The organism is Halomicroarcula saliterrae (assembly GCF_031624395.1).
Taxonomy (GTDB): Archaea; Halobacteriota; Halobacteria; order Halobacteriales; family Haloarculaceae; genus Haloarcula; species Haloarcula saliterrae.
This window is the reverse complement of sequence record NZ_JAMQON010000005.1, coordinates 172,885-230,555: the sequence shown is the minus strand read 5'-3', so window position 1 is coordinate 230,555 and position 57,671 is coordinate 172,885. Positions and strand designations below refer to the sequence as shown.

The 57,671-nt window shown below is 62.2% G+C and carries 50 protein-coding genes and 1 pseudogene (2 of these 51 only partly in view); 29 read left to right on the top strand and 22 right to left on the bottom strand.

Annotated elements, in window-relative coordinates; genetic code table 11:
• From NDI56_RS17200 to NDI56_RS17185, 4 genes are all read left to right on the top strand, one after another.
• Nucleotides 1–165: the 3' end of a (2Fe-2S)-binding protein gene (locus NDI56_RS17200; RefSeq protein ID WP_310920917.1), read on the top strand. 327 nt of this gene lie to the left of the window's left edge; the window shows 165 of its 492 coding nt (coding positions 328–492); its start codon lies off the left edge, out of view; the stop codon is at nucleotides 163–165.
• Nucleotides 162–2,546 (top strand): xanthine dehydrogenase family protein molybdopterin-binding subunit, encoded by a 2,385-nt coding sequence (locus NDI56_RS17195; RefSeq protein WP_310920916.1) that lies wholly within the window; start codon nucleotides 162–164, stop codon nucleotides 2,544–2,546. Before NDI56_RS17200 ends, NDI56_RS17195 begins: the two co-directional genes overlap by 4 nt.
• A gap of 3 nt (nucleotides 2,547–2,549) precedes the next feature.
• Nucleotides 2,550–3,425 (top strand): FAD binding domain-containing protein, encoded by an 876-nt coding sequence (locus NDI56_RS17190; RefSeq protein WP_310920915.1) that lies wholly within the window; start codon nucleotides 2,550–2,552, stop codon nucleotides 3,423–3,425.
• 287 nt (nucleotides 3,426–3,712) lie between these two features.
• Complete coding sequence (locus NDI56_RS17185) at nucleotides 3,713–4,627, top strand: D-2-hydroxyacid dehydrogenase (RefSeq protein ID WP_310920914.1); 915 nt, start codon at nucleotides 3,713–3,715, stop codon at nucleotides 4,625–4,627.
• Nucleotides 4,628–4,639: 12 nt separating this feature from the next.
• Here NDI56_RS17185 and NDI56_RS17180 read toward each other — a convergent pair whose 3' ends face one another.
• From NDI56_RS17180 to NDI56_RS17170, 3 genes are read right to left on the bottom strand one after another with little or no spacing between them, the layout of a single operon-like run.
• Nucleotides 4,640–5,974, bottom strand: coding sequence for a 5'-deoxyadenosine deaminase (locus tag NDI56_RS17180; RefSeq protein ID WP_310920913.1), 1,335 nt, complete (start codon nucleotides 5,972–5,974; stop codon nucleotides 4,640–4,642).
• A gap of 49 nt (nucleotides 5,975–6,023) precedes the next feature.
• Nucleotides 6,024–6,293 carry a hypothetical protein gene (locus NDI56_RS17175; RefSeq protein WP_310920912.1) on the bottom strand — a complete coding sequence of 90 codons (270 nt, stop codon included), beginning with the start codon at nucleotides 6,291–6,293 and terminating at the stop codon, nucleotides 6,024–6,026.
• Nucleotides 6,294–6,338: 45 nt separating this feature from the next.
• Nucleotides 6,339–7,754 (bottom strand): uracil-xanthine permease family protein, encoded by a 1,416-nt coding sequence (locus NDI56_RS17170; protein ID WP_310920911.1) that lies wholly within the window; start codon nucleotides 7,752–7,754, stop codon nucleotides 6,339–6,341.
• A 171-nt stretch (nucleotides 7,755–7,925) separates the two neighbouring features.
• Between NDI56_RS17170 and uraD the strand changes: the two genes are divergently transcribed.
• The 6 genes from uraD (at nucleotide 7,926) to NDI56_RS17140 (ending at nucleotide 12,827) form a co-directional block, all read left to right on the top strand.
• A complete protein-coding gene (uraD, locus tag NDI56_RS17165) occupies nucleotides 7,926–8,444 on the top strand; it encodes a 2-oxo-4-hydroxy-4-carboxy-5-ureidoimidazoline decarboxylase (RefSeq protein ID WP_310920910.1) in 519 nt (172 codons plus the stop codon).
• A gap of 200 nt (nucleotides 8,445–8,644) precedes the next feature.
• Nucleotides 8,645–9,607, top strand: coding sequence for a factor-independent urate hydroxylase (gene pucL, locus NDI56_RS17160; protein ID WP_310920909.1), 963 nt, complete (start codon nucleotides 8,645–8,647; stop codon nucleotides 9,605–9,607).
• Nucleotides 9,604–9,954 carry a hydroxyisourate hydrolase gene (gene uraH / locus NDI56_RS17155; RefSeq protein ID WP_310920908.1) on the top strand — a complete coding sequence of 117 codons (351 nt, stop codon included), beginning with the start codon at nucleotides 9,604–9,606 and terminating at the stop codon, nucleotides 9,952–9,954. The genes pucL and uraH overlap by 4 nt, the downstream gene beginning before the upstream one ends.
• 68 nt (nucleotides 9,955–10,022) lie before the next feature.
• Complete coding sequence (locus NDI56_RS17150; RefSeq protein ID WP_310920906.1) at nucleotides 10,023–11,354, top strand: Zn-dependent hydrolase; 1,332 nt, start codon at nucleotides 10,023–10,025, stop codon at nucleotides 11,352–11,354.
• A 76-nt stretch (nucleotides 11,355–11,430) separates the two neighbouring features.
• Nucleotides 11,431–11,850 carry a DUF3830 family protein gene (locus tag NDI56_RS17145; protein WP_310920905.1) on the top strand — a complete coding sequence of 140 codons (420 nt, stop codon included), beginning with the start codon at nucleotides 11,431–11,433 and terminating at the stop codon, nucleotides 11,848–11,850.
• Between the two features lie 170 nt (nucleotides 11,851–12,020).
• Nucleotides 12,021–12,827 (top strand): IclR family transcriptional regulator, encoded by an 807-nt coding sequence (locus tag NDI56_RS17140; protein WP_310920904.1) that lies wholly within the window; start codon nucleotides 12,021–12,023, stop codon nucleotides 12,825–12,827.
• A gap of 112 nt (nucleotides 12,828–12,939) precedes the next feature.
• Here NDI56_RS17140 and NDI56_RS17135 read toward each other — a convergent pair whose 3' ends face one another.
• Both NDI56_RS17135 and rdfA read right to left on the bottom strand, forming a co-directional pair.
• Nucleotides 12,940–14,784 (bottom strand): archaea-specific SMC-related protein, encoded by a 1,845-nt coding sequence (locus NDI56_RS17135; protein ID WP_310920903.1) that lies wholly within the window; start codon nucleotides 14,782–14,784, stop codon nucleotides 12,940–12,942.
• Between the two features lie 83 nt (nucleotides 14,785–14,867).
• Entirely contained in the window at nucleotides 14,868–15,524 is a 657-nt protein-coding gene (gene rdfA, locus NDI56_RS17130) for a rod-determining factor RdfA (RefSeq protein WP_310920902.1), read from the bottom strand.
• 993 nt (nucleotides 15,525–16,517) lie between these two features.
• On the opposite strand from rdfA, the gene NDI56_RS17125 reads away from it, so the two are divergent.
• The 3 genes from NDI56_RS17125 to NDI56_RS17115 all read left to right on the top strand — a co-directional run bounded on the left by NDI56_RS17125 (nucleotide 16,518) and on the right by NDI56_RS17115 (nucleotide 18,889).
• Nucleotides 16,518–17,435 (top strand): CDP-glycerol glycerophosphotransferase family protein, encoded by a 918-nt coding sequence (locus tag NDI56_RS17125; protein ID WP_310920901.1) that lies wholly within the window; start codon nucleotides 16,518–16,520, stop codon nucleotides 17,433–17,435.
• Nucleotides 17,423–18,103 carry an NTP transferase domain-containing protein gene (locus tag NDI56_RS17120; RefSeq protein WP_310920900.1) on the top strand — a complete coding sequence of 227 codons (681 nt, stop codon included), beginning with the start codon at nucleotides 17,423–17,425 and terminating at the stop codon, nucleotides 18,101–18,103. The genes NDI56_RS17125 and NDI56_RS17120 overlap by 13 nt, the downstream gene beginning before the upstream one ends.
• Nucleotides 18,104–18,199: 96 nt before the next feature.
• On the top strand, nucleotides 18,200–18,889 hold the full coding sequence (locus tag NDI56_RS17115) for a glycerophosphodiester phosphodiesterase (RefSeq protein WP_310920898.1): 690 nt from the start codon (nucleotides 18,200–18,202) through the stop codon (nucleotides 18,887–18,889).
• A 381-nt stretch (nucleotides 18,890–19,270) separates the two neighbouring features.
• On the opposite strand, the gene NDI56_RS17110 is transcribed toward NDI56_RS17115, so the two are convergent.
• From NDI56_RS17110 to NDI56_RS17095, 5 genes and pseudogenes are all read right to left on the bottom strand, one after another.
• Entirely contained in the window at nucleotides 19,271–19,942 is a 672-nt protein-coding gene (locus NDI56_RS17110) for a hypothetical protein (protein WP_310920897.1), read from the bottom strand.
• 36 nt (nucleotides 19,943–19,978) lie between these two features.
• Nucleotides 19,979–20,620, bottom strand: coding sequence for a hypothetical protein (locus NDI56_RS17105; RefSeq protein WP_310920896.1), 642 nt, complete (start codon nucleotides 20,618–20,620; stop codon nucleotides 19,979–19,981).
• 10 nt (nucleotides 20,621–20,630) lie between these two features.
• Nucleotides 20,631–25,091, bottom strand: coding sequence for a vWA domain-containing protein (locus tag NDI56_RS17100; protein ID WP_310920895.1), 4,461 nt, complete (start codon nucleotides 25,089–25,091; stop codon nucleotides 20,631–20,633).
• A 135-nt stretch (nucleotides 25,092–25,226) separates the two neighbouring features.
• A pseudogene (locus tag NDI56_RS21780) lies at nucleotides 25,227–25,700 on the bottom strand (dockerin type I domain-containing protein); the annotation flags it as partial.
• 434 nt (nucleotides 25,701–26,134) lie between these two features.
• On the bottom strand, nucleotides 26,135–27,700 hold the full coding sequence (locus tag NDI56_RS17095) for an FAD-binding domain-containing protein (RefSeq protein WP_310920894.1): 1,566 nt from the start codon (nucleotides 27,698–27,700) through the stop codon (nucleotides 26,135–26,137).
• 290 nt (nucleotides 27,701–27,990) lie between these two features.
• On the opposite strand from NDI56_RS17095, the gene NDI56_RS17090 reads away from it, so the two are divergent.
• The 3 genes from NDI56_RS17090 to NDI56_RS17080 all read left to right on the top strand — a co-directional run bounded on the left by NDI56_RS17090 (nucleotide 27,991) and on the right by NDI56_RS17080 (nucleotide 30,502).
• The gene (locus tag NDI56_RS17090; protein ID WP_310920893.1) at nucleotides 27,991–28,422 is read left to right on the top strand and encodes a hypothetical protein; all 432 of its coding nucleotides are present in this window, start codon (nucleotides 27,991–27,993) and stop codon (nucleotides 28,420–28,422) included.
• A 739-nt stretch (nucleotides 28,423–29,161) separates the two neighbouring features.
• The gene (locus tag NDI56_RS17085) at nucleotides 29,162–30,031 is read left to right on the top strand and encodes a universal stress protein (RefSeq protein ID WP_310920892.1); all 870 of its coding nucleotides are present in this window, start codon (nucleotides 29,162–29,164) and stop codon (nucleotides 30,029–30,031) included.
• A 339-nt stretch (nucleotides 30,032–30,370) separates the two neighbouring features.
• Nucleotides 30,371–30,502: a hypothetical protein gene (locus tag NDI56_RS17080; RefSeq protein WP_310920890.1), complete on the top strand. Its 132-nt coding sequence runs from the start codon at nucleotides 30,371–30,373 to the stop codon at nucleotides 30,500–30,502.
• Between the two features lie 488 nt (nucleotides 30,503–30,990).
• Here the strand turns inward: NDI56_RS17080 and NDI56_RS17075 are convergent, their stop codons facing one another.
• From NDI56_RS17075 to NDI56_RS17065, 3 genes are all read right to left on the bottom strand, one after another.
• The gene (locus NDI56_RS17075; RefSeq protein WP_310920888.1) at nucleotides 30,991–31,278 is read right to left on the bottom strand and encodes an amphi-Trp domain-containing protein; all 288 of its coding nucleotides are present in this window, start codon (nucleotides 31,276–31,278) and stop codon (nucleotides 30,991–30,993) included.
• A gap of 307 nt (nucleotides 31,279–31,585) precedes the next feature.
• Nucleotides 31,586–31,858 (bottom strand): PRC-barrel domain-containing protein, encoded by a 273-nt coding sequence (locus tag NDI56_RS17070; RefSeq protein WP_310920887.1) that lies wholly within the window; start codon nucleotides 31,856–31,858, stop codon nucleotides 31,586–31,588.
• Between the two features lie 217 nt (nucleotides 31,859–32,075).
• Complete coding sequence (locus NDI56_RS17065; protein ID WP_310920886.1) at nucleotides 32,076–33,182, bottom strand: tubulin/FtsZ family protein; 1,107 nt, start codon at nucleotides 33,180–33,182, stop codon at nucleotides 32,076–32,078.
• Between the two features lie 723 nt (nucleotides 33,183–33,905).
• Between NDI56_RS17065 and NDI56_RS17060 the strand changes: the two genes are divergently transcribed.
• From NDI56_RS17060 to NDI56_RS17045, 4 genes are all read left to right on the top strand, one after another.
• Nucleotides 33,906–34,556, top strand: coding sequence for a hypothetical protein (locus tag NDI56_RS17060; RefSeq protein WP_310920885.1), 651 nt, complete (start codon nucleotides 33,906–33,908; stop codon nucleotides 34,554–34,556).
• A 228-nt stretch (nucleotides 34,557–34,784) separates the two neighbouring features.
• A complete protein-coding gene (locus tag NDI56_RS17055; RefSeq protein WP_310920884.1) occupies nucleotides 34,785–35,591 on the top strand; it encodes an alpha/beta fold hydrolase in 807 nt (268 codons plus the stop codon).
• Between the two features lie 164 nt (nucleotides 35,592–35,755).
• Nucleotides 35,756–36,421, top strand: coding sequence for an HD domain-containing protein (locus NDI56_RS17050; RefSeq protein WP_310920882.1), 666 nt, complete (start codon nucleotides 35,756–35,758; stop codon nucleotides 36,419–36,421).
• Between the two features lie 401 nt (nucleotides 36,422–36,822).
• Nucleotides 36,823–38,124 carry an MFS transporter gene (locus tag NDI56_RS17045; protein WP_310920881.1) on the top strand — a complete coding sequence of 434 codons (1,302 nt, stop codon included), beginning with the start codon at nucleotides 36,823–36,825 and terminating at the stop codon, nucleotides 38,122–38,124.
• 126 nt (nucleotides 38,125–38,250) lie between these two features.
• On the opposite strand, the gene NDI56_RS17040 is transcribed toward NDI56_RS17045, so the two are convergent.
• A complete protein-coding gene (locus NDI56_RS17040) occupies nucleotides 38,251–39,801 on the bottom strand; it encodes an amidohydrolase (RefSeq protein ID WP_310920880.1) in 1,551 nt (516 codons plus the stop codon).
• Nucleotides 39,802–40,075: 274 nt separating this feature from the next.
• Nucleotides 40,076–40,819: a cysteine hydrolase family protein gene (locus NDI56_RS17035; RefSeq protein WP_310920879.1), complete on the bottom strand. Its 744-nt coding sequence runs from the start codon at nucleotides 40,817–40,819 to the stop codon at nucleotides 40,076–40,078.
• A 265-nt stretch (nucleotides 40,820–41,084) separates the two neighbouring features.
• Between NDI56_RS17035 and NDI56_RS17030 the strand changes: the two genes are divergently transcribed.
• The 4 genes from NDI56_RS17030 (at nucleotide 41,085) to NDI56_RS17015 (ending at nucleotide 45,363) form a co-directional block, all read left to right on the top strand.
• Nucleotides 41,085–42,068 carry an agmatinase family protein gene (locus NDI56_RS17030; RefSeq protein ID WP_310920878.1) on the top strand — a complete coding sequence of 328 codons (984 nt, stop codon included), beginning with the start codon at nucleotides 41,085–41,087 and terminating at the stop codon, nucleotides 42,066–42,068.
• Nucleotides 42,068–42,763: an MBL fold metallo-hydrolase gene (locus NDI56_RS17025; protein ID WP_310920876.1), complete on the top strand. Its 696-nt coding sequence runs from the start codon at nucleotides 42,068–42,070 to the stop codon at nucleotides 42,761–42,763. Before NDI56_RS17030 ends, NDI56_RS17025 begins: the two co-directional genes overlap by 1 nt.
• Before the next feature lie 191 nt (nucleotides 42,764–42,954).
• Complete coding sequence (locus NDI56_RS17020) at nucleotides 42,955–43,968, top strand: agmatinase family protein (RefSeq protein WP_310920875.1); 1,014 nt, start codon at nucleotides 42,955–42,957, stop codon at nucleotides 43,966–43,968.
• Nucleotides 43,969–44,058: 90 nt separating this feature from the next.
• Nucleotides 44,059–45,363, top strand: coding sequence for an MFS transporter (locus NDI56_RS17015; protein WP_310920874.1), 1,305 nt, complete (start codon nucleotides 44,059–44,061; stop codon nucleotides 45,361–45,363).
• A 124-nt stretch (nucleotides 45,364–45,487) separates the two neighbouring features.
• On the opposite strand, the gene NDI56_RS17010 is transcribed toward NDI56_RS17015, so the two are convergent.
• Nucleotides 45,488–46,693: a GNAT family N-acetyltransferase gene (locus NDI56_RS17010; RefSeq protein WP_310920873.1), complete on the bottom strand. Its 1,206-nt coding sequence runs from the start codon at nucleotides 46,691–46,693 to the stop codon at nucleotides 45,488–45,490.
• Nucleotides 46,694–46,942: 249 nt separating this feature from the next.
• On the opposite strand from NDI56_RS17010, the gene NDI56_RS17005 reads away from it, so the two are divergent.
• Nucleotides 46,943–47,935, top strand: coding sequence for an agmatinase family protein (locus NDI56_RS17005; RefSeq protein WP_310920872.1), 993 nt, complete (start codon nucleotides 46,943–46,945; stop codon nucleotides 47,933–47,935).
• 263 nt (nucleotides 47,936–48,198) lie between these two features.
• Here the strand turns inward: NDI56_RS17005 and NDI56_RS17000 are convergent, their stop codons facing one another.
• Genes NDI56_RS17000 through NDI56_RS16985 form a run of 4 tightly spaced genes read right to left on the bottom strand, consistent with a single transcriptional unit; the run spans nucleotide 48,199 to nucleotide 52,175 of the window.
• Nucleotides 48,199–49,029, bottom strand: a complete 831-nt coding sequence (locus tag NDI56_RS17000) for an ABC transporter permease (RefSeq protein ID WP_310920870.1) — start codon at nucleotides 49,027–49,029, stop codon at nucleotides 48,199–48,201.
• The gene (locus NDI56_RS16995; protein ID WP_310920869.1) at nucleotides 49,022–49,966 is read right to left on the bottom strand and encodes an ABC transporter permease; all 945 of its coding nucleotides are present in this window, start codon (nucleotides 49,964–49,966) and stop codon (nucleotides 49,022–49,024) included. The genes NDI56_RS17000 and NDI56_RS16995 overlap by 8 nt, the downstream gene beginning before the upstream one ends.
• Nucleotides 49,967–49,968: 2 nt before the next feature.
• Nucleotides 49,969–51,108 carry an ABC transporter ATP-binding protein gene (locus NDI56_RS16990; RefSeq protein WP_310920867.1) on the bottom strand — a complete coding sequence of 380 codons (1,140 nt, stop codon included), beginning with the start codon at nucleotides 51,106–51,108 and terminating at the stop codon, nucleotides 49,969–49,971.
• Nucleotides 51,105–52,175, bottom strand: coding sequence for an ABC transporter substrate-binding protein (locus NDI56_RS16985; protein ID WP_310920866.1), 1,071 nt, complete (start codon nucleotides 52,173–52,175; stop codon nucleotides 51,105–51,107). The genes NDI56_RS16990 and NDI56_RS16985 overlap by 4 nt, the downstream gene beginning before the upstream one ends.
• Nucleotides 52,176–52,806: 631 nt before the next feature.
• On the opposite strand from NDI56_RS16985, the gene NDI56_RS16980 reads away from it, so the two are divergent.
• The 3 genes from NDI56_RS16980 (at nucleotide 52,807) to NDI56_RS16970 (ending at nucleotide 55,240) form a co-directional block, all read left to right on the top strand.
• On the top strand, nucleotides 52,807–53,853 hold the full coding sequence (locus tag NDI56_RS16980) for an AbrB/MazE/SpoVT family DNA-binding domain-containing protein (protein WP_310920865.1): 1,047 nt from the start codon (nucleotides 52,807–52,809) through the stop codon (nucleotides 53,851–53,853).
• 354 nt (nucleotides 53,854–54,207) lie between these two features.
• Nucleotides 54,208–54,903, top strand: a complete 696-nt coding sequence (locus NDI56_RS16975; protein WP_310920864.1) for an AzlC family ABC transporter permease — start codon at nucleotides 54,208–54,210, stop codon at nucleotides 54,901–54,903.
• Complete coding sequence (locus NDI56_RS16970) at nucleotides 54,893–55,240, top strand: AzlD domain-containing protein (protein ID WP_310920863.1); 348 nt, start codon at nucleotides 54,893–54,895, stop codon at nucleotides 55,238–55,240. Before NDI56_RS16975 ends, NDI56_RS16970 begins: the two co-directional genes overlap by 11 nt.
• Nucleotides 55,241–55,908: 668 nt before the next feature.
• On the opposite strand, the gene NDI56_RS16965 is transcribed toward NDI56_RS16970, so the two are convergent.
• Entirely contained in the window at nucleotides 55,909–56,328 is a 420-nt protein-coding gene (locus NDI56_RS16965; protein WP_310920862.1) for a hypothetical protein, read from the bottom strand.
• Between the two features lie 534 nt (nucleotides 56,329–56,862).
• Here NDI56_RS16965 and NDI56_RS16960 point away from each other — a divergent pair.
• Nucleotides 56,863–57,318: a hypothetical protein gene (locus NDI56_RS16960; protein WP_310920861.1), complete on the top strand. Its 456-nt coding sequence runs from the start codon at nucleotides 56,863–56,865 to the stop codon at nucleotides 57,316–57,318.
• Between the two features lie 276 nt (nucleotides 57,319–57,594).
• On the opposite strand, the gene NDI56_RS16955 is transcribed toward NDI56_RS16960, so the two are convergent.
• Nucleotides 57,595–57,671, bottom strand: the 3' portion of a protein-coding gene (locus NDI56_RS16955) for a hypothetical protein (RefSeq protein WP_310920860.1). It continues 406 nt past the right edge of the window; only the last 77 of its 483 coding nucleotides appear in the window; its start codon lies off the right edge, out of view — the gene reads right to left on this strand; the stop codon is at nucleotides 57,595–57,597.

Genomic DNA, 57,671 nt, shown 5'->3' with positions numbered 1-57,671 from the left:
ATGGTCATGGCCGTCGACGAGTACCTCGATAGCCACGAGAACCCCTCGCGCGAGGAGATTCGCAGTGATGCGCTGCAGGGGAACCTCTGCCGTTGCACGGGTTACGAGAACATCGTCGACGCCGTGGAAGTCGCGGCGGAGGCACTGGACGAGTCGCACCGATGACGACGGTGAATCCGGACGGCGGAATCGGCGAGAGTGTCAGCCGCAACGAGGACCGCAGAGTGCTCACCGGCAACTCGACCGGGACCGACGATTTCGCCGTGCCGAACGCGTTGCACGTACAGTTCCTCCGCAGCGAGAAGGCCCACGCGCGATTCAGCATCGACGCGAGCGCGGCGCGGGCCCGCTCGGATGTCGTCGCCGTCTACACCGCGGCGGATATCGAAGCCAGTGAGACACCGACGCCGGAGCCGTTCTCGCTGTACGCCGCGCCGATGAAGGGCGTCCCGTATCCTGACGACGCCTACCTCCAGCGCTCCATCGCGACCGACAGAGCCCGGTATCACGGCGAAATCATCGGCGTAGTAGTCGGCACGGACCAGCGAGCGGCCCGGGACGCGCTCGACGACATCGACGTGACCTACGACACGCTCGAACCAGTCATGACCGCAGAGGCGGCGCTCGCCGACGACGCGCCGGTGCTCCACGACGACGTCGCCGACAATATCGTGTTCGAGGGCGCCAGCGGGGACGAGGCACAGACACAGGCCAACTTCGAGACGGCTGCCTACACCGCCGAGCTCGAAAAGGAGCCACAGCGGGTCTCGCCGTGTCCGCTGGAACCCCGTGCGGCCGTCGCCGTCCACGACCCGTCGATGGACACGCTGGAGTTCGTCGCGACGACGCAGATTCCCCACGGCTACCGTCGGTTGCTGTCACAGATGCTCCATCATCCCGAACACAAGGTGGACGTGACCGTCCCGGACATGGGCGGTGGGTTCGGGGCCCGTCAGCATCCCTATCCCGCCGATGTCCTCGTGGGCTGGTGTGCGCTCGACCTGTCGGAACCGGTCAGATGGCGGGCGAGCCGAACGGAGAACCAGCTCGTCGAGAACGACGGCCGCGGCTACGAGGGGACCTGGGAGATTGCACTCGGCGAAGCCGGCGACATCCTGGCGCTGCGGGCCGATATCCGCTACGACCTCGGCGCGTGGGTCGCCCGCGGGGCCTGCGGACTCGCTCAGTCGGGGAACTCGGTGTTGCCGGGGCAGTACGACGTACCGGCGGTGTACTCCCACGTCACCGGCGTCGTGACGAACAAAGCCCGTGTCGACGCATACCGCGGCGTCACGGGGACGGAGATGATCATGATGCTGGAACGGCTCGTCACCCGCGTCGCGAAGCAAGCCGGGCTGGACCCGGCGGAGGTCCGTCGCCGGAACTTCGTCGACCCGGACCAGTTTCCCTACGAGAACGCGACCGGGGCCGTCTACGACAGCGGGGACTACGCCCGGAACTTCGAGATGGGGCTGGAGGCCGTCGACTACGAAGCGGTCCAGGCCCGGAAAGAGGCGCTACGGGACGAGAATCGGTACCTCGGCGTCGGGCTCTGCTCCTACATCGAGGGCGCGGCGCTGGGGCCGTGTGGCGAACTCGATGTCCCGACCTGGGGGTACGGCCGCGTGCAAGTCCACCCGGGCGGAGAGGTGACTGTGTACTCCGGCGGCGCGAACCACGGCCAGGGCCACGAGACGTCACTGGCACAGATCGCCACAACGGAGTTCGGTGTCCCGTTCGACGACGTCAGTGTCGTCGAGAACTCCACGAAGGAAGTCAGCGACGGCGTCGGGACCTTCGCCAGCCGGACCGCAGCGTTGTGTGGGAGCGCCATCACCGAGAGCTGTCGCAAGATAATCGAGAAGGGACGGCAGATAGCAGCCGACGAGTGGGACGTGCCCGTAGACACTGTCGCGTTCGACGACGGCGCCTTTCACGGGGCGTCCGAGCAGTCGCTTTCGTTTCAGGAAATCGCGGCACAAGCCCACATGGGCGCGGCAGTTCCGGACGAGTTAGAGCCCGGGCTCGAAGAGCAGACCTACTTCGACCCGGAGACGCGGACGTGGTCGTTCGGCACGCACGTCGCCGTGGTCGAACTCGACCCCGATACCGGCGCCATCGAGTTCCACGACTACGTCGCGACAGAGGACTGCGGCGTCCAGCTCAACCCCGACATCGTCGAGGGACAGGTCGTCGGCGGTATCGCCCAGGGCATCGGACAGACTCTCTACGAGGACGTCGAGTACGATAGCGACGGAACACTGCTGTCGGACGCGTTGCGGGACGAAACGCTCGGGTCGAGCGGTGGCTACACGCTTCCGAAGGCCGAGCATATCCCCGAGATAACGGTCGAGAGCACCGAAACGCCGTCGCCACACACTCCACATGGAGCCAAGGGGATGGGTGAATCGGGCGCCATCGCCGCGCCCGGCGCCATCATGAACGCCATCGCGGACGCGCTCGAACCGTTCGACACCGAGCCCATGACGCCGCCGGTCACCCCGGAGATGGTCTGGCGAGCGATGGCCGAGGGAGGGTCCGAGTAACCCATGCACGCCGACGAATTCGACTACCACCGAGCGGAGAGCGTCGAACACGCGGTCGAACTGCTCGCAACCGAGCCCGAGGCGACGCTGTTGGCCGGCGGCCACGGCCTCATTCCGGCACTGAAAAAACGGGAGCTGACCCCCGAAACGGTCGTCGACATCGGTCGGCTCGACCGGCTCCGGGGAATCGAGCGAAGCGACGGGGCGGTCAGAATCGGTGCGCTCACTACCCATCGCGAGGTGCTCGAATCATCGGTTCTCGATGCGGCGGTCCCCGTCGTGCCCCGGACCGTCGCTCATATCACCGGCGGTCGGCAGGTCCACAACTTCGCGACCGTCGGTGGCAACCTCGCCCGAGCCCACCCCGGCTACGACTACGAGGGAGCGCTACTGGCCGCAGGGTGTGAGATTCACGTCCGGGGCTCCGACGGGAGCCGGTCGATACCCATCGCGGAGTTCGTCCGCGGGGCCCGTCGGACGGCTCTCACTGACACCGAGATTGTCACCGCCATCGAGCTGCCGACCGTCGACGGCGAGCGGGGCGGCGGGTACGCGAAACGAAAAGAGCCCGCGTCCGGGAACGCTATCGTCGGCGTCGCGACAGACCTGACGTTCGACGGGGCCGCTCGGGGCGAGTGCCGGGCTGCGACCGTCGCGGTGAACGGGCTCCAGGAGAGCGCTGTCAGGCTCACCGCCGCCGAACAGGCACTGACCGGCCGCTCGCTCGATTCAGACACCCTCGAGGAAGCAGCGTCTGTCGCGGGAGACGCCATCGACGCTGACGCCGTGCTCGACAACAAGAAAGCGTCAGCTGACTATCGGCTGGCGCTTCTGGAGTCGTACGTTTACAAATCACTTTTCTCGGCCACCGACGCGTGACTATCGCGTAACTTTCGTCAGACAAATCGCGGATACCGCCCCCGAACGGGCGGGCAGAACGAATTATTTTTATATCTATCCGTAATCTGGTCTGTCGTAACGGCCCGATGCCACTGCCGCGATGCAGGATTGGCCCCGCCCGTGAGACCGACAGCTCCGTCGACCCGACGGCGGTCGGCCAGCCGCGCGAGTCGGGCACTCGAAGACAGACCAGCTATGTACGAACTCACTTCAGCCATCGACCGGACCGAACCGAGCAGTGACCGACCGCCAGTGGGGCCACAGCGATGACGGACATCGTCGTGCTGGATCACAAGATCCACGGCCTCTCCGCGGCCGACTACGCCGCGGCCCTGCGAGAGACGCTCCCGGAATACGACATCGCGCTCGCACGGACCCCGGCGGAGAAAGCCGAACTGCTGGAGACGGCGACTGTCGCCACCGGCTACCAGATTTCCGAGGCGCAAGTCGAGTCCGCTGATTCGCTGTCGCTGTTCATCTGTACGTTCGCTGGCACCGGCCACCTCCCGCTGGAGACACTCGAAGCCAACGGCGTTACCGTGGAGAACGCGTCGGGTGTCCACGGGCCGAACATCGCCGAGCAGGTGCTCGGAAACGTCCTCACCTTCGTCCGTCGGCTCGACCAGGGGTGGCGACAGGAGCAGCGCTCCTCGTGGAACCATTACCAGGCGGGCGAACTCAAAGGCTCGACCGCGACCGTCGTCGGGCAGGGACCAATCGGCCGGACCATCGTCGACCGACTGAACGCCTTCGATGTGACGACGGTCGGTGTCCGGTACACCCCGTCGAAGGGCGGCCCCGCCGACGAGGTCATCGGGTTCGAGGACGACGCCATCCACGACGCACTGGCTCGGACGGACCATCTCGTGTTGGCCTGCCCGCTGACCGAGCTGACGGCCGAGCTCGTCGACGAGGAGGCGCTGTTGTTACTGCCGACGCACGCGACGCTTGTCAACGTCGCGCGCGGTGAGATCGTCGACACCGACGCGCTGGTCGACGCGCTACGGACCAACAAGATCCGCGGGGCGGCGCTGGACGTGACGGCGCCCGAGCCCCTGCCGGCCGACAGCCCGCTGTGGGAGCTGGAGAACTGTCACATCACGCCGCACAACGCCGGCCACACGCCGAAGTACTGGGACCGGTGTGCGGAGATAGTCGAGACGGCAGTCGCCGAACTGTAACCGAGCGGTCCGTCAGGGTTTCTGTTTCCGGGCCTGGATCCGCGCGTCCGACAGGTCCAGCGACGCTGCCACCTCGTGAGCCGCCGCCCTGATATCGTCGGCATCGGCTACGACCACCTCGCCCTGTTCCATGAGGACCGAGCCGTCGACCATCGTGAACTGCACGTCCTCGCCGCGGGCCGCGAACACGACGTACGACAGGATGTCGTGGAGCGGCGTCGCGCGCGTCGTGTCCGTCGAGAGCCCGACGATATCGGCCCGCCAGCCGGGCTTGAGCTTGCCGAGACGGTCAAAGCCCGCGGCCTCGGCGCCGTTTATCGTCGCCATCTCGAAAATCGTCTCGACGGGCGCCGCCGTCGGGTCGAGCTGGTCGACCTTCTGCAGGGTGCTCGCCTGTTTCATCTCCGTGAACGGGTCGAGCGTGTTGTTACACGGCGGTCCGTCGTTGCCGAGCGCGACGTTGATGTCGCGGTCGAGATAGTCCACGACTGGGGCGATACCGCTGGCGAGTTTCATGTTCGAGGACGGACAGTGCGTGACGTGCGTGCCGGTCTCGGCCAGCAGTTCGCGTTCAGACTCGTCGGTCCACACACAGTGGGCCAGCACCACGTCCTCACCCGTGAGTCCGACTTCGTGGAGCCAGTGGATGTTCCGCTTGCCGGTGTCGGCTCTGACGGTCTCGATTTCGTCGTGGTTCTCGCTGGCGTGTGTGTGGATTCGCACGCCGTCGTAGGCGTCGGCGAGCTCCCGGGCGCCGCGGAGACACGCCTCACTGCACGTGACCGCGAACCGAGGGGTGACCGCGTAGCGAATCCGATCGTCGAAGGCGCCGTGATACTCCCGAATCAACGCCTCCGACTCCGCGAGGGCCGCCTCCGTCTCTTCGAGCAACCCGACTGGCGACCGACGGTCCATCAGCACTTTGCCGAGCAGGCCGCGGATACCCATGTCGCCGGCCGCTTCGAAGGCCCGTTCGGCGTGGGACACCGAGAGGTGGTCGATGGCCGTGGTCGTCCCCGTCTCGATCAGTTCCAGATACCCCAGCCGGGCGGCCACCTCCATCTCGTCCGCGCTCAGTGTCGCCTCCATCGGCAGGATGTAGTCGAACAGCCAGTCGAGCAGCTCCCGGTCATCCGACATCCCTCGTCCGAGACTCTGCACGGAGTGAATGTGACTCCCCACCAGCCCGGGCATGAGCACGTCGTAGCGCTGCTCGTCGAGGGCCGGAAACTCCGGGACGACCGCGTCACGCTCTCCGACAGCAACAATTTCGGAATCGGTAACGACAACGGCACCATCCTCGATAATCGTACTGGAATCTGCCAGTACTGTGCCAGATAATATCATCCAACCGATGTAATCTTGTATAGTATAAAAAACTTTTGTGGAACCACTCTCACGCGCTCCAGTCCGGAATCTCGCCGGCGTTCGGGTAGTTCCGACCGGCCGAGATGGTGTACGTCGCCGCCGGGTCGAACACGACGAGGTCGGTGACGCCGGGTTCGATTCGGCCTTTGGCCGGCGGGCCGAACCTCTCTGCCCGCGGAAGCGCCTCCGGCATCCCGATACCCGCGATAGTGCCATCACTGATACCGACCGCCGCGTCGAACATCGCATCCCCGGTAACGACAGTCCCCCCTTTGATGAGCGTACCGAGAGTTACCACGACGAGCGACCTCGCGTGCAGGACGTTACCGTGGGTTGCTGGCTCTCAGTCGTCATCCACCGTTCCGGACGCGTCGGGCCCGATATTAGCCGCTGAATCAGGGTCCAGTCCGTCCGTGTGTGCGGTCGGTCCCGTACCGACACCGCCGCCGGGGATGACGACATTGAGCACAAGTGCCGACAGCCCGCCCGTCACCAGCGCGGACCCGAACAGCGTCTGCACTTCGGTCGGGAACTGCTGGAGGACCTCCGGTCGGAACGCCACGCCCAGCCCGAGCGCCATCGAGAGCGCCAGAATCGTAGAGTTGCGGTGATTCAACGTGACGTTCTGGGCGATGAGACGGGCACCCGAGGCGAAGATCATCGCGAACAGAATCAGCGCGCCGCCGCCGAGGACGGCATCCGGCATCGCCGAAACTATCGCCCCGACTTTCGGAACGAACCCGAGAACGAGCAACACCACACCCCCGATGCCGACGACGTATCGGCTCGCGACGCCGGTGAAGTTGACGAGGCCGACGTTCTGGGAGTACGACGTGTTCGGCATCGCGTTGAAGATCGCAGCGAAGGCGCTCATCACGCCGTCGGCGATAAGCCCGCCGCGCAGTTCCTTTTCGTCGGCGTCTCGTCCGGTGGCCGAGACCGTGCCGGAGATATCACCGATGGTCTCTATGCCCGTGATGAGGTAGAGGAACGCGACAGTGAGTATCGCGCTGGGCTCGAAGGTAAGGCCGTACTTCAGGGGCGTCGGGACCGTGATCCAGCCGGCGGCCGCGACGGCCGAGAGGTCGACCATCCCCATGGCGAGTGCCGCGACGTAGCCGACGACGATGCCGGCGAAGACGCTGATGACCCGGAGGAAGCCGTCGAAGAACTGATTGAGTCCGACAGTGATAATCAGCACCAGTCCCGCGAGCCCGAGATTAGCGAACGAGCCGTACCCCTCGGCCGACGGACCGGCGGAGGCTCCGGCCGCGTAGTTCATGCCGGTCGGAATCAACGTGAGCCCGATGAGCATCACCACGATGCCAGTGACCAGCGGCGGGAAGTAGTTCCTGAACCGGTCGAGCGAGAGCCCCATCGCCACCTCGACGGGGGCGGCGACCAGCGCCGCGCCGAACACTGCGGCGATACCGAACTCGTTGCCGATGGCGATGAGCGGGCCGAGAAACGCGAAACTGGTGCCCATCACGACGGGGAGCCGGGCGCCGACCGGGCCGATTGGAAAGGCCTGGACGATCGTCGCGACGCCGGCGACAATGAGAGCCATCTGCACGAGGAACGTCGTCTCACCCGTCACTGTCCCGATTGCGCCGGCGAGGATGAGCGGTGGCGCGACGTTCCCGAGGAACATCGTCAGCACGTGCTGGATGCCAAGCGGTATCGCTTTCCCGAGGGGCGGTTTGTCTTCGATACCATACAGTACGACGGAGTCGCTATCGGTGGCTGCTGGACCACTCATGCCTGCCGTTTCCGAGATGAGAGATTTGAGTGTTCTCCATTACCACCCTTATATTACGCTAGGTGTTTCACTTGATTCCGATTCTGAGTAGTGATTTTGATTTCTGAGCTATATTCCAAAACATTTGTATACCAGAGATAGATACTCCGTCAATGGGAAGCCGGTCAACATATGCCAGACACGAACATAGCCGAACTCAACGAATTGGATAGGGACCGCTTCGTAGCTGTCCTCGGTGGCGTGTACGAAGAGTCACCCTGGGTCGCCCGAGGCGCGTACGCGGACCAGCCTTTCGAGTCCGTCACCGATGTCGCGACAGCGCTCGAAGCGGTGGTCCGGGACGCATCGCACGAGCGCCGGCTGGAGCTACTGCGCGCTCATCCCGACCTCGGTGAGCAGACCGAGATGACGGACGCGTCTGCGGCCGAACAGTCCTCGGCCGGCCTCGACCAGTTGCGTCCCGAACTGTACGAGGAGTTCCAGCGGCTGAACGACCTGTACCGGGACCGTTTTGGCTTCCCGTTCATCATGGCGGTCAAAAACGAGTCACCGGAAGCGATCAGAGCGGCGATGGAACAGCGGGTCGAGCAATCGGAGCAGGAGGAGTTCGAAACCGCTCTCTCGGAGGTTCACAAAATCGCTCGACTGCGTCTGGATGACATCGTCGACTCGTCGGTGACGCGCGACTGAACTCGCGGGTTTTCTCCTCGCATCCCCGTGGGACAGATTCTAACGCTAGTATTGGATATATGTGGCTGTAAACAAAGATACTTGTACAAGGACACAGGAATTAGCGATAGACGATGACAAATCGTGTGCTACCAATCGCAAATATGTCGAACCGAAACGTGACTGCAGACACCGTCACTCGGATGGAGCGGCACTGACCGATGACCCGCGATTCACAGAGCGACGAGGGTCGGACGATGAACTACGGGAAGGAGAAAATCAGAGTCTATCGCACGTACGCGACCCCGCTGGAGGGCATCGAGACGATTCCGGAGTCGTCCTTCGACGGACGGCCGAACACCCTCTTCGGGATGGACGTCCGTGTCCGGGTCGAAGGTGAGGCCTTCCTTCCGTCGTTCAGCGAGGGCGACAACAGCATGGTGGTCGCGACTGACTCGATGAAGAACTTCGTCCACCACCACGTGGGCGAGTACGAGGGCGCGACGCTCGAGGGGTTCCTCGAACACGTCGGCACAGCCCTGCTGGAGACGTACGAGCAGATGGAATCGGTCGAGATATCGGCTACAGAAATCCCTTTCGAGGAGCGGCTAGTCCCCGACGAGGACGGCTTCGACGAGAGCGAGCTCGTTTTCGGCGTCGCGGACGGTGAGTCAGCCTACGGAGAACTCGTTCTCGACAGCGGCGAAGACGGCCCGGTACTCGAAGACCAGCGCAGCGGGGTGACGGACATCGAACTCGTCAAGGTCAAAGACAACTCCTTCACTGGCTTCGTGCAAGACGAGTACACGACGCTCCCCGAACGGGAAAACCGGACGCTGTATGTGGCGATGGATATCTTCTGGAGCTACGCCGACGCCGGAGCCGCGCTCGCCCCGGAGTCGGACCAGTACGTGCCCGCGGAACAGGTGCGTGATATCGCACAGGTCGTGTTCGACGAACTCGACGTCAACTCGATACAGGACCTCATCTACCAGGTCGGGCTCCGGGTGCTCGAACGCTTCCCGCAACTCGAAACGGTCGGCTTCGAGGCCAACAACCGGACGTGGATCGGCGTCCGGGACGACCTGGAGGGTGACGCCAAGGTGCTGCGCGAGCCGGACGTCCCGACCGGCTTCCAGCAGTTCTCCATGGACCGCGACGATCTGGAGGCGGAGACCGAATGAGCGCCGGGCTCACGACACACGTCCTCGATACGGGCAGTGAAGGGCCGGCGCCCGGCGTGGAGGTGACACTCCAGCGACTGGACGAGTCGGGCGATATGGAGACGGTGACCAGCGGGACGACGAACGAAGACGGCAGGCTCGACGAGCCGTTGTTGACGCCCGAACAGATGGCGGCGGGAACCTACCAGTTGCTGTTCGACGTGGGCGCGTACTACAGGGAGCAGTCGGCCGAGTCGAGCTTTCTCGAAACAGTCCCGGTCCGGTTTCGCATCGACGACCCGGAGGAACACTACCACGTACCGCTCTTGCTGTCGCCGGGCGGATACACGACATACCGGGGGAGCTAACCGGGCTGGTGTCCTGTGCAACGGATTCGCACGCGGCGGCCCCACCGGGGTCGGTGTGACTGGCAGGGATGCAAGACCGCAAAGCGTTCGACGGTCTGGACGGTGACACGGTGACGGCTACGCCGTTCTCGGTCGACGGTGAGCGCCTCCGGCGGGACATCGAACGGAACGCGCAGTTCGGCGCGGTCCCAACCGAGGAGGGACAAGCCCGGACCGTGTTGCCGGGCACGGAGCCCAACCGCGGCGCCCGGCAGCATCTCGTCGACCGGATGATTCAGGCAGAGCTGACGGTCGATGTCGACGCCGTCGGCAACATCGCCGGCACCTGGGAACCGGACAGCTGTGACCCCGACGCCCCGCCGGTGGCCGTCGGGAGCCATCTGGATTCCGTTCCGTACGGCGGCATATTCGACGGGCCCCTCGGCGTGTACGCGGGGCTAGAAGCCGTCCGAGCGCTGCAGTCGGCCGGCACACCGGTTTCGCGTCCAGTCACCGTCGTGAGTTTCACTGGCGAAGAGGGAACGCGGTTCGCGGACGGCGTTCTCGGCTCGTCGGTCGCTGCTGGCCAGCTGGACGCGGACGTCGCACTCGACCGCTCAGACGGCACGGAAACGCTCGAAGAGGCGCTGGCGGAGATCGGTTTCCACGGCGAGGGCCGTCTGGACGCGAGTAGCTGGCACGCCTGGCTCGAACTCCACGTAGAACAGAGCGACCGACTCGAACAGTGGGGGCTCCCTGCGGGCGTCGTGACGACGATATCGGGCACCACCCGCCTCCACGTGACTATCGACGGCAAGGCAGATCACACCGGAACGACGCCGATGGCGGCCCGGAGCGATGCGCTTGCGGCCGCCAGCGAACTGGTCTTGACGCTCGAACGGGTGGCCCAGTCCGAGACGGAACACAGCGACACCGCCGTCGCGACCGTAGGTGAACTCACCGTCGACCCCGGGGCGGTCAACGTGGTCCCTGGCAAAGTGGAGCTCAGTGCCGATATCCGCGATGTCGAGTATACGGTGATCAAACGTATCGTCGGTGCGGTCCACGACGAGCTCGCATCACTGGAGGACGATCGCGGAGTCGCGACAGCGGTCGAATGTTCCTACGACGTGGCCCCGGTCGATATGGCGCCCCGATGTCGCAAGGCCCTGCACGATGCCGGTGACGCCGTCGGCGTCGGCACGACCGACATTCACTCGGGAGCGGGCCACGACAGCATGCAAATCGCCAGAGTGACCGATGCGGGGTTGCTGTTTGCTCCCTCCGACAACGGCCACTCGCACAACAAGCTGGAGTGGACTGACTGGCCCGCCTGCACCGCGACGACCGAGATACTCACCGCGGCCCTCGCATCCCTCGCCGGCGACGTTAACGAACAAGACGCAACTCGAAGCAAATGACAGTACGACAGACCCACAGACGCAGTCGCACCGAACTCAGAACCGACGTGGCCCAGTTCCCCGGAGCTGACGACCGATGAGCGGGCTCGAACTCGTCGTCGACGGAGAGGTGTTCCCCGCAACGTTCCTGCCCGACGACGCCCCCGAATCGGTCGCGGCAGTGAAGGATATCGCGCCGCTGGAGACGGAACTGATGCACGTTCGCTGGAGTGGCCACGCAACGTGGATCAACATCGACGACATCGACCTCCCCGAGATACCACGCGAAAACCACACAGTGTATCCCTCCTGTGGAGACCTGCTGCTGTATCCGGGATACCGGAACGAACAGGAGATACTGGTCCCCTGCGGGCCCACCTGTTTCAAGAGTCCGGCCGGGGAGTTGGCGGGCAATCACTTCGCGACCCTCGAGGCGCCGCGTAGCGCCCTCGCCGAACTGGAGGAGCGAACGTTGCGAGACGGCGTTCTCAGTGCGACGCTTCGTATCAGCGAGTAGCACCGAGGGGGCCGTCACGCTAGTTCCAGTCGTTCTCTATCCGCGCGTTGTCGGCAGGCGACGGATATAGCAATTAGTGAATTATTAGTATATTCGCTCCATACACGTCCAGTTTTAGTGTTTCCAATACGCGAACAATGAAGTGTATCCGCACATAATAGAACAGCAGAATGACGGAGCCGAACACCCCGCGCACGCTGAAAACGGTCACCACGGCGACGGAGGTTATCGACGCGCTCGCCACGCTCGACAGCGCTGGCGTGACCGCACTCGCAGACCACCTCGGGCTCTCGAAGAGTACGACGTACACCCACCTGCAGACGCTCGAATCGGCCGGCCTGGTCACGAAACACGGCACCGATTACCAGCTCTCGTATAAGTTCCTGCAGCTGGGCGAGTACGTGAAACACCGGAGTCTGCTGTACCAGGTCGGGAAGCCCGAAGTGGACCGGCTGGCGGACGATATCGGACAGTACTGTCACCTCGTGAGCGAGGAGAACGGTCGCGGAGTGAACCTGTACAAAATTCGGGGGGAGACAGCGGTCGGAGACGAGTATCAGGCCGCCAAACTCCAGCATCGAGACCGGCTGCACATGACTGCCGCGGGCAAAGCGATTCTCTCGGCACTCGAACGTGAACGCGTCGAGGAGATTATCGAAACCCACGGGCTCCCGCGGTGGACGGAACACACGATTACCGATCCCGACGAGTTGTTCGAGACGTTGTCCGAAATACGGGAACGCGGATACGCGTACAATGACGAGGAAGAAATCGAAGGACTGCGGGCCGTTGGGGCACCTATCTGTGACCGAGAGGGTCTCGTACTCGGAGCACTGAGCGTCTCCGGTCCAACCAGCTTTCTCAAAGGGGGGACGTTCCGCCAGGCGATTCCTGAGCGTATCGTGAGTGCCGCTAACGTCATCGAGGTGAATATCAATATGTCCAAACAGAGCGATAAGCTCGCCGGTGACCAGTAGCTGTTCGCCTATCTCGAACAGTAGATGGCTGCCAGCTGCGTCGCTGTCACGACTCCGTACACCACTCTCCCCGAAATTTTGAAACGCAGTTAGGGTGTTTCAGAATCTCGGCCTACGCGACCGGTGCTTCTTCGTCCGAAATCGTCTCCCACTCCGTCGGGCGGATGGTATTACCGCTGAACTCGCCGGCTTCGGGGTACGCGGTAGTGACAAGCATCTCGCTGGCACCGTCGAGGTAGTCGATCAGCCGTCGCAGGTTATCCGCGGACAGTTGGCTGATACCGTCCAGGAGAATCACGGGGACGATGTCGGCGACATCGAACGTCCGGAAGCCGGCGACGGCGACGACGATTCCGACGAGCTCGCGTTCCCCTTCGCTCAACGCACCGATCTCGGTCTCGCGGCCGTCCCGTGCGATGACCAGCTCGAAGGCGTCTACCTCACCGTCGGCGGTGGTTTGCACGTCCAGCCGAGCGCCGTCGAACCCGGGAGCGAACTGCGAGATCGCCTCGTCCATGGCCGTATCGAACTGCTCTTTGAGCTCCAGTTGCTTCTTTTTCTTCCGATTGCGGAGGTCTGCGATCCGCTCGGTCAGGTCCTGTTTCTCGGTGCGAAGCCGGGTCGCTTCCTGGCTCTGCTCCCGGAGCTCGTCCCGTCGGGAACGCTGGTCGTCCAGTTCGGACTCGGCGGTCCTGATTTCAGCCTTGATGTCCGTGAGTTGTTCGTTCAGTTCCGTTTCGGCCGCTTCGACCTGTGATGCGAGCTCGTCGACAGCCTCCTGAAGCGACGAGCGTCGGTCTCTGGCCCTGTGTAGCTCCCCCCTGAGCTCGTCGAGATCTGCCCTGAGGTCACCGACCGTTTCCTCGAGCTGCCGTCTGGTCTGGCGTTGCTGCCTGACCTGCTCCTGTTCCCGTTTGACCGCCTCGATTTCCTCGGTCAGCGACCGCTTTTCGCTTCGGAGTTCGGTCAGCTTCACTTCGAGCGACTCCAGTCGCGCCTCGATATCTTCGGCGGTCGTCGTCTCACCACACACCCAGCAGTCGAATTCGTCCGCCGTCAGACTGCTCTCGACCGACGAGACCAGCGTGACCTCGTCCTCCTCTAAGACGCGCTGATTCGCCCGGTGAACTCCTTCCAGCAGGTCTATCTGCAGTCCGAGCTCGTCGATACGCTCCTCGCGTTCCTGAATGTCCGCCGCGAACGTCACCTCGTCCGGTACTTCGAGTGTCTCTAACTCCTCCGTTTTCTCCGCCAGCGCTGTCTCCTTGCGTTCGATCTGCTTTTCGAGCCGGGTGACCGTCTGTTCGGCCGTCGAGACCTCGCTCCGTCGGTCTGCGAGGTCGTCACTCAGCGAGCCATCGTCGGGGGATTCGCCCACGCGGTCGCCGAGTTGGTCTCGGCGCTCTCGGAGTTCTTTCAGTTCCGACTCCAGACGGGAGATGGCCTCTGTGACGCTCGGGAGATTCTCTGCTGCCCGTTCAGCGGTTTCGAGGCGGCGCACCACCGAGTCACGCTCGTTTCGCAGATCCGCGATCTGTGCGTCGATATCTTCGATATCGATCGGTCGCTGTAGGAGGTCAGTCAGGTCTTCGCCGGCTCGCACCCGCGCACGTATTTCGTTGTCCTCACCGAGAAATGCGAACAGACGAGCGCAGACGAGGGCCCGGTCCGCTGTGAGGTACGGGTCACCGTGTCGCGTCACTGCTCCGGTCTCAGACCGCTGCAGCGTCACCTCGTACGCGGTCTCTGGTGTGTCGAGCGTGACCCTACCTTCGCTCGCCCCTTCGGTCAAATCCGCCCGGTCGCCCATGCTGGCCGTGCCCATCACAATCTGTATCGCCCGGATAAAGCTCGATTTGCCTTTAAAATTCGACGCCTGGACGGTGTTGAGACCGGACTCCAGCGTCGCAGTGCCTGATTTGATGCCCGCAGTGTTGCGAAGGCTCAGTTCCCACATACACGGACAAGCAGACCGGAAGCTATTGAAACTACTGTCACTGCCTGGCGCTCGACCAGACGTTCACGTAGCGGTGACCGGTATCAGTCAGTCGTCTTCGGTTCGGTGCCCGCGTCCGCAGTAGACATATGCTCCGCACAGATGTAGCCACGGTCGACCGCGCGTCTGAAACTCACCTGCGTCGCACATTCGGGACACCCGAGGATGACCTCGGTTTTGATCTGTGCCGTGTCCGCTTCCGGGAGCCGCCCTTTATTTGCCAACGACCGAAGGCTCTGGCTGACGTTTCGACGGAGCACCTCACGTGCGTGGTCTACTTTGTCGCTTTCCCAGTCCGACTCGCCGTCACCAGTGCCACTCTCGTTTGATTTCGACTCGCCCAGACAGTCGGTGAAATGGCGATACAGCGTCGTCGACGAGACGAACTCCCGCTGGAGCTTACGCCCGTCGATGCCGTCCGAGTCGAGGTCATCGAGCAGTGCCGACGACTCGTCCCCGTCAGCCAGCACCTCGTAATCCGATTCGACGCGGGTTTCGAGGGCGTTTCGTCCGTGTTCGTTGTACACCGTTTTCAGTAGTTTGTGATTGAGAGCCTTCGACAGCGGACGTAAACCGGTCGCGGTGTAGTCCCGGCGACCGAGCCATCGGTCGGCGAGATAGCGGTCGAAACGGCGGCCTTCGACACCGTGTTTCAACGCGTATTCTCCGCTGAGCCGCCCGACTTTGCAACAGTGGTCCATGTACGGAGTCACCGGCGGCCGACGAATAAAGTTTCATCTCCCTGTTGCCGATGCCGTCGACGTGTTACGACAGATGCCCAGCCTCGTACTCACGCCGTGGCAGCCCCCAGTTCGACGTTAGCGCGCGGGTAGCTTGGCGGAGTGAGCTAGCGAGCGAGTCCCGGAACCACTGTTCAGCTGAACTGAATTCACTATGAAATATTGTATATCCCGACATTTATTTTTATTCTAGCAATTTGCTGCGGCTCAGTGTCCGTGGTATCCTGTGTGCTATCAAATCCGGATTTTCGGTGCGCTATCGAAGGTTTTTCGGCGATAGACTCCGGAACTGGTGTTCGGTGACACGGGCAAGGATTCGTCGACCACGAAATGACGTGATATGCCCGTAATAGGAGACTTGAAGGGGTTTAATCTGCTTGCTAGTGTGCAGCTACGTCATACTATATATACTATGACATGTTTGTCTCGTACATAATATGTTTATCTGGTAGGTCAGCCATCTCTCTGACTATCGAACGGACTTCTAAGGGGCCCCGCCACCACACGCACACCGACGCATTTGACGACGCCGTAGCCATCCGACGGCCGCACAAATACGGGCCTTCACTAGGTAGGGAGCAAATCCTGTGGTACAGAGAACGGACGTAACGACCTCAGAGTCCGACGGAGTGATTCTCACGTCACAAGGGGTGTGACAGATTGCTATCTCCGAACGTCCCACACAGTTACCGAGGGGGACTCACGACTGATTCGACAAGACAGCTGTCAGAAGAGTACCTTGCTACTGTCGGCATGACAGTATTAATACCGCTGCCGTCCTAGCTAGTCCATGCCCGGAGGGTATAGTATATTTCGCCGTTCAGTCACGCGTTCCCTCCGGATTCGATCCGGCACCCACCAGCGGTTGCTACAACGTTCACGAGAATGGTAGACGTTCTGTATGCTATCGAACGGCCGTTCATGCGGAAAACGTTCGAAGCAATCGACCGACGTGTGGACGTCGAATCGGCCTACATTCCGGTCCGTGGGGATGCGCGCGGCTGTAGCGACTCCATCACCGAAATCGCGGTTCGGGATCCGGCCGCGGTCGACGCGAACATCCGGACGATCGACCCTGGCGTCGTCGTCTACAACCATCGGTTCGGTATCGATCGTTTCTCGTTCTACGAAGAGTACCCGCTCGTCCACCTTCGACACGGCGCGTCGATCGGTCGAGGGGAGGTCGCTGTGACAACGGAAACTATTCTCGACCACGTGTCCGTCGCACTGGCGCCGGGCGAGCGATGGGCGAGGGCCTACCGCGCTGTCGCGCCCGACGACGTGAGAGTCGCCACCGTCGGCATCCCAGAAGCCGACGAACTAGTCGACGCGCCGTCGCCCCGGGACCGCCGTGTGTTGTACGCGCCGACCAACTATCTCGTTGGCCGGGGAGCGTACGCGAACACCGCCCGTTCGGTTATCGAGTGCTTTGCCGGGACGGAATACGAACTCCTGTTTCGACCGCATCCGACCGATAGACGGGAGGGACCGGGCCTCGCCGTTACTCGTGACTGTCGAAAGCGGATCGCCGAGTTACCGAACGTCGTCTTCGATACGGCCACGACACCGATTGAGAGCATGCAACGGTCGGACATCCTCGTCTCGGATTTCTCGGGCTCGATTGCCGAGTGGCTTCACACCGGTCGACCGCTGATTCAGTTGACGAACGTCGATGCACCGGGCAAAGCGGTACCCCCGATCGGAGTTACGACGGAGTCGCTCACCCTCGAACTCGTCGACGAGCGCTACCGGAACGGCGAGCCGGAATCCGCGAAACGGCGGCGAGCATCGTGGCTCGAGTATCTCGGGATTCCGATGGACGGTCGGTCCGGCGAACGCGCGGCCCGGGAGGTGCTCGAATGCAGGGCGTGATCCTCGCTGCCGGTCGAGGACGGCGAATGGGCCACTACACCGCCGACGTGCCGAAGGCCTTCCTCGAGTTCGACGGTCGAACGCTGTATGACCGCCAGCGAGAACTGCTCCAGCGGTACGTCGATGGAACGAGCGTCGTACTCGGCTATCGTCACGATGTCGTTCTCGACAGGTACGAACCCGAGGATCCGATCGTGTTCCCGGAGTGGGAGCGGTACGAGAACGCCGCGTCGTTGCTTCTCGTACTCAAACGAATCGACGACGATCTACTGATACTCAACGGCGACGTGCTGGTCGACGAGCTCGAAATCGGTCGGTTGACCGAGCAGTTCGCTGCGCTCGACGGGCGATACAACCTCGTCGGCTGTCTGCCGGGGATGCAGGACACGGAGACGGCGATTCGCTGGGACGAGTCGGGGTTCGTGACGGCGTACGGGCTCATCGAAGGCCACCAACACGCTGGGCTCGGAATCGTGAGCCGCGCTCACAGAACGGCGGCGATTCGGGTGCTACGAGAGCGATTGGACGACTGGTACCCCTGCGTCTACCCTCGGACACCGAGCAGCCCCCTCCTGATTCCGTCAGAGCGGCACATCGAAGTAAATCGACCGTCCGATCTCGAACGCGCTCGAGCGTGGCTTGCGTCCGAACGCATCCGTTGTCCGTGAGTGACGGGTCCGAGGAGATGGTGCCCGTAGCGATCACAGATCGGGACCGACGGGAAACACAATGTTGATGAGTGCTGGCGGTTGGGAACCCAGTAGATGGAAATTATCGGCCACCGTGGCTGTGCAGAGCAAGTTCCGGAGAATACTCTCCTCGCCATCCGCGAAGCCGCCCGCCGACTCCCCGCGATCGAAATCGACGTTCGTCGGTGCGGATCGGGAGAACTAGTCGTGTTTCACGACGCGACGCTAGAGCGCGTCACCGACGCCGAGGGACGTATCTCGGAGACGTCGTGGTCCGACCTCCGGGAGTTGACCGTGTGCGGTTCTGGCGAATCGATACCGCGTCTGGAAGCGGCGCTTCAGACCGTTCCGGATGCCGTGACCGTTCAGCTCGAACTGAAAGAGCCCGGCATCGCGCTGGATACGCTGCAGTTGGCGATGGCAGCCGGTTCCGACGTTCGCGTGTCGTCGTTCCTCCCGGAGGCTATCGAGGAAATCGAAACGAGCCACCTCGACGTGCCGAACGGACTCCTCTTCAAAGAGGGCCCCCGGAGGCATCTGTCACGTGCTGTCGATCTGGACTGTACGCACGTGTTCCCGCATTACGAACTCTGCCTGGAGACCGACATCGTTTCCGCCGCCCGCGACTGCGGCCTCGACGTCGTCGCCTGGAAGGCAGCACGGACGGTCGACGACGTCCGCGCGTTGCGGGAAGTCGGCGTCGACGGCGTGACTGCGGATCGATGGGATATTATGCCACAGACGCTCTCCGCCAGCGACGACTGACACCCCGTCCGGCATGGCTACCACCAAGAGAACTAGCAACACAAAAATTTCGGCTATTGGTTGTATTCCCACTCGGAAGGAATAGACAAAAAACAGAGAAAGCGCCATCTAGTTGAATTGGTCGATCGATATGGACTACTTCTCATCGATAGTTGGGTTCGATTTCAATTCCTTCTCTCAATTCGACTATCCCGAACGTGCCAACAACGGGCTTAGGGAGATGAGCCATTGTGAAAATAACTTCCAGAGATACTCGATACAGTCTGATCTGATTTGTTCCAGAAGTTTGTGTGTGAGATGGGTCCCACCAAACTTTCCCTCGGGCCCCAACCTTTTTGATTCCAACAACCCCTCAGTTTCCAGCTTTTCCAGCCAATCTCTTCACCCGTCGTAGTACGATTCGAGACCGATATGCCGGGCGGCAGCGACGTGCTGGTCTCTGTCCGGGTTATGCGGGTCACCGTACGCGACTACGAGGACGGCGCCATCAGTGAGCTCCCGTGTCTCCCACGCTGGTGCGCTCAGGAGCGTCTCGCGGCCGTAGGTTTCGACCACTGAAGGTGTAAAGATGGTGATCCAACTGAGGTACTCGTACGCGTCGTGGGCGAGCGACTCGGCGGTGAACGGTGGGCTGGTAGTGGCGTGTGCGCCAGCGCGCACCGTCGGTGACTCCGCGTGGGCCGCGAGCGGTGGGTCGTCGGTGGATTCGTAGCCGGTGACGACCATCTCGACGAACTGGTCGACGAGCGCATCGGTTCCGAGGTCGTGATCGCTCTTGAGGAAGTACTCACAGAGCGGCGTCTCGAACAGGTCCCACTTCTCCTCGCCGCCATCGTACGTGTAATTCTGGGGATGGTCCATCCCGGTCATCTCGGCAGCGATGTCCTCACAGCCGATGCTGACGTTTCCAAACTCCCCTCGCAGGAAGGGCGGATCCCACGTCAACTGTGGATAATCACTGAACGCGTTCTGGTGTGCCGTCTCGATGGCCGCTGGATCGCCATCCCGGTAGAGGTAGTACACGCTGATATAGCTGTCTTCAGAGACTGTCATGGCAATTATATCATAAATCATCGAGGCCGTGACGGGCTACCCCGACCGATCGAAGTACTCGCCGAGTTCCGTCCGTGCGGCCCGGAACTCCTCCCAGTCGGTCGGGTCGGGCGAGGCGACGAGCATGACTGCTCCGTCGTCTAGTTCCCGTGTTTGCCAGACGGGAGCGTCAAGAAGCCACTCGCGGTCGTACTCGGCGACCAGCGGCGGTGAGAACAGCATCAGCCAACTCACTGTTTCGAGCCGGTTTTCAGAAAGGCTCGCTTCGGTGACCGGCCGTCCCGGTCCGGCCTCCTTGTCGATTCTGCTGAAGTGTTCGTCATCGAGCCCGTACACGTACCGACAGTCGTCCAGTGACTCGTAGACGTAGCGGACGTGACTGAGGAGACTCATCAGGTTCTCTTGGAAGTACTCCTCGCTCTGTAGTTGCGACAACGTCACGCCCATCACCACCGCGGGAAGCGACGGCAACGTGAACCGGTCGGCGTCTGCATCGTACACGTCCAGCGTACATCCGACTCCGGGACCGTCAGTCGTGTCGGTCATGTACACTGTCTCTGGGCTGGACACCGAGGCTTCGTGTGCTGCCGACCCGGCGAGGGCGGTCTGTAATTGCTCGGCGGTAGGCGTGGTCCGGCGGCGGTCGAGTACGAAGACGATCTCGATGGAGTCAGACATTTATCTTCCGTCACCAGTCGAACTGTTCTGCGTTGCCAAACTCTTTATCATTCAGGAACTCCCAAGCCTTGTTCGTCACCTTGTCGCTCGATTTGGGCTCGAGACTGTTCAGCCGAATCTGGGACGAACTCACATCGGAATCAGTCATCTGGTACGCCCGTAGGCGGGACAGTTTGCCCTTGATATCACGAGTCGAAACGTCTCCTGACTTCGCCTCGTAGTACATGGCTTTCCCATCGGCCTCGATGGCGAATCCGTCGAATTCGGGGTTCGGGTCGTCCGGTGACCCGTACTCGAGTTCGTCCCGTACCTGGCTTTCCGGGACCTCAAGCTCATCGGCGATATCCGACACTTCGTCGCTACTGAGTGAATCGAAGTCGACGTCGGGTTCGAAGCTAAGCTTGAGAGTTGCATCTCCGTCCAGTCGATCGCTGAGTTTTCCGTTCGCAACGCGCAGTTCGTACATCGCTCCCTTTACGTTGTTGTCGTTGGCGTTGACGAACCCATTGCTCGACGTGAGGTCCTCGTTGATGACTTTGCTGGCGCCTTCGACATCCGGGTTCGACGAGAGCTCCCGCACGTCGTTCGAGAACTGGTACGCACGCTCCGGGGTGACGGCGTCGAAATCGCCATCGCCGACGGCTCGTAACACCGTCGCTCGAACCTGCGTCGCCTTCCCGGCGTCGAACGCGAAGAAGTCGTCGAGGTTACCGGCGTCCGACGACCGCATATCGGCGACGCCGTTGCCGATGTTCGAGACGTACTCACGGTCGACCTCGGTGGTGATCCGGAGCAGCTCCTGCCGGTCGGCGGTGTCCAAGTCCTTCGTCGCGGCCCGGAACGCCGCCTTGTCGTCGATGTCGTTCTCGTACCGCCGTGCGAACGCGTCGGCGTTGAAGTCGTCCACATCGGCGTTCACTTCCGCGACTCTGTCGAGGAACTCGGGGTCACAGCTATCGCCAGCAGGTGACGCGCCGGCGACCCCCCCGTAGGAGCCCGCAGCGGCTGCCCCGCTGCCCACACTCGAAGGGCTACACGAGACGAAGTCGGAGAGCGTCTCGCCGTCCATGTCGCGGGCCAGTTTGCTGCCGTCCTCGCCCTCTCTGTCGATCAGGTTCGCCACTCGCTGGCGCTCGCTGTCGTCCAGCTGCCGGTATTTCGGCGCGAGGTCGCTCCGGGTGCTCGCGTCGACGTCCAGCCGTGTGAGGTCGTCGACGGCGTCTTGATCCATCCTGCGGATGGCTCGGGCCGACGCGGGGTCGTTCTCCGCGAGCATCTCGCCCAGCCGGCGTTGCTGGGTGTCGTCGAGGGAGTCCATGTCGACGTCGGCGCGCCGGATGTGGTACCGGGTACGGACCACGTCGGTAGCGGTCTTGGCCGGCCGCAACGTCCGACGGGCGACGGCTCGGGGCGTCTCGGTCGCGTCGGCGAGTCGCGCCGCGCCGCGGGCCTTCTGGCGAGCCTCCCAGCGACCGACCCGGTCCTTGGCTCTCGCGTAGGTCCGGGCCGTGCGCATCACGTTGGTCCCGTCCAGCTTGTCCGCCACCCGACTCGCCGACCGGGTCTGTTTCACGGCGTTGGCTGCCTGTCCGCCGGCCGTGGCTTTCGCGACTTCACCCCACAGCAGACCGCCGTAGTAGTTCGTGCGGAACTGGTGATACCGAGTCGAGCTGGAGCCCTCGCTGTAGGGATTGGCCGTGCGCTGGCGCTGCTCGTAGCTGTCGGCCATCGCCCGGATGAGTTCCGGCCCCAGCTCGTCGATCATCCCGATGATCTGGGTCATCGAATCGACGAACCCCAGCGGGTCGTCGACGAACGACCGCGCGGCCTCGATAGAACTACCCACGGCAGACGTTATGCCGGAGTAGAATCCGAGGCTTCGTGCGGCTCGGGCCGAGTCGATACTGACGGAATCGGACGCCTTGGCGCCTTCGACGAGAATCGTGCTCCGGGAAAAGCCCAGTTCGGTGTCCTCGTTGCCGTTGGTGTCACGGACCTGGATGTTCGTCCTCGCGCCCGAGAGGTCGTCCTGAAGCGATTCGGCGTAGCCGGTCTGGAACTCGGAGAGATAGCTCCCGGCGTCCTTGATACTGGGTGTATCTCTGACCTCGTCGTTGTGAACCACGGCGATCCGCGAGACGCCGTACGGGTCGTCGACACCGTAGGTCAGCGTGTAGGTCGCCCGGTTGTCCAGCCACGCGTTCGGCTTGTCGATGCTTGTGACGTAGACCGTCACTTCCGGTGGCCGGTGGTCGTGTATCGTCGGGTCGAGATTCTGCTCGATTTCAGCGCTGTCGCTCAGCGTGTCCCCGTCGGTGTTGGCCGACCGCGGATCGATACGGTATCGACGTTCCTGACTGTCGTTCAGGCCATCGAAGTTAGTGTCGGACTGGCGCGGGTCCGAATCGACCGTCCAGTTCCGGAGGTGGCTCGCGCCGTTGCTCCCGTCACTGTACAGCCCCTCGACGAAATCCCGGGACTGATCCGACGAGAGCGTTGCCTGAACTTCCCAGCCGACCAGTTCTTCGGTGTCGTTGAGGCCGTCGCCGTCCGTGTCTGAAACGGTCGGGTCACTCGTCCACGCGTATCCGGCAAACTGGCCGCGGGCGTTGGTCACCTTTTCCGAGAGGTCGATTTCGCGCCCGTCGAGCGTGCCGTCACCGTCGGTGTCCGGGTCGTCGGGATTCGTCGTGACGATCGGCCCGTTGGCGAGCGGTATACCCGTCCGCTCACAGTAGTCCGAGATGCCGTCGCCATCGCTGTCCGGACCGGTACAGTCTTTCGTCGTCCTGTTCGGAGCGATGTAGGCGTCCGTATCGTTACCGACGCCCACCGCAGGGTCATCGGCGTAGAGGTCGACGCGTCGGCCGGTCCCGTCCAGCGGTCTGGCCGCTTCGTACCGCACTGCGTAGCGGCTCGTCAGCGACGACTGGATGTCATCGAGTACGACCCCGAAGTCGGAGTCGGAGATATCCATCCAGATCCCGCCGGTCTCGTTGGCTATCGTATCGAAGTCGGTGGACTCCGGAGACACCGTGTAGAACTCGCTGCCGGTGGTTCGGATACGCTCGCTCACGTCGGTGTACGAGTGGGTAGTCCGGTCGGATGCGTGAGCGGAGTAGTCGGTGATGTGGACGACGACACGCTGGGTGTCGTTGCGGAAATCCATCTCTGCCCCTCGATAAATGGCGTCGAGGCTATCTTCGGGGCCGTCACCGCCACCGGATGCGTAGAGGCCGTTGACGCTTTCCTGAAACGCGCCCGTATCGTCTGTCAGTTCCTGGTCGACATGGGTCCCGTCTTTGAACGAGACGAGCCCGTATCTGGCGTCGATACCGGCGTCTTCGATAGACCCGGTCAGGTCCGAGACACCGCGTTTCATATCGTCGATTTCACCGCCCATGCTCCCGGTGTCGTCGAACACGAACACGATGTCGAGTCGCGTCCCCTCGGTGAAGCTGGTGGATTCGACCGGGAACTCGTTGCCGTTCTCGAAGACACGAAACTGCGAGCTGTTCAGCGTGCCATTGACGCCCGTGGGCGTGTCGACGTGGCTGTACACTGTGATGTTGGGATAGTCGCTCGCGTCGATGTTCTGAATCGTGACCGAGTCAGCCGGTGCCGGCGGAAGCGGGCCAACGTCGGTGACGTTGCCTTCGAGCGCCGAGCGGGATTCGAGATAGCGCTGCCAGCTCGACTCGTTGAAGACGACGTACGTCGAGAAGTGCGCCGTCTCGGCAGTTACCGTGTCGTTGGCCGCGTCTATCGTTCCGCCGACGCGCTCGTAGGTACCCAGGCTCTCGTTGAACCGGTATATCGCTGCGTCACTCTCGTTTCCGAGCGTGCTGTCGTCGTAGCCCAGCGAGATGTTCGCCGAAGAGAAGTTCCGCTCGGTGTCGAATTCCACGAACGACGAGACGGAGCTGTTAGGCGCGTACTCGCCTCCGTACCGGCTGTGTGCTGCGGGCCGTACGTCAGTGTCAGCGGCGACGTTCCCCTGGCCGGTTATCGTAACAGTCGCGCCGATGGTCTCGTTGGAAGCCGTCGTATTGTACGTCTCGTTTGCGTCGCGTACCCCGTCACCGTCAGTGTCCGGGACGAGTGGGTCCGTCCCCAGCGCTATCTCGTCGCCATCATCAAGTCCGTCAGCGTCCGTATCGACGAGGGTCGCGTTCGTTCCGTACTCGTGGATTTCCGGCCCCTCTTCGAGTCCATCTCCGTCAGTGTCGTTGTCACCGATGATGGTCCCCGCGGCCGTCTCGTTGGTGACCGAGAGCCCGTCGCCGTCGAAGTCATCGCGCCCGTCCGGAACGCCGTTGTCGTTCACGTCGGCGTCGGTGGGATCGAGTTCAGGTGTTACGACTTCGAGAGTATCTGAGAGCCCGTCGCCGTCAGTATCCTCCGCCCGTGGATCCGTGCCGAGTCGGTATTCCCTGTAGGCGGTGAGTGTGTCGTTATCCCAGTCTTCCACCCCATCGATAACACTATCACCATCAGTGTCGGCGTTGTGCGGGTCAGTACTCGTTACATTGCGCTCGTACGGATCTGGTAACCCGTCTCCGTCCGAATCGTCGACACTGGTCGACCGGGTCGCATTGAGTAACCACTGAACGTCACCGACATCAGTGCGATTGTCGTCGGTGAAATCGTAGGCACTCCAGTTTGCGCCGACCGCTGTTGACGAAAGATGCCGGTTTAGCGCATCGACGTCGACGATATTGACCTCGCCGTCACCGTTGATGTCTTCGTACAGCCCCTCGTTATCCGGGTCAGTCGGTTGGTTCCCGACGACGGCATACGGTCGGTCCGTATCAGACCGCGGGCCCAACGCGCCGATCTGGCTGGTGTTGGGCGCTGTAGAATCGTTCCACGTGATCTGGGATACCCCGCCGCCCGCGGGCTCATTTCCGGCGCCGTCCGCGGTGGGTTGGTTCCCAGCCCCGATGGACTGATTGCCAGCGTTTCCCGCTTGACCGAGTAGCGCCCCGCCACCGACACTCAGTCCTGACACTGGCCCCACAGTGATCAGTAATAATGCCCCGAATATCGCCTGTAGCTTCTGTCGCTGAGTCTCTGTCATCCGAGTTTCCCCCACAGTATTTTCTGCCGTTATATTCATGGAATGAGACAAAGTATTTAAATTTATTCGGTTTTCATTTATCTATCATGGGTAGCGAACGCTTATCGGCACCCGGTCGGGACAGCAGTCGGTATCGCGAGCACAGCAGGTCCGGTGTTCGGGGCCGACACGACCACGGTGTCGGTATGGTCAGAGCCCACGGCCGTTAGGCGGGCGAGACGACGATGTCACAAACGCGAGCGAATCGTCACTAACTCTCTTCCAAGCGTACCGCGGTCACGGCCGTGACGAGATTGAGGCGGCTCGGTATGTCGTCCGGAAGCCCGCTTCCGGTATTCCGGGTCGGACTAGCCCTGCGCTGGTAGCGGGCCCTTCGTGACGAGAACGGCTTTCACAGACGGTGTCGCTTCGCGCGGTGCCGAGTCGCATCCCTCTCAAAACGACGAGAGCGACGACTGTGTGCCCCCTGAGTCGGCGTCGTCCTGTGATTGTTTTGGGTCGTCCTCGACGCGACCGCGCTGGGACATCGAGATGCGACGAGCGACGTCGTCGTTCTGCAAGGCCCGCTTGGCTTTGTCGTGGACAGCGTCGAATTTCGCGTGGATGGCTTCACGAGCGGCCTCGTATTCCACAGCCGGGTACGGATACGTCTCACCGATATGGACGCCACACTCGTCCTGGACGTGGAGTGGCGTTTTTTCGGGCTGATCCAGATGCTCGACCGGGAGCGGCTGTAGCTCCGGGACCCACCGATAGATGAATTCACCCTCGGAATCGTTGTCTCGCACCTGCTTCCGGGGGTTGTAGATTCGCAGCATGTTCGTCCCGTCCATCCCGGCCTGGATCTGGAACTGTGTGTAGTTGATCGCGGGATCAGCATCTATCAGATGATAGTAGAACCAGTCCGCCCCGATCTTCCAGGGTTGCTGGAGCAGGTCACACAGAAACGACGCACACATCGCTCGCATACGGAAGTTCAGCCATCCAGTCTCCTTCAGACACCGCATCGATGCATCGACCATCGGATAGCCGGTCTGGCCCTGTTTCCACGCCGCAACGCGGTCGGGGTCATGTGTGTCGGCATGGAACCCCTCCATCACTGGATTCGCTGCTGTATCCATCCAGCCTGCCCAGTCGACCAGTTTCTGACTGTAGTGACGATTCCACCAGAGTCTGGAGACGAACATCTCCGTCGCCCGATCAGTCCCATCATGGTCGGTCACTGCCTGATACACCTCGCGGACCGAGAGACAGCCAAACCGGAGATACGGTGAGAGCTGACTCGTCCCCGTCCGTGCGTCGGCTGGGGCGGAGATATTCTCGGGGTAGGCCTCGATCTGTTCGAGAAAGTCTATGACCCGCTTCCGTGCCGCAGCCGTTCCCCCAGTTGGGAGGCGCTGTTTGTCCGGCGACACGTCGTAAGCAGCTTCGATTCGTTCGGTCGTGACCGCTGTGTCGACCTGTTCGATAGTGACGTCGTCTGCACACCAGGAACGCTGTGTTGCAGTGAGCCATGCCTCGGCCTGCTCGCCCCACCCGTCGCGCGAGTCGGCCTCACCTCGGACGAGCCCATCGGCGTCGATGAACGTCACGTCGCAGGCGTCGGCGGTTGCGTTGTCTCTTCGGAGCCCGTACCGACCGGTCGGATCCGCTGTAGTGACGATGTCCCACCCAGCGTCAGCGAACGCCGTGAGAATCCGGACCGGATCGCCATGACACAGCGTCAACGCGGCGCCGCGGTCGCGATACTGCTCGTCCAGATCCGCCAGTGACTCGTGGAGAAACTGAATCCGGGCATCGCACGCTAGCCCGTCCGGGCCGTAAAAGGACGGGTCGAACACGAACACTGGGAGGAGCGTCGAATACTGCGTCGTGGCATAGTCGAGAGCCGGCTGATCCCGTGTTCGCAACTGTCTGCAGTGCCAGACGACGCAGCTATCCTCGCCAGGTGGGATTGCATCCGGCGGCTGCGAATCCAGTGGGACCTCTCGTGTGTTCATCTGTAGCGTAGCGGTACACAGGTGCCGACCATCGGTGGCTTGTCACGAACCTGGCTTTCGAGTCTGCATATCGCTTGCGTCTTGGCCTGCTCTCTGTGGACGGCCACTGCGCTACGGCGGGTCAGTCTGGCCCGGTTTCTGGACGGCTGTCTGGCTGGGTGACGCTCACTACGGGCCACCCGGCGGGCCGAGGAAGGTTGGTTTCCAAGTGGTCGTACGACGTGCTGTGTCGACATATCTTGTGGCGGCCTCACAGAAGACCTATCACTATTGCGTAACCAATTGGAGACGTGCAATTCGGTCTCTCCCTGATCGAAACCCCACTGCTCGGTGTTGCCTTCGCCCTGACAGTGCTCATCCTCCTCGGGAACTTGGTCGCGCTAGGATACTGGGCCCGTGCGGAAGCGACAGCGCAGGACGGGTCGACGTTCCGGACGTTCCTGATGCTGGCTTCGGGATACGGGCTGGTCTATTACCTCTGGGTCCGCTACGTCCGAAACGACTGGGCGGCGCGTACGCGGTCAGCCGACCGACGCGAACGATTGGTCACCGCCTACTCGGCGTCCGTATTGCTGGCGTTCGTGGTCGGCGCGCTCGTCACACCTCCGGACCCGGTCGCGCAAGTCCTCAGCTTCCCGGTGCTGTTCGCGGGGTCGTTCGTCCTCTCGTCACTGTTGGTCATGCGAGACTCACTCGATGGCAGCAGCGACCCAGCTGTCTAGGTTCTATCGACCTCCACCGGTGAAGGCGGGACCCCGCGACACCGGTTGTGAGTTATCCGGACTACCAACCGATGGTGGGCCGTTTCGACGTGCTGGCCCTCACGTGACGCGCATCTGTTGATGGGCGTGGTTTTATATCCGTCACTTCTGGCGTGGATACATGTGTCCCACTCGTCGGCGGTCGGTACTCAGACGGATCGCTGAACGGGGAACTGCCACGATTCTCGGAGGCTGCCAGTGGAGAGCACGAGACGAAACCGGCACGCAGGGGGAGCTGATCGATGGGCCGCATCGAGTGATTGAGTCCGCGTCCAATTGGGGCGTCCGTCGACCTCCGAGAAGACGCACCGCGTATCGACCAGCTGTGTACCTGTCCATCTCTGGCGACCAGCCCCGGGCGGAGGATGTTCGTCGGGCTCACCTCGCGCTGCCAGCGTTCGGTGACCCTGGTGCGTAGATTCGGGTGTGCTTGGTAACCAGACCGCCATGATTCGCGCTTTTCCCTCGGCCACTGGCCCGCGGGCTGCCGGGAGCGTGACCTGTAGCGCGTTGTGCGGTGTCACTCCCGTCTGTTGCGACACGAATCCGATTGTACATCACGCTCCACTACGAGGTGCGGGACAAAGACGGGGGCTAAACAACAACCGCAGCCCGTATACACCGAGAGAACGTGTCGTAACTTCGACAGGTGGGCGTGGGAACTGTTTTGTGACTGTTCGCCGTATCTAACGGTAGTGACATGTACGATTCGGTGCTCCTCCCAGTTGACGGCAGCGAACACGCAGCAACTATCGTACATCACGCCGCCGAACTCGTACAGTGGACAGACGCGACGCTTCAGGTGGTATTCGTCGCCGATACGACTCGGGATAGCCTCACCGTTGTCGACGGGAACGTCGTCGACGCACTGGAGCGGGAGGGCGAACATATCGTCTCGGATGTCGCACGTACACTCGATACCCTGGGCGTAGAGTACGGGACTGATATCGTGCAGGGGAGTCCAGCCCCGACGATCGTCGACTACGCCGAGCGATACGATTACGACCTGATCGTCTTGCCGACCCACGGCCGGACCGGCATCTCACGCTATCTCCTCGGAAGTGTCACGGAGAAAGTGGTGCGCTTGTCCGAGGTCCCCGTTCTAACCGCTCGAATGCGAGCTGACGAGCAGTTGCGGTTCCCGTACGAGAATATTCTCGTGCCGACCGACGGGAGTCCTGCTTCGACCGCTGCAGCCGGGCATGGCCTCGCCCTCGCGGCGACGCTCGATGCGACAGTGCACGCCCTTTCTGTCGTGGATGATACGTCGCTGGGCCCTGACGTTCGCTCTGCACTCCCTACGGATGCACGCGAGCGCCCGGCAGCCGAAGCTGTCGAAGACGTAGACGCGGACGCTGATGCGTACGATCTTTCACACGTCCAAACGTACGTCGAACACGGGTCGCCTGCAGCGGTGATCAGAGAACACATCGAGACGAGGGATATCGACGCCGTCGTGATGGGAGCCAGTGGCCGCCGTGGTGTCGATCGAATCCTCCTCGGGAGTGTCGCCGAGAAGACGGTCCGATCGGCACCTGTCCCGGTTATCACCGTCCACGAGCGGTCGTAGCCGACCGCATCGGCACGGCAGAACACGGGCCAATGACCGAGCGATGCATTCTCCGGAACGCGGACTCGTGATTGTGTATGGAGAGCGAGAACGGTATGCTCACCCTGTGTTTCAGACCAGGTGGGCTCGATAACTGCCCCGGTGTACCGTCTTCGGCGGTAACTGCTGGTAGCGTAATTAGCGTGAGTGACACGAGGGAAATCGAATACGTAGTTACGGAGTCTACGGACATATCTCACAGAACTGATTTCGGAACTGTGGGGACAAACCGGCTTCTCAGCGTGTCTGTGTGCGTATCTTTGGGTAGATTCTAAGTGAACTGCAGTAACAGTCTCCTGTATGAGTCTGTTCGAACTTCTCATTGAGGTTCCTGCGATGGTGTTAGACACCCTATTGTCGGACACGTCTCTTGATGGACGACAGACAGAAAACGACGAAAATGAGATAGAGGCTCGACCGAGTGATGAGTGAGAATTCCCGGTCAGTGGACAGGCTGCACTGAGCACGTCGCCCGTCTGTGAACAGGAAGTGGCTCCGTGCGAGATACGCGCTGTATATATAGCGAACTGACCATCAGAATCCGAACGTATCCAGTCCCGCTTCGAGTAAGACACCGAGCAGGACGCCAACGAGGGCCAGTGCGAGTAGTTTGAACGCAGTGTTATCCGCGTAAGTCCTACTCTCCGTGTCCATATCTACGCAATCGTCCGATTGCATGATAAATTTTAGCTTACCGGTTGCTGTTGAATCTGTACTGATCGTTGGTCTGCTCGGTGGAACGTGCGTCGAGAAGCACGACCAGCTATTCTTCGGACGCTCTCGACGAAGAGCCACCACAGCTAATTAGAGCGAGGCGCACGCGCGGAAATCAAATGTAAGACGGATACGGATGTAAATAGCAGTTCTCAGCGAGTCGCTCTCAAAACGACGTGGCGAATCGGCTGTGCAGTGTGGAGCGCCTACTCGATTTCCAACTGACCGCTTGCGCTGCCTGCCTCACCGTCGTTCTCGTCCCACTCGAGTTCGAACTCGATACTTCGTTCAGTCATGTTGCCAGCCGGGCCTTCGCGTTCGGCTTTGACTTCGAAGGTCGGTCGCGCAGGGGGGTTCAGCGTTACAGACTCGGAGCCTGCTTTCAGGGTGATAGCGTCCCCGCTGTCGAGATTGTCCGCGACTTTCCGGAGGTACGATGCAATCTCCTCTCGACTCTGGTCGCTCTCTGATTTGAACAGGACTTCTTCGGGCATACAGGAGATAGTACACAGCCTGCACCGATAAATGCGCCCACCGTATCGTATAGCTGGGACGGCCCAGTGTGCCCACACCTGTTAGACCGTCCACGTTCCAGTCGCCCAGTACTGAGCTCGGTTCCCCAGCATCCGACTGCTATCGAGAATCGGGCTCGAACACCGCCGTAGAGCCGTATTGAAGGGATTCGCGTCGTAGGCCACGTGCTCGAAGGCGAACTGTGTTCGACCCGTGCACCAACCTGTTGACTTCCTCCCCGCACCGAAGAGCGAGGCGAAAGCCCCAGATTTCGGTAAAACGGCTGTGCTAGTCGCCCGCTCCGTTCGGCGGGGTGATGATGAGATGGTCGCGAACCGATTCGAGTACGGTTGCAGGCAGACGTATGTGGCCGTCAGCAGCCTGCTCTATCCCGAATATTTCGCTTCGCTCAGTTTTGATTACAAGAGTCTCCAGGTCGCCGGACTCGACATCCACTGTAATGTTGTGTACTTGACCAACGTGTTGGCCGTCTGTGCTCATTACCTGCTTGTCGGAGAGCCTGCTTGCAAGTATTGGGGACACAGCTAATATGTATATCATAACTAATTAAAGGTATAACGGAATGTTTCGTTGCCTGCGAATCTCAGGGTGGTCCGTCTGACAGCGTCGATGTTGCACTCGGCGGCTAGCACTTCGATGGTTCAGTAGTGGAGGTGGAACTCTCATCATTACGGTCGCTTCGCGTTGCCTCGAACCGGCTTTGCAACACGATAGAAGAAACTGCCGATACTAGTGCGGGAACCTGCAACACGCCGTATCACTTCGCTTCTTCGACTACCGTTTCGAGTTCCGCCAGCCGGGGCAGTTCCGTGACACCGCTGAGCAAGACGAGCACCGACAACGTGGACCGGTCGGGCGTCGGCATATCGCCGCTCCGTATCTCCGGGGACTGCAGTTCGTCCCCGAGCCACCGCCGGCCATCGGTAACCGCATCCCGAATCAGCCACGTGGGTGGCCCGGCAAACACGGTCAGGGCGCGGTCGGCCGAGTCCCGCGCGCATTCGGCCGTCAGTTTGCCACGCACAGCTCGGCGAAGCGTCGTCTCGACGGCGTTGTGTGCCTTGATTTCGTCGACATCGTCGGATTCGTCGGCGAAAAAGCGGTCCCTGAGATGGTCTATGACTGTCCCGTCACCGGCGTCTTCGTCCGTCTCCAGTTCCTGACTGGCGTAGCCAAGCGTCGCGAAGCCCGAGTCCGAGAGGGTGTTGATTATCTCGCTGGCGTCGACGACACTCTGACCGACAGCTCCGGGCTCCGTCGCCTCGCCTGCCGCGAACAGCGTCCCCAGCCGCGTCACAACCGTCTCGTTCAGTGTCTCGGCAGCCGCCTCGACTGTCTGCTCGCTCCCGAGCCACGCTTCGTTGTCGAACAGAATCCGCCCGTCGACGGTTGCCTCCAGCGACCGGAGCGCTTGCATCGTGTTCGCGGCTGCGTCGTCGTCCCAGCCGGCGGGTAACACTGACACACAGTAGATCGGAATCGTGTAAATTTCCCCGAGTGCGTCGGCGATGTGTGCCGTGGCCCCACTTCCCGTCCCGCCCGCGAGCCCGGCCACGAGAACAATAGCGTCGATATCGCTCGTCACCAGTGAGTCTATCGCCCGCCGCACTTCGAGCCGTTCGTCTTCGATGGCGGCGATACCGTTCGTCCGGTTCCCGTCCGTCCCGTTTCCATCCGTTTCGAGGAGGCCGAAGGCATGCCGCTGGTCGCCCGGGAGCGCGTCGAGTTCGTCGAGCGCTTGGGTGTCCGTGTCGACGACACAGGCCGCGCCGAGATACGTCGTATCGCGGTGTTCGTTGTCCCGCCACAGCCTATCGACGATCCGGCCCCCAGCACCACCGATTCCGACTGCTGCGATTTGCATACGCCATGTCTGATTTAGACTGACATTAACTGTCCGGCCTGGTACGGTGGCACCGCCCCGGGTCGCAGTACGACGATGTACAACGCAAACAGCGCGTGAGCTTCATCGGCAGTCCCAAAGCCGCCGTCTGGCTCGGGAGCGGCATTGGCTTGACCGAAACGCTGGCGTATCGCTGGTCTTCCTACATGGGGCTGCCCGTCTGTGATGGGCGCTGGTCTGTGGCCATCTGAACCCCGCGACTGAAGTCCTGTACCCACAAGGAGCGTGCCATCGACTCCGTCTCGTGGCGAGAGTTCCTCACGGTCCGGATCTGCTTCGCACGTGACAGCGTGTCAGAGAACTGGTCACAGCCGGTCTGAGATGTCCCGTTTCGTCAGTGAACGATAGTGGTGGCGTCGAATCCATCTGAACAGCTCGTCGACTGTCCGTTGACCCCTCCCACTGGCCACCGCAGTCGGACTCCCTGTCGGTTGTCTCGTCTCCCAGTCCTGTCTCTCGGAGTGGTACCCCGCATTAGCCAGCACGCCAGTATACGCCGGCACAGCGTGCCTCTATGTCCCGTTCGGGATACGAGAGTCAGCAGTCGTCGGAATCATCGTTTGGGTCAGTGGGATGCTCGGCTGTCTCCTCTTAGCGACGACAGTTGCGCGTCGGGAAACTAGCCTGTAAGACGTGCAGCGTATTTCACCAGAGCTAATGAACCAGGAAGAGCGGACTCTTACGATGCCCTCCAACGATACTATCGAACGACCGCAGGAGGCTCTGCGCGTCGCCAGACGATACCTCAGACGTGAGCGTCTCGTTAGTGCACTTATCGTAACGCTCGTGGTGTCACTGTTCCTCGGGACGTACGTTACGACCTCACTCCTCCCAGCAGTCGTCGTCGCCGCAGTACTGGTCGTCATCGCACGCGCTCCGATACTGCAGTCTACGGGAACGGTGCAGCTGCGAACCGATGACGACCCCGAGACTGTTCTCGACGCGCTCACGGGTCCGACTCCGCCGGTACTCGCACTGCAGTGGGGAGTCGCTGACGAAGTCGTCACGGAAGACGGCGCACCGTCATATCCGACCTCGTATCTGTTCGGATTGCGCTCTGTCGTACCGACTGTCCGTACTCGGGCAGAAACCACCCCAAACGGGCAGCACCGAGTCGAACTAGAGATCACGGTGAAGGGAACCCCCTGGGCGACGTACACCGCGACAATCAGTGATGCCGGCGAACAGACCATTATCGACGTCGAGTACACGTCTAACCGGCGTTTCGGCCTCCGCCGCGTGCCACAGCAGGTACTCGCAGAACGATACCGCGATGCTGCGTTCGCGGCTCAGGGATTCACGGTCGGTGAGCGCGACGTGCAGTTCGAGCTCTGAGCGGAGAAATCAATCGCTTCACCGCTTTGGCGGCGCTCGAACCGCTCGTAGTCCGGTGTCCGTTCGTGATTGCTCCACACGTCGACAGAGCGCAGAAAAATTCAACAGAATCGACAACGGGTGGCCTACTCGATAGTACCACAGACGTAGATATTTGCCCCCATATAAAACGCCGAACGGCTGAGAGACAGGTATTCGCCGTCTATGCGGAGAACAAAGAACGCAACAATGCAGACTGTGACTTCGACAGACGGTACTGATATCGCTTTTGAGCAACACGGAGATGGACCACCGCTTATCCTGCTACACGGTGGGTCCGCCCCCCAGTATTGGCGACCGGTAATCCCGCGTTTTGCTGAGGACTATACGGTCATCGTTCCCCATCGGCGCGGAGTTGGCGAAAGCGGTGACAGTGACGAGTATACTCTCTCCCGAGGAGCCGAGGATGTTCGTGCAGTTATCGATGCTGTCGACGACGACCCGATTCTCTTCGGGCATTCGTTCGGTGGCCTCTTGGCGATCGAGACTGCTCGGACAGCCTCTGTAGAGAAACTCGTCGCGTACGAGCCGGCGGTCCTCGTCGGAGAATATAGAGAGCAGGCCGATCTCGCGTCGCAAATGCAGGCACGAATCGACGACGGCGAACCCCGCCAGGCGATGAAGTTCTACGTTCGAGAGGTCATGCACGGCGGCGACATCGACGACCTCGACGGATGGCTCGCCGAGTGGCCGCCGTGGCCGGACATCGTCGCTCTGACGGAGAATATCGCCCGAATCAATCGCGCGATCGAGGGCTACCGCCTCCCTGAGTCACTGGATATCACCGCACCCACACTCCTGCTAACTGGAACAGAGGGACCACCGCATCTCCGGGACGGGATCCGCGCAGTTGATGCGGCCCTCCCGGGCGACCACCTTCTCGAGATTGAGGGCGTCGGCCACGGCGGCCCGGCAGAAGCGCCGGGTCGCGTGATACCGAAGGTTCGATCCTTCATCGAGCGACAAGAGACGGTGGCTCCGGAGAGCAGCCGCTAGTAGTGGCCACAGAAACCAGGCCGCAAGTCATCGCGGTTCTTGTGGGCTTCGTGAGACGAGTCTGGCACGTATCGCGCTGGAAGCGGCGCTGAGGACACTTCGGACGGTCCCGTCCGCGTCAAACCTGTTCAATAAATGATTGACTGGCGTACGACCCGACGATAATGCCCTCCAGAATCGGTCCCCGCGCCCGCGAGCTATCGCGACCATACTACGCGGAGGCCCTCCCGGCACACGATATATTCCACGCGAAGCGAGTCCGTGACGTCGCCGTACAGCTGGCGGACCAGCATCCCGGTCCGGTCGATAGAGGCGTTCTAGCGGCCGCGGCGTGGTTGCACGATGTCGGCCGACCACGCGAGCGTGTCGGGGAGATCGACGACCACGGCGACTGGGCCGCGAACGAAGTATTGCCCCTTCTCGCGGAGGAGGACGTGACGGCCGAGCGGATTACCGCCATCGAGCACTGTCTGCGGACCCACAGCATCCGTTCGAGCTCACCACCACCCGAGACACCCGAGGCGAAGTTGCTCTTCGACGCTGACAAGCTCGATGCGGCCGGTGCTGTCGGGCTCGTTCGCCTGACCTGTATCGTCGGTGAACGCTCGGGACGAACCGGCGATCAGTATGCCGTCATCGATGACGCGACCACACTCGACGGGGCCCGCCCCGAGGGACCGGACATTGCCCTGTTACGGGAGTGGGCACGAGAGCGTCTCGATGCATTGTACACCGCTCCAGGCCGACAGCTCGGCGAGTCCCGGTGGGAGTTCATGGAGCGCTTTTTCGCGCAGTTCGCCCGGGAAACGGGCGCAGCGACAGACACGTGACAACATCCTGATTAGATACCCTGTGAAAGCGGTTCTGTCGCTCGTGAGAGGCGATAAATATATGAAGATGATTATCTAGACAGTTCAAACGAGCGGCATATGACCCGGCGACGTATCGGCCGACCTATTTTTGTACCCCTCCCGCGGCCGGCCGCCAACTGGGCCGGATAGCTGCAGCACCCGGGTCGCTACGCTACGGACTCCGTAGTCGCAACGTCCGCCCGACGAGCAACCACGCAAATGTCGCTCGACATCACGCCGCCGAGACCCCTCTATCAGGACGAAAAGAGAGACGTACCGACTCACGACACAGACCGCCCCCGGTTGACACGTCGGAAGCAGCCACTGCAGGCACACCCTCAGGTGCTCCCTGTCGCGCGAGAACGCGAGGTGAGAGGGATATGAGAGCACGGAGTGACGACCACAGCCAGAGGGAAGCGTCTCCGCCGCTCTGGAAAAACAGAGATTTCCTGCGGTTCTTCGTCGGCCAGTTCGTGACGAACGCCGGAGATAGTCTCTACAGTGTCGCTATCCTCTGGGCCGTCTTCGAGCTCAGTGGCTCCACGTTCTTGACCGGCGCCGCGAACTCGCTGTTGCTCCTCCCGTTCCTGTTGCAGATCGCTGCTGGACCCCTTATTGATCGGCTCCCAATCAAACACGTGCTGGTCGGGACGCAGGTGGTGCAGGGCGGTGCCATCCTCGTGCTCACCGTCGCAGCGTCTACCGGAGCGTTGAGCGTTCCACTCGTTTTCGTAACGATTCCAGTCCTGTCGCTGATGACCCTCGTTGCGGACCCGCTACGGGCGACGGTCGTCCCGCGAATCGTCCCCGAAGACCAGTTGTCGCGGAGTAACTCGGCGCTCACGACCATCACGCACGGACTCGATATGGTATTCGATGCGATGGGTGGACTGCTCATCGCCGCCTTCGGAGTGACGACGCTGTTCCTCCTCGATACGTTCACCTTCGCGGTAGCAGGGCTCCTGTTCTCCGGAATGCTGATTCCGGTCGTCGACGACGACAGCGACGGAGCCGGCGAGTCAGCCACCGCAACGTACCTCGCAGACCTGCGGGAGGGAGTAGACGTGCTCCGAGGGACCGTGTTTGTGGAGATTATGGGTACTTCCGCAGTGTTCAACTTCGCCGTCGGCGTAACGCTCGCAATCCTCCCAGCGTTCGGAGAGATGCTCGGTGGACCGGCTATCTACGGGCTCCTGCTGGGGGCGCTCGGTATCGGACGAGTTGTGGGGTCGGTGTCCGCATCACGCCTGACCCATCTGGCCTACGGTCGGTTCAAGCCGATCACCTACGTGTTCTCAGCGCTGCTCTGGGTCGGGTCGGTCGGTTCGCCATCGGTCGTCCTCACCGTCGTGCTGTTTGGTCTGGCGTGGGTTTCGGCTGGCATCGACGCTGTTATGCTCGAAACGTTGAGTCAGAAGGTGTTCCCCGCCGACCAGCTCGGCCGGGTGTCCGCTATCAAAGGTACGGTATCCACAGGCACGCTGCCAATCGGTTCGCTAGTCGGTGGTCTCCTCGCAGAACAGTTGGGGACGGTGGCGACGATGGGACTAGCCGCTGGGGGATTCGGGTTCGCCGGTCTCTATTTCGCGCTTCGGTCGCCGTTACGTGGCGTTCCAGCGGTGAAAGACGTGGGGCCGGAGAAACTCGACGTTCACGCGCAAACGTCGGACTCTCGGGAGTGAAAAGCATAACTCCCGTCGAGAATCCCTTGACTTGCTGAGCGAGAGATCACGAACGCTCGGTGAGGTCGGCCTGCGGGAAGCAGCGCCGAAGATGGATATCCCGTCTGAGAACTGGTGGCGCGACGTTCAGTGATCGCGCCCGTCGTAGACGATGTCGCCACCGACGACCGTCATTTCGACGTCGATGTCGGCGATGTCGTCGGCTTCCCAGGGCGACTCCTCGAGGACGACGAAGTCGGCGGACTTGCCGACTTCGATAGTGCCCAGACGCTCCTCGTCGAAGCCAGCGTACGCGGCGCCGACGGTGTACGCACGCAGTGCGTCGGTCACCGACAGCCGCTGTTCGGGCGACGGTGCATCGACCACCTGCGCGATGCCGAACAGCGGGGCGAGCGGCATACAGTCGCTGCCGAACGCGAGCGTGGCCCCGGCCGCCTGAAGGTCGCCAAAGCGATTGGAGGCGAGGCGACGCTCGTCGCCGAGACGTCGCGTGTACAGTCCATCTTCCCGGGCCCACTTCAGGAAGTTCGGCTGGACACTCACGACGATATCAGCAGCGGCCAGCCGCTCGATTAGCGGGTCCGTGAGTACCTCCGCGTGCTCGACCCGGTGGCGCTCGCCGTCGGTGTTGTCGTAGGCGTCCAACGTCGCAGCGATCGCCTCGTCGCCGATGGCGTGAGCGGTCATCTGGAGGCCGGCGTCGTCGACGCGTTCGACCAGTTCCGCCAGCTGTTCGGGGTCGACCACCCAGTCGCCACGCTCGTCAGGCGGCGAATCGCCCGACCCGGCGTCCGCGTACGGTTCCGAGAGGCGGGCGGTTCGTCCGCCGATGCTGCCGTCGGTGAACGTCTTGATACCGCCCATCCGGACACGGTCGGAGCCGTGATTGCTCCGTAGCCCCGTCTCCAGCACCGCATCGAGGTGGTCCCGCCAGTAATTCACGCGAACGCGGAGAGTGAGTTCGTCCGCACTGTCTAAGTCGCGGTAGACCCGCGGCGCGTGAGACCGCCGGACCATGTCGTGGACGGTCGTCACGCCGCGACGATTGGCGTACTCCTGTGCCGCAAGGAGATACTGGCGGGTACGGTCGGGGTCGGCGCTGGTAGCTTCCCGGAGCACGTTGACCGCTTCCTCGACGAGCACGCCCGTCGGCTCGCCGCCCGCAGTACGCGTGTCGTCGCCGGGCAACTCGTCGCCGTAGCGGTCGAGGACCACGCTGTTGACCGACGCGAGGTGCATATCTTCACGGTAGGCGATGACCGGGCGGGCCGTACTCACCTCGTCGAGCTGGTCACGACTGAGGTAGTCACCGCCCCAGTTGCTCTCGTCGTAGCCGAAACCAAGTATCCACTCGTCATCGGTCCCGCGGCGCTCGTCACGGAGCGATCCGAGTCGCTCCAGACAGTCGCTGGGGGAGCTCGCATCGGTGAGGTCGGCCTCCAGTTGGTACTGGCCGATAACTTCCATGTGGGTGTGTGCGTCGACGAACCCGGGCAGTACGGTCCGCCCGCCGAGGTCTATCGTCGTCGTCTCGGCGCCGCTCGCGCGGTTGAGCCCGTCGGCGGTACCGACACTGGCGATCTCTCCGTCCTGTGCGAGGAGCTTCTCGACCGGCTCGTCGCCCGTCAGTGGATGGATTCGACCGTTCGTGAGAACGAGATTCCGTGTCGATTTCATCGTGGGACCCTGTGGAGAAGCAGCTGTTCGGTCAGTCGCCGCAAACCCGTCCCCGCCCGCCTCCGGGCGTGGAGCGGATAGGGTGCCGTCAAGCTCCGGCGGGACACGCGGCCCCAGTCCGCCGCACGCGACGGCAACACGCGGTCTGCTGTCGGTTCGTTCGTGGGCCCGGTCAAGCGTCGCCTGCACCAGTGTGGGCGGTTACTGGGTGGCTGGCCCCGGGTGACCCGTTTTGTCGAAGTCGTCATGGTTCAGAGAGCACTAGAGCGCAGCCTCACTCCGACGGTCGGAGCGGGTCCGGGTCGCCGTCCAGTGGCTGGACTGGACCGGTGTCGGGGTGGACGAGCCCGGTCTCTTTGACCCGGCGGACGACCGGGTTGCCCTCGTAGTCGTCGAGAGCGGCCGTGACCTCGTCGCGATTACGGACGCCGCGGGGCTGGAGGTACCGCAACATCCGAAGCCCGATCTCGTGGAGCTCCTGTGTCGGTGAGGCGGTGCCCTCTTCGACGACGCGGTAGGCGTAGTCGTGTTCGTGGGCACCGTGTGCCGTGTAGTGGACACAGATGTGGGTCATGAAGCCGACGAGGATTACGGTGTCGACGTCGTACGTCCTGAGGATGTGGTCGATATCCGTCCGGTGGAAGAAGTTGTACCGCTGCTTGCCGACGACGTACTCTGCCGGCGGGAGTTCGTCCTCGTCGACGACGAGTCGGTCGTCGAGCCGTGTCCCGTCGTCACCGGCGATCGCGTGTTCGGGTTCACAGGAGTCGTACTCGGCACCGTAGTCGGCGAAGTCGGGGCGATGGACCTCTTTCCCCCAGATAATCGGGACATCGGCGTCACGAGCGTGTCCGACGACTTCGTTGATCTGTTCGATGACCGCCTCGCGGCCGCCCGGGAGCGACCCCGAGTCGGAGGTCATCGGGCTGTCGGTGCCCACGTCAGGTGAGCCACCCTGTGCGTCGACGACTATCAGTGCCGGTGTGGTACCAATCGGTGCGTCCGTGGGTGGGAGCATCGTAATCGTCGTGTTCCGGAAAGCAACGCTTCAGCGTTCCCCTATGTTACACCGGCACACATCAGAGGTGTGGCTGGCTCCCATTGCCCCCTAATATTCTTCGAAGACGTGGATAGACCTCCCAACGGGTGACCACACGCCTGTACCTCCCTGTGAACATACGAGACGATGCGATAGCTTATGGACAGCGTTTATTCCGGATGTCAGCCAGATGCATCCGTATCCGTCAGCCGGCACGCGACCGGCCAGACGATACGGAATACAAATGACAAACGACATCAGAGAACCGACCACCCGTCCGCCGGACCTCACTTTCGCTGGTATTGACACCTTCTTCGGCGCAGCGCCCGAGGACCCCGACGAGCTCACTGACGACGTCGACGTCGGCTTCGTCGGTGTCCCGTTCGACGGCAGCGTCTCGCGGCGACCGGGGACGCGCTACGGACCAGGTGCCCTGCGAGCGGCGAGCAGCTGGCAATCGACGTTCGCCGGCGGACCGGCGGGCGCGCACAACGTCGACACCGACCGCCACGTCAGTTACGACGACATCGCGATGCGTGACTGCGGGGATGCGCCGACGATTCCCAACGATGTCGAGCGCACTCGCGACCAGGTTGCCGCGTACGTCCAGGCCGTCACCGAATCGGCGTTCCCGGTCGTGCTGGGCGGGGATCACTACATCACCTACCCCTCCTTCGCCGGGGTCGCAAACGCTGTCGACGGTGATATCGGGCTAATTCATCTGGACGCTCACTCGGACACGAGCGACGGCTCCGAGATATACGGCGACCACTGGCACGGTTCGCCGATGGCTCGCATCGACGAGCTACCCGACGCCAGCTACGAGACCCACGCGATGGTCGGGATACGGTGTTACGAACGCGACGGGTTCCCCGAGCTCGTTTCGGAGCGGGGCATCCACGTCGATTACGCACGCGACATCCGCGAGAAGGGGATAGAGACCGCTATCGAGCACGCTATCCAGCACGCCACCGACGGGACGGACGCCGTCTATCTGACCGTCGATATCGACGCCGTCGACCCCGCGTTCGCGCCCGGGACCGGCACGCCGGAGCCCGGCGGGCTGACCAGTTCCGAACTCCTGCTGGCGATGGACAGGCTGGGCGCGTGCTCCGACATCGCGGCGATGGACCTGATGGAGGTCGCCCCGAGACTCGACCCGACCGATTCGACGGCGATGCTCGGTTCGATGGCAATCGCTCGGTTCCTCGAACGACGGTTCTGCTGATGACCGACAGCGAGGACCACGCGAGTCGTCGGGGTCGCCCGGACACTGTCAAGCCGGTCACCGAACTCGGAGACGGCGTCTACGACCTGACGCTCACGGTCGAGCCGGCTCGGTACCGGGCCTATCTGTTCGACTGGGACCGACCGACGCTGGTCGACTGCGGCCTCCCGGAGACGAGCGAGACGCTCATAGACCGGATAGAGCGCGTCGGTATCGAACCGGAGCGGTTGATTGTAACGCACGCTCACCCCGACCACGACGGTGGATTCGACGCCGTCGTCGACCGCTACGACACGACGACGTGGGTCCCCGAGGAGTCCACACTGGCGGCAGACAACGACCCTGACCACCGCTACAGTCACGACGATACCGTCGGGCCGTTCACGGCCGTCCACGTCCCGGGCCACTCCGTCGACAACTACGCACTGGTCGCGCCCGACCGCGACCTCGCGGTCATGGGCGACGCGGTTCTCGGTGCCGACTGGCGCGGCCTCCCGGCCGGCTACTTCGTCCTCGTCGAGGGAATCTACTCGGACGACCTCGTCGCCGCCGAACGGAATCTCGAACGGTTGCAGCAGTACGCGTTCGACGTGGGGCTCGTCTTCCACGGCTCGTCGGTCTTCGAGGACGCTCGCGGGAAACTCGACGACTTCGTCGACTTCCCCAACAAGGGCGATTGGGACGACCCGGACTGACGTCAGGAACGGTCGAACCGCCACGTTTTCTCAGCGACAGACAGTCCGGAGGAGTAGTCACACTACAGAATTAAATGTTTAAGTGATAATAGCCCAGATATCTGGATAATCTTGGAACTAATTGGTTCAATCCACAATATATATTCCTTGTACGGGTGCTTTAATACAATAACGGCAATTCGTTGTGGTGGATGAGTGAAAACGACTCAGCGGAACGTGACGAGACAGTAGCGAGCGGTGATAGTTACGGAACGAGCTACGGCGGGATCGAGACGTTCCTCCGAGCACCCCAGTGTGAGCCGGCCGACCTGTCGGGCGACGTCGACGCGGGGTTCGTCGGCGTCCCCTTCGACGGCGGGGTCACGAGGGAACCGGGCACCCGCCACGGGCCATCGGGACTCCGTGAAGCGAGTGCGTGGCAGGGTCGCCGCTTCCACTCCGAGGGCGAGTCGGTGACGCTTCCGACCGAACGGACGGCCGACTACAGCTCCGTCACCCTCCGGGACTGCGGTGATGCCCCGACCGTGCCCAACGACATCGAGAAGACGGGACGGCTCGTCGTCGACTACGTCGAGCAGGTCGCCACGGAGACGATGCCGGTCGTGCTTGGGGGGGACCACTACATCACCTATCCAGCGTTCGTGGGGTATGCCAACGCGGTCGGTGAAGATATCGGTCTGATCCATCTGGACGCCCACTCCGACACCTCCGACGACAGCGACCTCTACGGGAAACATTACCACGGGTCGCCGATGGCCCGTATCGACGAGTCCGAACATGGGAGCTACGACCGCCACGCGATGGTCGGCATTCGAGGCCACTCGCGGCCATCGTTCCTCGAGATTCAGGCGGAACGAGATATCTACGTGGACTACGCCCGCGACGTCCACGAGAAAGGGATCGAATCGAGTATCCAGGGAGCCATCGACCACGTCACCACGAAGGCCGACCACGTCTACCTCACCATGGACATCGACGTCGTCGACCCCGGGTTCGCACCCGGGACGGGGACGCCCGAACACGGTGGGCTGACCAGCGACCAGTTCCTTCGCGCCGTCGACCTGCTCGGGGAGTGTGACGCGATCGGCGCTGCGGACCTCATGGAGGTCGCGCCACGCATCGATCCGACTAACACGACGTCGCTCCTCGGGTCGAACGCACTTTCACGGTTCCTCGAAGCCCGATTTCACGACAAGGCGCAGTAGCGATACGATGCGAGCCTCCGACAGCTGGTTTCGGCGAGCGGGTGCGCCCGGCCGGAATCGGGCGACCGATATTTGCTGGTGGGTGACCGAATGACCGCCACAGCACCTGCCGACCCCGGCGAGAGCGACGACGGGGAGCCATCGCCCCGGGTCGTCATCGCTTCCGTCGTTGTCAGCACACTCTTCGTCGGTTTCGGTGGTGGCGTCGTCTTCCCGATATTCCCGGCTCTGGGGTCCGTCCTCGGCATCTCGCCGTTTCTGGTCGGCCTCATCCTGAGCGCAAACCGCTTCGCGCGGCTCGTCGCCAACGCACCCGCGGGGGCGCTGGTCGACAAGTTCGGGGCGCGCACGCCGTTTGTCGCCGGCCTCGGACTGCAGGCGGTCGCGACGCTGGGATACGTGGTCAGCCTCGGCGCACCGATGCCCGAGGCGTGGTTCTTCGGCGCCCGCGTCCTCCTCGGTGCCGCCAGCGCGCTCACGTTCGCCACCTCCCACACCATCGCCGCGGACGTGACCGCGTCCGATTCGCGCGGTCGCAGTATGGGACTGATACGGGGCGGGAGCATCCTCGGGTTCCCGCTCGGGCTGTTGCTCGGTGGCGTCATCAGCGAGCTCGCCGGCAACAGGACGGCCTTCGGCCTCGCCTTCGGATTCGCGGTGGTCGCGACCGTGCTAGCGTACGCTACCGTCCCCGAGACGCACGTCTCCGCGGAGAGCACGCGCGCCGTCGATCCGTGGGACGTCGACGTCAGCCTCCCGACGGTCACCGTCGGCCTGCTGAACGCGGCGACGTGGTTCGCCTACATGGGCGTCCTGTTCGCGTCGCTCGTGCTCTTCCTCGAGGCGGAATCTATCGGTGTCCTGGGGTTCGATGCGCAGGGCTCGTCGGGCGTGTTCATGGCGATGACAGTGCTCTCTGCGGCGGTGTTCATGTTCCTCGGCGGTTCCCTGAGTGACGCCGCAGACTCCCGTGTACCCGCCGTGATACTGTTCCTGTGTCTGCTGGCGAGTGGCTTCGTGGTACTGTCACGCGCGACGTCGGTCTGGACGGTCGTTCCCGCGTGTCTGTTGATGGGGACGGGGATGGGCGGGACGCTCGGACCGATGATGGCACTGCTGGCAGATCTGACGCCGGCTGACCGGATGGGCCGTGCGAGCGGGACGACGAACCTTTTCAGCGACATCGGTGGCGGACTCGGCCCGGTCGTCGCACTCCCGCTGATCGACCGCGTCGGCTTCGCGCCGGTGTACGTCACTGCGGCCGTGATGCCGCTGCTGGCGATCGTCGTGCTGGTCGTCGGGATGTACCGATACACGGGTCGCGTGCTCCCTGAAACGGCGTCGGTCGACGGCAGCGGACCGAAGACAGTGACTCCGGCGGACGTCGAGGACTGAGTCCGACCGGGCGCACCCGTTATTTGCGCCGCACAGATCGGTCTACCAGTCGGCCCCCGACCTCTACGCCACACGGGCGACTCGGCGCCGTGTCGCGAGGAGGCAGCGAACGCGGCCGGCCGCTTCAGAAGCCGTCCGGGAGGTACACCGTCGTCTTCGGAAACAGCTCGCCGAGTGTGTCCGTCACTGTGGGTGAGGCGGTCTGCAGGCGACCGCACCGGGAGAGTTCGGTGACCGACCGGTACCCGATAGCCAGTTGTGTCAGCGCAGCGATATCGAGCCCGACGTCAGGGTCGCGGCTGTCCCCGACAGCGCGGCAGGTCACGCTATCCGGGGAAACGTCGAGGACGAACGTATCGTCGTTCCAGTCGGCCGTGTCGTCGCTGACAGCGATGGTGATCTGTGCGTCGGTATCGGGGTACGGCAGCGAACTGAGTGTCGCTTCGACGTCGACGATTCGGACCATCGCTCCGGTGTGTAGCTCGCAGTCCACGTCGTCCGGAGTGGGGAGGCGATCCCGTAATATCGGGGTGTCGGGAGCGTCGATCCGTATCCGATCGGCCTGCGAGTCGTGGTTGTGACAGAACCCGAGAACCGCGTCGAGGCCTCCCATGTCGGTGTAGCCGAACTCCCTGACGACCATCGTGCGCTCGTGGTGATCGCCCTCGAACTCGTAGATGATATACGAACGGGGCTCGCCGTCGCGGCTCCAGAGGTAGACGAACGGCTCCTCCGGATGTGCCCGGCAGACGCGGTGGCGCCACCACGCCTGGTCGCGGTCGATAGTCAGCGAGTATCTGCTCGCGTGACTCTCGTACACCGGTTCGAGTGCGGACAGTTCGTCGAACGATAGTCGGCGATACGTCCCCCCGTCGACTCGGTCGGCCACAGCGGCGAGGGCCGACGGCGTGAACTCGTAGGTGCGCTTGTCGTTCGCGGTGTCCCAGCCGAACGACCGGTAGAAGCCGTAGTCGAACGGCCAGAGCACGGAGAGGAGCCGGCCGCGCTCGCGGTACTCCGCGAGCGCTTCGTCGAGCAGGCGAGTCACGTAGCCACCCCGACGGTGCTCCGGTGGCGTTATGACCGATGTCAGTCCCGAGCCAGGGAGCGCCTCTCCGCGGACCCTCATATCGAGCCAGTAGTGTCGACAGACGCTGACCGGCGCCTCCTCGCCGGGCCGAAAGAGACCGCGTCGAGCCCCGACCGGTCGACGAACGTCGTCCGGGTCGTATTCGGTCGGGCCGCGTTCCGGACGAAAGCCGTATTTCATGTACGAGTCGAACAGTTCGTCTTCTTCCGACCCCATCTCGCGATATTCCAGTGCGGTCATATTACGGTGTACAGCCTCCGTGCTGGGTACGATCCATACAGGGACCTACCAGAATTCGCCTAAGAGCTTTCCCCCGAATGTCTCGTATCGTCTTTTAATTCCTCCAGCCGAAACCCAGTATTTGCCGTTGTATCCATGAATTTTCCCGAGCTTGTTGAATTATAGGGGCGTATTAGGACTGTTTATCATATAATCGGGGTTCAGATTGGCCGTACATAAATTTATGTCCCGCTTCGGAGTGGAAACCGTATGGCAAAGTCAGAGACGGAGCCACGGTATCGGAGCGCGGGATCGCCCGGATACGCTGGTATCAAGACCTTCTTCGGCGCGGAGCCGTCGGAGCCTGACGACCTCACCGCGGACGTCGACGCTGCGGCCTTCGGTGTCCCCTTCGACGGTGGCGTCTCGAACAAGCCCGGGACCCGGTATGGCCCGGCTGCGTTACGGGAGGCGACTGACCGTCACAGCTGGACCTTCCAGTCCGAGGACGAGCGCCACACAGTCGCGACCGGTCGGGTCGCGTCGTACGACTCGGTGACGTTCCGTGACTGTGGCGACGCGCCAGTGGTCCCGAACGATATCACGGCGACGTTCGACCTCGTCAGGGCTTTCACTGAGGTAGTCAGTCGGTCGACGATGCCCGTGTTGCTCGGTGGGGACCACTACATCACCTACCCGGCGTTCGTCGGCTACGCCGACGCAGTCGGCGAGGACGTCGGGCTCTTGCACCTGGATGCACACACCGACACGTGGGGCGATCACGACCTCTATGGCCGACACTACCACGGGTCCCCCATGGCACGTATCGCCGAATCCGAGTACGGCAGCTACGCGAACCACGCGATGGTCGGCATCCGCGGCCACACGGACACGGAGTTCCTCGACATCCTCGAGGACGAGGGGCTGTACGTCGACTACGGCCACGAAGTCCAGGAGAACGGGATCGAGGAGAGCGTTCGGGGGGCGATCGACCACGTCACCGAGGACGTCGACCACGTCTATCTGACCGTCGACATCGACGTCACCGACCCGTCCTACGCGCCGGGGACTGGGACGCCGTCGCCCGGTGGGTTGACGAGCCACCAGCTGCTCAAGGCCATGGACGTGCTCGGAGAGTGCGACGCCATCGGTGCGATGGACCTGATGGAGGTCGCACCGACCCTCGACCCGACTGACACGACGGCGATGCTGGGCGCGAACGCGCTCTCGCGATTCATGCAGTCGTACTTCTACCGGGACTGAGCACCGCTACGCGCAAACTGGGGGTATCCGACTTTTTCGAGCGTGCGAGGAGAGCGACCGGCTGTGACTCCTGAGCGAGGTCGAGAAGAGCCTGTCGACGACCGAGGCCGGACAGCGCTCGACTGAGCGAGCGGTCTCGTACGCGACGACACAGCGCTGCAGTCACTACGACACGATAGCACAGCGGCCGTGTGTACAGGCCGTGTGCGGCGAGTGACGGGTGCGCAGTTTCCGGCAGTCGAAAACCGGCGACGGTCAGCTGCTCACCAGAGCTGGCCGTCGAGGCGATAGTTGATGACGAGGACGAATCCTATCGTCAGCGCCATGTAGAGCACGCTCACCGACGCGATCGCGGGCGTGTAGTTGTACCGGAGGCTCGCGAAGATCACGACTGGAATCGTGTCCAGGGCGGGCCCACCGACGAGCAGCGCGATCAGGTACTCGTTCAGCGAGAGGATGAACGTGAACAGCACGGCGACGAACACGTTCGACGCGATGAGCGGGAACGTGATGCGTCGAAGGGTCTGGAACTTCGTCGCGCCGAGGTTGCGCGAGACCTCCTCTACGGCGCTGTCGATCTCGTCGAGGCCGGAGCTGATGAGCACGAACGAGAACGGCGAGAAGACCACCCCGTGAGCGAGGATAATCGCCCACACCGTCCCCCAGATCCCCACCAGCAGGAAGAAACTCATCAGGGCAACCGCCACGATGACCGGCGGGACGAGCAGCGGGACAACGCCCAGTCCCCAGACGAACTTGCCGTACGTGATATCGTAGCGGTTGAGTGCGAACGCGAGGCAGGCGCCGATGGACGTCGCCACCAGCGACGCGCCGGTCGCGACGGTCAGCGAGAGCTGCAGTGCGTCCAACCACTTCGCCGAACCGAGTATCTGCGTGTAATACTGGAGCGAGAGCCCCTCGGGCGGGAACGAGAAGTACTCGCCCGCGGTCAGTGAGACACCGAGGATGATGACCATCGGGAGCACCAGCACCAGATACATGAACGAGACGTAGCCGCGTCCCACTATCGACCCCAGGCCGCTCAGGATGTCTGTGCTCGGGACCGACCGTCGAGGGGTGTCAGTGTTAGCCATCTGCTTCCTCCTCGTAGGTGTCGCCCACGAGTTGCTCGGAGCCCAGACCGAGGTACTTCACCATGATCGCGAACAGGACGATCACCAGTCCCGTCATGAGAGTCGCGAGTGCGGAGCCGAACGGGATATTCAGCTGCGTCTGGATAACGTCGGTGATGATAACGGGTAGCGTCCACTCGCTGGGGTTGCCAAGCAGCAGCGGGACAGTGTAGGACCCGATAGAGAGGATGAACACGAGCGCCGCGGACGCCGCTATCCCGTTACGAGAGAGCGGCAGCGTCACGCGCCGAACCGTCTGTAGCTTCGTCGCACCGAGGTTCCGGGACGCCTCCTCCAGTTCGGGGTTTATGTTCTGGACGCTGGTGTACATCGTGAGGACGGCGAACGGGAGGAACCCGTAGACCATGCCGAGCATGACCGTGAAGTATCCGGTCCCGCTCGTCACGGGTTCCCCGATCACGTTGAGCCCCATCAGGAACTGGTTGAACAGCCCGTTCCCGGAGAAGACGATCTGGACCGCGTAGGCGCGGATGATGACGGTTAACCACATCGAGCCGATGATGGTCAACAGGTAGAGGTTACGGAGTACGGCCGAATCGGTCCGCGCGATCCAGTACGCGATCGGGTAGCCGAGCGCGGTTGCGATGACCGCCGTCAGTCCGGCGAACTCCAGCGTCTGTCCCAGGTAACCCAGGTACAGAGACGAGGAGAAGAACCGGAGGTAGTGTTCGAGTGTGAACCCGATGGAGTAGTACTCCCCGGTCGGTTGGGGGAAGAAGCTGACGGCCAGGAGATACAGCGCTGGCACGACAAAGAAGACGAGAAGCATGACGAGCGGGTAGCCCAGGACGATATCCCGCGTGTGCGATTTCAGCCACTCTTTGGCGCCTGAGACCGAACGCCCCGGAAAGGAGTCACGCTCGATCGTGTCGCTCAAGCTCACGATGCCACCCCGACAGTTTCGTCCGCGTCCGGCGCCTCGGAATCGTCGCTTTCGGCGAAGGTCCGAACGTCGACCGGGTCGAACGTCACCGTCACTTCGTCGCCGCGCTCGAAGTCGATCGTCCCGCTGGACTGGACTTCCACGGTCACCGGACCGTACTCGGTCTCGACTTCGTATTCGACGACCGACCCGATCAGCTGGACGAGCCCGACTTCGCCGTGCAGACTGTTTTCGGCGCCCGGTTCGGCCTCGTCCCGGCGCGTGATCGAGAGGTTCTCGGGCCGAACGAGCAGTTGCGCGCTCGTGTCGGCCGTGAACCCGTCCGCCGCGGCGGCGATTTCGCCGAAGTCCGTGTCGAAGACGCCGAAGTCGTCGGCTTGCCGAACCATCCGCCCGCTGAAGACGTTCGACTTGCCCATGAAGTCGCCGACGAACACCGATTCCGGCTGGTTGTATACGGCTTCGGGCGTGCCGATCTGCTCGAAGTTCCCGTCGTTCATGACGACGATCCGATCCGACATCGTCATGGCTTCTTCCTGGTTGTGCGTCACGAACACCGTCGTGACGCCGAGCTCTCGCTGTATCCGGGTTAGTTCGGTCTGCATGTGTTCACGCAGCTTCTCGTCCAGAGCAGACAGCGGCTCGTCGAGCAACAGCATCTCGGGTTCGAGCGCCAGTGCCCGCGCGAGGCCGACTCGCTGGGACTGCCCACCCGAGAGCTGCTCGGGCATTCGGTCCTCGTACCCGGGCATTTCGATGAGTTCCAGCATCTCGGTGACGCGCTCGTCGACTTCCGACTCGGTGAACGACTTGTCGGCGACACGCATCCCGTAGGCGATGTTCTCCTTTACGCTCATGTGCGGGAACAGCGCGATCGACTGGAAGACCATCCCGACGTCGCGCTTGTCCGGGGGCGCTTGCGTGATGTCGGTGAAGTTCATCTCGACCGTCCCCTCGGTGGGTTCGACGAATCCGGCGAGCATCCGAAGCGTCGTCGACTTCCCACACCCGGAGGGACCGACGAGCGTCACGAACTCACCTTCTCTGACCGAGAGGTCGACGTCGTCGACCGCGCGAACGGAGCCGTCGTACACCTTGGTAAGCCCGTGGAGTTCGAGATGTTTCGGGTTGGTCATGAGAGAATCATCTCCCGCCAGCGCTGGGAAAGCCATTCCTCGCGGTCGAGGTACATCTCGTAGTCCGGTCGAATCGCCGCTTCGGGGCCGGGACCGTACACTCGCGAATAGAGGTCTTCACCCATGTCCAGCGCCGATTCCTCGATGACCGGTGCGGTGAACAGGTTCTCGCTGATCTTCTGCTGGACGTCGGGTCGCAACGAATAGTCGATAAACTGAATCGCCTCTTCGGGGTAGTTCGTCGAGTCGAGGATGACCCACGCGCCGTCGTTCTGGACCGCGCCTTCCGAGGGGAACACCGACTTGACGGGCTCGCCGTTGTCCTCCATCACCAGCGTCACGTCGTGGAACAGCCACGACGCGCTGACGTTCTCTTCGAGGAGGGCCTGCTGTGCCTCGGCCTCGCCGTTGTACCAGAGTGACACCTGTGATTTGAGCTCCTGAACCTTCTCGAGAACCTGCACGAGCCCGTCCTGGGACTGGAGCGTCTCGCGGCCGTCGAAGAACATCTCGGCCGTGATATCGATGATGCCGGAGCGTTGGCTGTCACTCAGCGCGAGCGACCCCTCGTACTGGCTGTCCCAGAAGGCGCTCCAGCTGTCCAGTGGTTCGTCGAGGAGATCCGTCTGGGACACCAGCGTCGCGAACCAGCCGAACGCTCCGGTCCCGACGACTTCCCCCTGGTCCGTCGTCGGGAGCAAGTCGTCGAGGACGACGTCACTGTTCTCGAGTTCGCCGGGGTCATACGTGTGCCAGATACCCAGCCGCTGGCCTCGAATCCGGTTGATAGGCGTCGCCACGACGAGGTCGATGGGTGCCTCGCCGGCCTTCACTGCAGACTGGAGCTGTACCGGTTCGCTCGCGCTCGTCCCGCCACTGGTCTCTACCGGGATACCGGTCTCTTCCTCGAACGGGGCGACAAGTTGCTTGTCCAGAACCTCCTTGAAAACGCCGCCGAAGAACTCCACCGAGAGCGGATTGCTCTCGGTCGGTGAGCTTGGGCCGTCGTTCGAGCCGAACACTGAGCCACAGCCAGCCAGCCCCGCCGTGGCGCCCACTGATGCCATCTTCAGGAAATTTCTGCGTCCTGCACTCCCCACAACGTTCGTATCGTTATCGCGATTCATGCACCAGAAGCATCCAGCAATTGCCCGTTAATTAGCTCTTTGTTTATTTTAATGGGTTGAAATACGACACCGAGGTATATCTCTTGGCGTTTTTAGGGATATAATCGTCCTCTTAGAGATAGGGCTTCTCCGGTCGTGCTTGAGCCTCTCGGGCACGGTTGAAGTTACAATGTTGAGTTATTATCTTTATTTCCATTTATTCGTTCAACTTCTAGAGGTTTTGTATGAGTATTGTACGTTCCAAAGACGATATATTCGGTGATATTCAATTTTTGCACGTGCGTCAGGATTTGCAACGTTTCGGGCCAACAGTCGAGGGATTTCGCCCCGGAGAGAAGCCGTCGGTCGACCAGCCGAATCTTTCATCGGCGTTCGGTCAGTGGCGTGGCCAGTATCGGGGACGCCTTCCACAGCCGACCTCCGGGACGACGGCCGTACCGGCTACTGCGGTACCACAGATAACTGAGACCCCGTCCCGAGTGGGATACCCGGTCTATCGCCGGAGCCCACACGGTCGCGTCCGTCCGAGGAGGGTATCGAACACGCTCCGTAGTCAGCCAGGTGGTGTCTCGTGAACGGGGACGACTTTCGGACGAAACGGAAAATCCAGCAGCTGGGTTCGTCGACGCTCGCAATGACGCTTCCCGCGCAGTGGGTTCGGGAGCAGAATCTCGCGAAGGGGCGTCAACTCGTCGTGCAACACGACGAAAGCGATGGGTCGTTACTGGTTACCCCCGATGACATGCACAAGGCCGGGACCGAGATGACGATAGACGCTAGCTCGCACTCTCCGGCGTCGATACGTCGAGCGGTACTCGGACAGTACGTGCTCGGCCGACAGTTCGTCCACATAGAGAGCGATGGGCCGTTAGAGCCAGCGGTCCACGAGACTATCACCGAAATAGAACGGCAACTCCTGGGATTCGGTATCGTGAACGAGAGCACTGATTCGGCCATCGTGAGGTGCTCGGTGGACCCCGCTGACTTCGAGCTTCCGACCCTGATGAAGCAGCTCTGGCAAACCGAATCGGTGATGCGGACCGAAACCGTCGAGGCGCTGCTGACCGACGAGCTGGATGCCGCTCGGCGGGCGTTGCGACGGCAGGACCAGGTGACGAAGCTGTTCTATCTCCTGCTCAGAATCGTCTTCGCGACGTACCGAGACCCGCGTCTCAATCGTACTGTGGGCTTCGAGACCGGATTCCCGCTGATCGGGTATCGGTCGGTCGCCCAGGACGTCAAGCTGATGGCCAGAGCGAATCGAACGGTCGCGTCACTGGTGCTCGAATCGGACGGGTTCGACCTCGATGGGGAGATGCGCGCTCATCTAGACGAGGTCACGGAGGCTCTGGACCGATTCGCGCGTGCCACACAACAGGCGGTGACGGCTCCCACTATCGACGTAGCCGCCGACGGCGATCGACTGGTCGACACGCTCGACGCCGCCATCGCCGACACTCAAGAGCGGATAGAGACGACTCGGCCGGCTCCGCTCCTCTCTCTGCAGCGGGTGCTCACGAACTTCGAGAAGAGTGGCGTTCACGTCGCCGACAGCCTCGATGTCGCCACTCGCTTCGCCTACCGGTCCGACATGACCGCTTCGACAGAAGAGACGTGACGGTCTGTCGTCTCGGCCGCGTCGACGGTGATGATGTCGAACGCGAAGACGGCGAGTAGCCCGGGTGAGTGTGTACTCGACACCGATGATGGGTTGTTCGTTGCCGCCTCGAACTGTGGCGGTGTCCATCGCCAGGAGACAGGCAATTCCGGGCTCAAGACGTGGATTCCTCCGCTGGGCGTGCAAATACCGTCCCACGGCAACACTCTGTCCGGTGACGTGTGCATACCATGTACAAACCTAAAGTTCTTATAGATTGACACGTGTGGCTTTCAGCGCGTTCCGGATGATAGCTGTGAGTTCTGTGGCGCTCTCGATGACTACTTGTAAACACACGGCTAGCAACGACCCTGTATGGACCGTTCTGAGTTCCGGCAGGGTGTCAGAGATGTCGTCCCACTTCTGCTTGGAATCATCCCCTTTGGTTTCATCGCCGGCATCGCCACCGTGAACGCGGGCCTCGGGCTCCCGGAGGCAGTGGGACTGTCTACTATCGTGTTCGCCGGGGCTGCCCAGCTCGCTGCACTGGATCTCATCGGTCGGGATGCGCCACTTGCGATCATCGTCGTGACCGCCCTCGTCATCAACCTCCGCATGCTGATGTACTCGGCGTCGATCGCCCCCCATTTCCAGAGGCTGTCGAGCCGAACGAAGGCCGCAGTCGCGTACCTCCTGACGGACCAGGCGTACGCGCTCGCTATCGCCCGCTACCGGACTGATGATTCGGCCCGTTCCGTAGCCTATTATTTCGGTGTTGCAGCGACACTGTGGGTCGTCTGGCAGCTGACGACTATCGCTGGCGTCGTGCTCGGGACGAGCGTTCCCGAATCACTGGGTCTCGAGTTCGCCGTACCGCTGGTCTTTCTGGCTCTGCTGGTTCCAGCGATGGAGGACGGCCCAACAACCATCGCTGGCATACTCGGTGGAACAGTCGCGGTGGTGACTGCTGGACTACCGCTAAATCTGGGCCTGCTCGTCGGTGCGTCAGTCGGTGTTTTGGCCGGTCTTCTCACAGAGACCGCCACGGAGGGTTCCTCGAATGGCGACTAGTTACTCCGGACCCGTTATCTGGGGCCTCATCTTTGTAATCGGCGTTCTGACGTTCCTCATCAGGATGTCGTTCATCGGTCTCTTCGGGTATCTCGACGAGATTCCGCCACAGATACAACGCGGACTCCGATTCGTTCCGGCCGCTGTTCTAGCCGCGCTCGTGGTTCCCTCGTTTGTCACGCTCGAGCCGGGGACTGGCGGCGTCGCTGTGGATAAACTCGCTGCTGGTATCGTCGCTGCAGGCGTTGCCTGGCGGACGGAGAACGTTCTCACGACGATCGGGGCCGGAATGACGACCCTGTGGGTCGTCCGATTCGTCCTGCTGCCGGCTGTCTAACCGCCCACTGCGACCGCTGTATCGAGCGTTCCGAACGACACTGACGGACAGGTATGCGGGTTCTACGACACCGTCGAGACGGCTACGTGCGGATATTTTCCCGGCCCGGGACTCAGGCCGAGGAGACCTTCCAGCGCGTTAGACATCTGAACCAGCGCGCCACCGCCGCTCTTTACTACACTGTCTCTCCTCACTAGCGTGACGGGGCGACAGCGGCGACGCGACGCCGGAGTCGGACCGCACGACGCTCCGAGAGCGGCCTCGACGAGTCAGAGAGAGTCCGCAGTCGCACAGCTGCCAGTGGCGACCACCACAAAGCGTATGCCGACAGTGACCACTCGATACGGCTGGGCAGCGGTCCCCGCGAGTTTCGTTCCGCCCCCTTCCAGTTGCTGGGGCCGCGCCCAGCGCTATCCCGTCCGGGCGCTGCCCACGCCCGGACCTTGTAGCGGTTACGAGGCGTGTCCCGGAAGTGGTCCAGACGAACCCACGAGGTCACCTGTCACGGCCGAGCCGACCGTCACCGGCGCCATCGCAACAAAGAAGCCTGCTACCTCGACCCACGCGTGTGTTACTCGCTCTCGTCGGCGAACAGCCGGCGGAAGGCACCAGACCGCTCAGGGACTGAACTCGCGTCGCTGCCTCTAGGCCCGGGAATCGCGAAGTAACTACGGCAGTTTCTCGGGGTCGATATCGACCGCAGCGACTTCCCAGACGTCCCAGAGCGCCCGAAGGGCCGACTTCGCGTGTTCTCCTCGGATATCTTGTGGCGACCTGTCCTGTTCGGTCATCCGTTCCACTATATGACCCTCCATCCTGTTCGGACCGTTTTCGCCGCGGTAATGCAACTTGGACCGCCGCAGTTCGTTAATCTCCAACAGATCTGTTAGCAATTCGTCCGTGATGACACCCTCTCCGTGGGCTTGGGTAGCGATGTTGTACAACGACCAGGGGCGGTCGCTGGTATTTTCCGGGATGTTTTCGTGGAGTATCTGTTCGATGGCGGCAGTTGCAACGGCGAAAGAGCCGATAAAATAGCCGTCGACGAACGTCTCTTGGGCTTCCGGAATCATCTCCATCGTCGACATCGTAGCGGCTCGCACATCGGGACTGTTGGCCGTTATCCATTCCCGACGAATCGCTTCCCCGTTCGAGGTGTCGCTAAATTCGTCCGATGTAGAGTACGTCGGCATGCCATCGATTCAGCGGCCGTAGGGTTATATAATGGGTTGGAGCGAGTCCACTGCGAAGCAGACTACTCGAAGTAGCGGAGTGGCAACATGGCAGCACGTCCCGATTCGCGAGGAACAGGTTTACCCCGTCGAAACCAGCGAACGCCAGTCGACGTCGAGGAGCCATGGCACGGGTGAGCACTGGTAAAGCCCCGGACCAGAACCCGAGAACAATCCAGATGGCGCCCGACGCGGCTGCGAGCCGCCGTAGCGTGACCAGAGCGCGCCCCGAATCACAGCGCCAGCGGCTGGAGTCTGGCGCCAAAGGAGAGAGGGGCCCCTGTGGCGTATAGGCACGGCCCACCGCGGAGAACCGCATCAACGATGCTGCACAGATTATCCTGGGACGACCAGCCTATCAATTTATACAGACACCGGTCCAATCGCGATGTGATGTTCGGTATTCCTGACCGAGAGATACTCTCGACAGGAGACGACGTGACATTTTCCGAGACAGCGGACGCAGTTTCGCTATCCTCACTGCAGCCGATACCACGTATGCTTGACGAGGGCGTCGATTCAATCACCGTCTCGAAGACGTCTGCCAACAGATATCGAATCGAATACTTCGGCTTTCTATCCGGCCATCTCCGGACCACGGAAGACGGAATGAAAGCCTTCGGGAAGACGATACTCGCCGACGAATCACCGATCCCGGCCTGGGTTCTCGATTCAGCGACTGCGGAAGTACCGTGGTGGGCGCCAGATGACTACGAGCCCCCGGCACCCATCGAATGCGGCCAGTGCCGCGAAGAGACGCCCGTGAGGTCGATACTGACTCCACTCGAGTCTGCCGACCTTCCGTATGTCTGTCGGGACTGCTGGGATGCCAACAATCGCAACTGAGGTGACGTGGCCAGCTACTGCCCTCGGTGTGGATTCTGTCCCTCTATCTAACCGAACGCGCTACTCGGCCGTGACTGATGTCGCTCCACTCGCTCGGCGAGAGCGAACTCGAAGCCGCTGACTGACATCGGTGTGTGGCCCGACGTTCCTTCTCGGTGGCTGGAAGGAGCTGTCGGTGGTCTTTGCTGGTTCTCGTTAGTGGGCTGCTGTACTTTCGCACTGGTGGCCCCTCAATCAATTCATCACCGAAATAACGAGCAGCCCCACGTGGGGCTTTCAGTGTTCGGCTGTTCGGCACGCAGTGACGAAGTCCGCGACGATATCGGTAAACGCAGCAGTCAGATCTTTCGCCG

Coding starts and splice junctions, on each gene's coding strand:
- NDI56_RS17195 (WP_310920916.1), top strand. CDS start 162: ATGACGACGGTGAATCCGGACGGCGGAATCGGCGAGAGTGTCAGCCGC.
- NDI56_RS17190 (WP_310920915.1), top strand. CDS start 2,550: ATGCACGCCGACGAATTCGACTACCACCGAGCGGAGAGCGTCGAACAC.
- NDI56_RS17185 (WP_310920914.1), top strand. CDS start 3,713: ATGACGGACATCGTCGTGCTGGATCACAAGATCCACGGCCTCTCCGCG.
- NDI56_RS17180 (WP_310920913.1), bottom strand. CDS start 5,974: ATGATATTATCTGGCACAGTACTGGCAGATTCCAGTACGATTATCGAG.
- NDI56_RS17170 (WP_310920911.1), bottom strand. CDS start 7,754: ATGAGTGGTCCAGCAGCCACCGATAGCGACTCCGTCGTACTGTATGGT.
- uraD (WP_310920910.1), top strand. CDS start 7,926: ATGCCAGACACGAACATAGCCGAACTCAACGAATTGGATAGGGACCGC.
- pucL (WP_310920909.1), top strand. CDS start 8,645: ATGACCCGCGATTCACAGAGCGACGAGGGTCGGACGATGAACTACGGG.
- uraH (WP_310920908.1), top strand. CDS start 9,604: ATGAGCGCCGGGCTCACGACACACGTCCTCGATACGGGCAGTGAAGGG.
- NDI56_RS17150 (WP_310920906.1), top strand. CDS start 10,023: ATGCAAGACCGCAAAGCGTTCGACGGTCTGGACGGTGACACGGTGACG.
- NDI56_RS17145 (WP_310920905.1), top strand. CDS start 11,431: ATGAGCGGGCTCGAACTCGTCGTCGACGGAGAGGTGTTCCCCGCAACG.
- NDI56_RS17140 (WP_310920904.1), top strand. CDS start 12,021: ATGACGGAGCCGAACACCCCGCGCACGCTGAAAACGGTCACCACGGCG.
- NDI56_RS17135 (WP_310920903.1), bottom strand. CDS start 14,784: ATGTGGGAACTGAGCCTTCGCAACACTGCGGGCATCAAATCAGGCACT.
- rdfA (WP_310920902.1), bottom strand. CDS start 15,524: ATGGACCACTGTTGCAAAGTCGGGCGGCTCAGCGGAGAATACGCGTTG.
- NDI56_RS17120 (WP_310920900.1), top strand. CDS start 17,423: ATGCAGGGCGTGATCCTCGCTGCCGGTCGAGGACGGCGAATGGGCCAC.
- NDI56_RS17115 (WP_310920898.1), top strand. CDS start 18,200: ATGGAAATTATCGGCCACCGTGGCTGTGCAGAGCAAGTTCCGGAGAAT.
- NDI56_RS17110 (WP_310920897.1), bottom strand. CDS start 19,942: ATGACAGTCTCTGAAGACAGCTATATCAGCGTGTACTACCTCTACCGG.
- NDI56_RS17105 (WP_310920896.1), bottom strand. CDS start 20,620: ATGTCTGACTCCATCGAGATCGTCTTCGTACTCGACCGCCGCCGGACC.
- NDI56_RS17095 (WP_310920894.1), bottom strand. CDS start 27,700: ATGAACACACGAGAGGTCCCACTGGATTCGCAGCCGCCGGATGCAATC.
- NDI56_RS17085 (WP_310920892.1), top strand. CDS start 29,162: ATGTACGATTCGGTGCTCCTCCCAGTTGACGGCAGCGAACACGCAGCA.
- NDI56_RS17080 (WP_310920890.1), top strand. CDS start 30,371: ATGAGTCTGTTCGAACTTCTCATTGAGGTTCCTGCGATGGTGTTAGAC.
- NDI56_RS17075 (WP_310920888.1), bottom strand. CDS start 31,278: ATGCCCGAAGAAGTCCTGTTCAAATCAGAGAGCGACCAGAGTCGAGAG.
- NDI56_RS17070 (WP_310920887.1), bottom strand. CDS start 31,858: ATGATATACATATTAGCTGTGTCCCCAATACTTGCAAGCAGGCTCTCC.
- NDI56_RS17065 (WP_310920886.1), bottom strand. CDS start 33,182: ATGCAAATCGCAGCAGTCGGAATCGGTGGTGCTGGGGGCCGGATCGTC.
- NDI56_RS17060 (WP_310920885.1), top strand. CDS start 33,906: ATGCCCTCCAACGATACTATCGAACGACCGCAGGAGGCTCTGCGCGTC.
- NDI56_RS17055 (WP_310920884.1), top strand. CDS start 34,785: ATGCAGACTGTGACTTCGACAGACGGTACTGATATCGCTTTTGAGCAA.
- NDI56_RS17050 (WP_310920882.1), top strand. CDS start 35,756: ATGCCCTCCAGAATCGGTCCCCGCGCCCGCGAGCTATCGCGACCATAC.
- NDI56_RS17045 (WP_310920881.1), top strand. CDS start 36,823: ATGAGAGCACGGAGTGACGACCACAGCCAGAGGGAAGCGTCTCCGCCG.
- NDI56_RS17040 (WP_310920880.1), bottom strand. CDS start 39,801: ATGAAATCGACACGGAATCTCGTTCTCACGAACGGTCGAATCCATCCA.
- NDI56_RS17035 (WP_310920879.1), bottom strand. CDS start 40,819: ATGCTCCCACCCACGGACGCACCGATTGGTACCACACCGGCACTGATA.
- NDI56_RS17030 (WP_310920878.1), top strand. CDS start 41,085: ATGACAAACGACATCAGAGAACCGACCACCCGTCCGCCGGACCTCACT.
- NDI56_RS17025 (WP_310920876.1), top strand. CDS start 42,068: ATGACCGACAGCGAGGACCACGCGAGTCGTCGGGGTCGCCCGGACACT.
- NDI56_RS17020 (WP_310920875.1), top strand. CDS start 42,955: ATGAGTGAAAACGACTCAGCGGAACGTGACGAGACAGTAGCGAGCGGT.
- NDI56_RS17015 (WP_310920874.1), top strand. CDS start 44,059: ATGACCGCCACAGCACCTGCCGACCCCGGCGAGAGCGACGACGGGGAG.
- NDI56_RS17010 (WP_310920873.1), bottom strand. CDS start 46,693: ATGACCGCACTGGAATATCGCGAGATGGGGTCGGAAGAAGACGAACTG.
- NDI56_RS17005 (WP_310920872.1), top strand. CDS start 46,943: ATGGCAAAGTCAGAGACGGAGCCACGGTATCGGAGCGCGGGATCGCCC.
- NDI56_RS17000 (WP_310920870.1), bottom strand. CDS start 49,029: ATGGCTAACACTGACACCCCTCGACGGTCGGTCCCGAGCACAGACATC.
- NDI56_RS16990 (WP_310920867.1), bottom strand. CDS start 51,108: ATGACCAACCCGAAACATCTCGAACTCCACGGGCTTACCAAGGTGTAC.
- NDI56_RS16985 (WP_310920866.1), bottom strand. CDS start 52,175: ATGGCATCAGTGGGCGCCACGGCGGGGCTGGCTGGCTGTGGCTCAGTG.
- NDI56_RS16975 (WP_310920864.1), top strand. CDS start 54,208: ATGGACCGTTCTGAGTTCCGGCAGGGTGTCAGAGATGTCGTCCCACTT.
- NDI56_RS16970 (WP_310920863.1), top strand. CDS start 54,893: ATGGCGACTAGTTACTCCGGACCCGTTATCTGGGGCCTCATCTTTGTA.
- NDI56_RS16965 (WP_310920862.1), bottom strand. CDS start 56,328: ATGTCGACGATGGAGATGATTCCGGAAGCCCAAGAGACGTTCGTCGAC.